The sequence below is a fragment of the Mesorhizobium sp. B2-2-3 genome, from assembly GCF_006442405.1.
In the GTDB taxonomy this organism is placed as follows: domain Bacteria; phylum Pseudomonadota; class Alphaproteobacteria; order Rhizobiales; family Rhizobiaceae; genus Mesorhizobium.
On the sequence record NZ_VFWC01000002.1, the window covers coordinates 168969 to 225917 of the forward strand.

Annotated in this window: 52 protein-coding genes and 1 tRNA gene (2 of these 53 running past the window's edge); 20 read left to right on the forward strand and 33 right to left on the reverse strand. The window is 63.7% G+C overall.

Annotated elements, in window-relative coordinates; all coding sequences use genetic code 11:
• Together FJ951_RS03935 and gltB are read right to left on the reverse strand one after the other, a co-directional pair.
• Positions 1 to 613 carry the 5' portion of a glutamate synthase subunit beta gene (locus FJ951_RS03935; RefSeq protein ID WP_140496285.1) on the reverse strand. The gene continues 842 nt to the left of window position 1, outside the view, so 613 of the gene's 1455 nt are visible here — the first part of the coding sequence; its start codon is at positions 611 to 613; the stop codon falls past the left edge of the window.
• Between the two features lie 142 nt (positions 614 to 755).
• Positions 756 to 5480, reverse strand: a complete 4725-nt coding sequence (gene gltB, locus FJ951_RS03940; protein ID WP_140513687.1) for a glutamate synthase large subunit — start codon at positions 5478 to 5480, stop codon at positions 756 to 758.
• A 473-nt stretch (positions 5481 to 5953) separates the two neighbouring features.
• Here gltB and FJ951_RS03945 point away from each other — a divergent pair, with 473 nt between their 5' ends.
• Positions 5954 to 7006 (forward strand): low specificity L-threonine aldolase, encoded by a 1053-nt coding sequence (locus FJ951_RS03945; protein ID WP_140513688.1) that lies wholly within the window; start codon positions 5954 to 5956, stop codon positions 7004 to 7006.
• Between the two features lie 73 nt (positions 7007 to 7079).
• On the opposite strand, the gene FJ951_RS03950 is transcribed toward FJ951_RS03945, so the two are convergent.
• Positions 7080 to 7547: an Hsp20 family protein gene (locus FJ951_RS03950; protein WP_140496288.1), complete on the reverse strand. Its 468-nt coding sequence runs from the start codon at positions 7545 to 7547 to the stop codon at positions 7080 to 7082.
• A 470-nt stretch (positions 7548 to 8017) separates the two neighbouring features.
• Here FJ951_RS03950 and FJ951_RS03955 point away from each other — a divergent pair, with 470 nt between their 5' ends.
• A complete protein-coding gene (locus FJ951_RS03955) occupies positions 8018 to 8998 on the forward strand; it encodes an alpha/beta hydrolase (protein WP_140513689.1) in 981 nt (326 codons plus the stop codon).
• 305 nt (positions 8999 to 9303) lie between these two features.
• Positions 9304 to 9747, forward strand: a complete 444-nt coding sequence (locus tag FJ951_RS03960) for a hypothetical protein (protein ID WP_140513690.1) — start codon at positions 9304 to 9306, stop codon at positions 9745 to 9747.
• Positions 9748 to 9771: 24 nt separating this feature from the next.
• On the opposite strand, the gene hisN is transcribed toward FJ951_RS03960, so the two are convergent.
• Together hisN and FJ951_RS03970 are read right to left on the reverse strand one after the other, a co-directional pair.
• Positions 9772 to 10545, reverse strand: a complete 774-nt coding sequence (hisN, locus tag FJ951_RS03965) for a histidinol-phosphatase (protein ID WP_140513691.1) — start codon at positions 10543 to 10545, stop codon at positions 9772 to 9774.
• Between the two features lie 383 nt (positions 10546 to 10928).
• Positions 10929 to 11870, reverse strand: a complete 942-nt coding sequence (locus FJ951_RS03970) for an N-formylglutamate amidohydrolase (RefSeq protein WP_140513692.1) — start codon at positions 11868 to 11870, stop codon at positions 10929 to 10931.
• Positions 11871 to 12034: 164 nt separating this feature from the next.
• Between FJ951_RS03970 and FJ951_RS03975 the strand changes: the two genes are divergently transcribed.
• Positions 12035 to 12397, forward strand: a complete 363-nt coding sequence (locus FJ951_RS03975; RefSeq protein WP_006199474.1) for a response regulator — start codon at positions 12035 to 12037, stop codon at positions 12395 to 12397.
• A gap of 116 nt (positions 12398 to 12513) precedes the next feature.
• Positions 12514 to 12588, forward strand: a tRNA-Val gene (locus tag FJ951_RS03980).
• Positions 12589 to 13278: 690 nt separating this feature from the next.
• Here FJ951_RS03980 and FJ951_RS03990 read toward each other — a convergent pair.
• Complete coding sequence (locus tag FJ951_RS03990) at positions 13279 to 13611, reverse strand: hypothetical protein (RefSeq protein WP_140496294.1); 333 nt, start codon at positions 13609 to 13611, stop codon at positions 13279 to 13281.
• A gap of 193 nt (positions 13612 to 13804) precedes the next feature.
• On the opposite strand from FJ951_RS03990, the gene FJ951_RS03995 reads away from it, so the two are divergent.
• Together FJ951_RS03995 and FJ951_RS04000 are read left to right on the forward strand one after the other, a co-directional pair.
• Positions 13805 to 14092 (forward strand): hypothetical protein, encoded by a 288-nt coding sequence (locus FJ951_RS03995; RefSeq protein ID WP_140513693.1) that lies wholly within the window; start codon positions 13805 to 13807, stop codon positions 14090 to 14092.
• A gap of 227 nt (positions 14093 to 14319) precedes the next feature.
• A complete protein-coding gene (locus FJ951_RS04000; protein WP_140513694.1) occupies positions 14320 to 15555 on the forward strand; it encodes an MFS transporter in 1236 nt (411 codons plus the stop codon).
• Here the strand turns inward: FJ951_RS04000 and FJ951_RS04005 are convergent.
• From FJ951_RS04005 to FJ951_RS04070, 14 genes are all read right to left on the reverse strand, one after another.
• Positions 15542 to 16387 (reverse strand): EamA family transporter, encoded by an 846-nt coding sequence (locus FJ951_RS04005; protein ID WP_140496297.1) that lies wholly within the window; start codon positions 16385 to 16387, stop codon positions 15542 to 15544. The two genes, FJ951_RS04000 and FJ951_RS04005, sit on opposite strands and share 14 nt — an antisense overlap.
• Positions 16388 to 16394: 7 nt before the next feature.
• A complete protein-coding gene (locus FJ951_RS04010) occupies positions 16395 to 17303 on the reverse strand; it encodes an endonuclease/exonuclease/phosphatase family protein (protein WP_140496298.1) in 909 nt (302 codons plus the stop codon).
• A 108-nt stretch (positions 17304 to 17411) separates the two neighbouring features.
• The gene (locus FJ951_RS04015; RefSeq protein ID WP_140513695.1) at positions 17412 to 18962 is read right to left on the reverse strand and encodes a sodium:proton antiporter; all 1551 of its coding nucleotides are present in this window, start codon (positions 18960 to 18962) and stop codon (positions 17412 to 17414) included.
• A 128-nt stretch (positions 18963 to 19090) separates the two neighbouring features.
• A complete protein-coding gene (locus tag FJ951_RS04020) occupies positions 19091 to 20155 on the reverse strand; it encodes an ABC transporter ATP-binding protein (RefSeq protein ID WP_140496300.1) in 1065 nt (354 codons plus the stop codon).
• Positions 20156 to 20171: 16 nt separating this feature from the next.
• Entirely contained in the window at positions 20172 to 20963 is a 792-nt protein-coding gene (locus FJ951_RS04025; protein WP_140513696.1) for an ABC transporter permease, read from the reverse strand.
• Positions 20960 to 21874 carry an ABC transporter permease subunit gene (locus tag FJ951_RS04030; RefSeq protein WP_140513697.1) on the reverse strand — a complete coding sequence of 305 codons (915 nt, stop codon included), beginning with the start codon at positions 21872 to 21874 and terminating at the stop codon, positions 20960 to 20962. The genes FJ951_RS04025 and FJ951_RS04030 overlap by 4 nt, the downstream gene beginning before the upstream one ends.
• A 63-nt stretch (positions 21875 to 21937) precedes the next feature.
• Complete coding sequence (locus FJ951_RS04035; RefSeq protein WP_140496303.1) at positions 21938 to 23044, reverse strand: ABC transporter substrate-binding protein; 1107 nt, start codon at positions 23042 to 23044, stop codon at positions 21938 to 21940.
• 241 nt (positions 23045 to 23285) lie between these two features.
• On the reverse strand, positions 23286 to 24458 hold the full coding sequence (locus tag FJ951_RS04040) for an iron-containing alcohol dehydrogenase (RefSeq protein ID WP_140513698.1): 1173 nt from the start codon (positions 24456 to 24458) through the stop codon (positions 23286 to 23288).
• A gap of 17 nt (positions 24459 to 24475) precedes the next feature.
• Entirely contained in the window at positions 24476 to 25861 is a 1386-nt protein-coding gene (locus tag FJ951_RS04045; RefSeq protein ID WP_140513699.1) for an aldehyde dehydrogenase family protein, read from the reverse strand.
• Positions 25862 to 25891: 30 nt separating this feature from the next.
• Positions 25892 to 26296 (reverse strand): type II toxin-antitoxin system VapC family toxin, encoded by a 405-nt coding sequence (locus FJ951_RS04050; RefSeq protein WP_224518925.1) that lies wholly within the window; start codon positions 26294 to 26296, stop codon positions 25892 to 25894.
• Between the two features lie 8 nt (positions 26297 to 26304).
• Positions 26305 to 26757 carry a hypothetical protein gene (locus tag FJ951_RS04055; RefSeq protein WP_140513701.1) on the reverse strand — a complete coding sequence of 151 codons (453 nt, stop codon included), beginning with the start codon at positions 26755 to 26757 and terminating at the stop codon, positions 26305 to 26307.
• 61 nt (positions 26758 to 26818) lie between these two features.
• The gene (locus FJ951_RS04060; protein WP_140496308.1) at positions 26819 to 28189 is read right to left on the reverse strand and encodes a glutamine synthetase family protein; all 1371 of its coding nucleotides are present in this window, start codon (positions 28187 to 28189) and stop codon (positions 26819 to 26821) included.
• A gap of 99 nt (positions 28190 to 28288) precedes the next feature.
• Positions 28289 to 29845: an amino acid permease gene (locus tag FJ951_RS04065; protein ID WP_140496309.1), complete on the reverse strand. Its 1557-nt coding sequence runs from the start codon at positions 29843 to 29845 to the stop codon at positions 28289 to 28291.
• 19 nt (positions 29846 to 29864) lie between these two features.
• Positions 29865 to 30683, reverse strand: a complete 819-nt coding sequence (locus FJ951_RS04070) for an N-formylglutamate amidohydrolase (protein WP_140513702.1) — start codon at positions 30681 to 30683, stop codon at positions 29865 to 29867.
• A 143-nt stretch (positions 30684 to 30826) separates the two neighbouring features.
• Between FJ951_RS04070 and FJ951_RS04075 the strand changes: the two genes are divergently transcribed.
• From FJ951_RS04075 to FJ951_RS04085, 3 genes are all read left to right on the forward strand, one after another.
• Positions 30827 to 31651 carry a MurR/RpiR family transcriptional regulator gene (locus tag FJ951_RS04075; protein WP_140496311.1) on the forward strand — a complete coding sequence of 275 codons (825 nt, stop codon included), beginning with the start codon at positions 30827 to 30829 and terminating at the stop codon, positions 31649 to 31651.
• Positions 31652 to 31930: 279 nt separating this feature from the next.
• The gene (locus FJ951_RS04080; protein ID WP_140496312.1) at positions 31931 to 33085 is read left to right on the forward strand and encodes an efflux RND transporter periplasmic adaptor subunit; all 1155 of its coding nucleotides are present in this window, start codon (positions 31931 to 31933) and stop codon (positions 33083 to 33085) included.
• Positions 33082 to 36213 (forward strand): efflux RND transporter permease subunit, encoded by a 3132-nt coding sequence (locus FJ951_RS04085; protein ID WP_140513703.1) that lies wholly within the window; start codon positions 33082 to 33084, stop codon positions 36211 to 36213. Before FJ951_RS04080 ends, FJ951_RS04085 begins: the two co-directional genes overlap by 4 nt.
• Positions 36214 to 36268: 55 nt before the next feature.
• On the opposite strand, the gene FJ951_RS04090 is transcribed toward FJ951_RS04085, so the two are convergent.
• The 6 genes from FJ951_RS04090 to FJ951_RS04115 form a co-directional block, all read right to left on the reverse strand.
• A complete protein-coding gene (locus tag FJ951_RS04090; protein WP_140513704.1) occupies positions 36269 to 36676 on the reverse strand; it encodes a GtrA family protein in 408 nt (135 codons plus the stop codon).
• Positions 36673 to 37494: a ChbG/HpnK family deacetylase gene (locus tag FJ951_RS04095; RefSeq protein WP_140513705.1), complete on the reverse strand. Its 822-nt coding sequence runs from the start codon at positions 37492 to 37494 to the stop codon at positions 36673 to 36675. The genes FJ951_RS04090 and FJ951_RS04095 overlap by 4 nt, the downstream gene beginning before the upstream one ends.
• A complete protein-coding gene (locus FJ951_RS04100) occupies positions 37491 to 38477 on the reverse strand; it encodes a glycosyltransferase family 2 protein (protein WP_140513706.1) in 987 nt (328 codons plus the stop codon). The genes FJ951_RS04095 and FJ951_RS04100 overlap by 4 nt, the downstream gene beginning before the upstream one ends.
• The gene (locus FJ951_RS04105; protein ID WP_140513707.1) at positions 38470 to 39636 is read right to left on the reverse strand and encodes a glycosyltransferase family 87 protein; all 1167 of its coding nucleotides are present in this window, start codon (positions 39634 to 39636) and stop codon (positions 38470 to 38472) included. The genes FJ951_RS04100 and FJ951_RS04105 overlap by 8 nt, the downstream gene beginning before the upstream one ends.
• Positions 39637 to 39863: 227 nt before the next feature.
• The gene (locus FJ951_RS04110; RefSeq protein WP_140513708.1) at positions 39864 to 40904 is read right to left on the reverse strand and encodes a zinc-binding dehydrogenase; all 1041 of its coding nucleotides are present in this window, start codon (positions 40902 to 40904) and stop codon (positions 39864 to 39866) included.
• Between the two features lie 30 nt (positions 40905 to 40934).
• Positions 40935 to 42173 (reverse strand): acyl-CoA dehydrogenase family protein, encoded by a 1239-nt coding sequence (locus tag FJ951_RS04115; protein ID WP_140513709.1) that lies wholly within the window; start codon positions 42171 to 42173, stop codon positions 40935 to 40937.
• Between the two features lie 120 nt (positions 42174 to 42293).
• Between FJ951_RS04115 and FJ951_RS04120 the strand changes: the two genes are divergently transcribed.
• The 6 genes from FJ951_RS04120 (at position 42294) to FJ951_RS04145 (ending at position 46648) form a co-directional block, all read left to right on the forward strand.
• Positions 42294 to 43109: an SDR family oxidoreductase gene (locus tag FJ951_RS04120; RefSeq protein ID WP_140513710.1), complete on the forward strand. Its 816-nt coding sequence runs from the start codon at positions 42294 to 42296 to the stop codon at positions 43107 to 43109.
• A 24-nt stretch (positions 43110 to 43133) separates the two neighbouring features.
• Positions 43134 to 43634, forward strand: coding sequence for a MaoC family dehydratase (locus tag FJ951_RS04125; protein ID WP_263483366.1), 501 nt, complete (start codon positions 43134 to 43136; stop codon positions 43632 to 43634).
• Positions 43631 to 44662 (forward strand): phosphotransferase family protein, encoded by a 1032-nt coding sequence (locus FJ951_RS04130; protein ID WP_140513711.1) that lies wholly within the window; start codon positions 43631 to 43633, stop codon positions 44660 to 44662. Before FJ951_RS04125 ends, FJ951_RS04130 begins: the two co-directional genes overlap by 4 nt.
• A gap of 17 nt (positions 44663 to 44679) precedes the next feature.
• Complete coding sequence (locus FJ951_RS04135; protein ID WP_140513712.1) at positions 44680 to 45456, forward strand: SDR family oxidoreductase; 777 nt, start codon at positions 44680 to 44682, stop codon at positions 45454 to 45456.
• Positions 45457 to 45560: 104 nt separating this feature from the next.
• Complete coding sequence (locus FJ951_RS04140; protein ID WP_140496323.1) at positions 45561 to 46205, forward strand: TetR/AcrR family transcriptional regulator; 645 nt, start codon at positions 45561 to 45563, stop codon at positions 46203 to 46205.
• A 194-nt stretch (positions 46206 to 46399) separates the two neighbouring features.
• Positions 46400 to 46648, forward strand: coding sequence for a DUF680 domain-containing protein (locus FJ951_RS04145; protein WP_140496324.1), 249 nt, complete (start codon positions 46400 to 46402; stop codon positions 46646 to 46648).
• 44 nt (positions 46649 to 46692) lie between these two features.
• On the opposite strand, the gene FJ951_RS04150 is transcribed toward FJ951_RS04145, so the two are convergent.
• The 7 genes from FJ951_RS04150 to FJ951_RS04180 form a co-directional block, all read right to left on the reverse strand.
• Positions 46693 to 47742: a Gfo/Idh/MocA family oxidoreductase gene (locus FJ951_RS04150; protein WP_140513713.1), complete on the reverse strand. Its 1050-nt coding sequence runs from the start codon at positions 47740 to 47742 to the stop codon at positions 46693 to 46695.
• Positions 47743 to 47755: 13 nt separating this feature from the next.
• The gene (locus tag FJ951_RS04155) at positions 47756 to 48541 is read right to left on the reverse strand and encodes a ThuA domain-containing protein (protein WP_140513714.1); all 786 of its coding nucleotides are present in this window, start codon (positions 48539 to 48541) and stop codon (positions 47756 to 47758) included.
• Between the two features lie 80 nt (positions 48542 to 48621).
• A complete protein-coding gene (locus FJ951_RS04160) occupies positions 48622 to 48843 on the reverse strand; it encodes a hypothetical protein (RefSeq protein ID WP_140496327.1) in 222 nt (73 codons plus the stop codon).
• A gap of 57 nt (positions 48844 to 48900) precedes the next feature.
• Complete coding sequence (locus FJ951_RS04165) at positions 48901 to 49485, reverse strand: sarcosine oxidase subunit gamma (RefSeq protein ID WP_140513715.1); 585 nt, start codon at positions 49483 to 49485, stop codon at positions 48901 to 48903.
• Positions 49478 to 52471, reverse strand: a complete 2994-nt coding sequence (locus tag FJ951_RS04170; RefSeq protein ID WP_140513716.1) for a sarcosine oxidase subunit alpha — start codon at positions 52469 to 52471, stop codon at positions 49478 to 49480. Before FJ951_RS04170 ends, FJ951_RS04165 begins: the two co-directional genes overlap by 8 nt.
• Positions 52468 to 52779 (reverse strand): sarcosine oxidase subunit delta, encoded by a 312-nt coding sequence (locus FJ951_RS04175; protein ID WP_140496330.1) that lies wholly within the window; start codon positions 52777 to 52779, stop codon positions 52468 to 52470. The genes FJ951_RS04170 and FJ951_RS04175 overlap by 4 nt, the downstream gene beginning before the upstream one ends.
• Before the next feature lie 27 nt (positions 52780 to 52806).
• Complete coding sequence (locus tag FJ951_RS04180) at positions 52807 to 54060, reverse strand: sarcosine oxidase subunit beta (RefSeq protein WP_140513717.1); 1254 nt, start codon at positions 54058 to 54060, stop codon at positions 52807 to 52809.
• A gap of 265 nt (positions 54061 to 54325) precedes the next feature.
• Between FJ951_RS04180 and FJ951_RS04185 the strand changes: the two genes are divergently transcribed.
• From FJ951_RS04185 to FJ951_RS04200, 4 genes are all read left to right on the forward strand, one after another.
• A complete protein-coding gene (locus FJ951_RS04185; protein WP_140513718.1) occupies positions 54326 to 55084 on the forward strand; it encodes an SDR family oxidoreductase in 759 nt (252 codons plus the stop codon).
• A 111-nt stretch (positions 55085 to 55195) separates the two neighbouring features.
• A complete protein-coding gene (locus FJ951_RS04190) occupies positions 55196 to 55582 on the forward strand; it encodes an SET domain-containing protein-lysine N-methyltransferase (RefSeq protein ID WP_140513719.1) in 387 nt (128 codons plus the stop codon).
• A gap of 179 nt (positions 55583 to 55761) precedes the next feature.
• Positions 55762 to 56028, forward strand: coding sequence for a 30S ribosomal protein S21 (gene rpsU / locus FJ951_RS04195; RefSeq protein ID WP_010911429.1), 267 nt, complete (start codon positions 55762 to 55764; stop codon positions 56026 to 56028).
• A gap of 141 nt (positions 56029 to 56169) precedes the next feature.
• A protein-coding gene (locus tag FJ951_RS04200) for a tetratricopeptide repeat protein (protein WP_140496334.1) crosses the window boundary here: on the forward strand, positions 56170 to 56949 show its 5' portion. 63 nt of this gene lie beyond the right edge of the window; the window shows 780 of its 843 coding nt (coding positions 1-780); its start codon is at positions 56170 to 56172; its stop codon lies off the right edge, out of view.

Here is a 56949-nt window from a genome sequence, read left to right on the forward strand (position 1 = left end):
TCTGCTCGATGCGACGATCGATATAGTGCTTCTCGATCTTGAAGTCCGGAATGCCGTAGCGCATCAGCCCGCCTGGCCGGCTTTCGCGCTCGTAGACATGGACATCATGGCCGGCGCGGCCGAGCTGCTGGGCGGCGGCCATGCCGGCCGGGCCGGAGCCGATGACGGCGACGCGCTTGCCCGTCTTCCTCTCCGGCGGATAGGGCCTGATATGGCCGGTCTCGTAGGCCTTGTCGGCGATCGCCTGCTCGACCGTCTTGATGGCCACCGGAATGTCCTCGAGGTTCAGCGTGCAGGCTTCCTCGCAAGGCGCGGGGCAGATGCGGCCGGTGAATTCGGGGAAATTGTTGGTCGAATGCAGGTTGCGGATCGCATTGTCCCAGTCCCTGTTATAGACGAGGTCGTTCCAGTCCGGGATCTGGTTGTGGATCGGGCAGCCGGTCGGCCCGTGACAGAACGGGATGCCGCAGTCCATGCAGCGCGCGGCCTGTTTCTCGACCTCCTTGTCCGACATCGGCAGCGTAAACTCGCGGAAATGCCGGATGCGGTCGGAGGCCGGCTGATACTTGTGCACCTGCCGGTCGATCTCGAGAAAGCCTGTTACCTTGCCCATAGTCCAGTTCCTGCTGTCCAGATGGTGCGGTTTTCGCCGCACCCGTTAACCTCTTCAGGCAGCCGTGGCAACCTTCCGCGAGAGGTCAAATTATCAGTGACATGGAGCCGGGAAGCCTGGGCTTCCCGGCCTTTGCGAAGATCTATTCGGCCGCCACGCTCATGCGCATGCGTTCCATCTCGATCAGCGCGCGGCGGTATTCGACCGGCATGATCTTGCGGAATTTCGGCCGGAACGCCGCCCAATTGTCGAGGATCTCGCGGCCGCGCACCGAACCCGTATAGTGCACGTGGTTCGAGATCAGCTGATAGAGCCGCTCCTCGTCATGGCTGGTCATGTCACCCGAGACGTCGACGCGGCCCTTGTGGTCGAGGTCGCCGCCATGATGCAGCAGCTTTTCCATCAGGTCGTCTTCTTCCGGCACCGGCTCCAGCTCGACCATGGCCATGTTGCAGCGCTCGGCGAAATCGCCCGCCTCGTCCAGCACATAGGCAACGCCGCCCGACATGCCGGCGGCGAAGTTGCGGCCGGTCTTGCCGATGACGACGACGATGCCGCCGGTCATGTATTCGCAGCCATGGTCGCCGACGCCCTCGACGACGGTGACGACGCCCGAGTTGCGCACCGCGAAGCGCTCGCCGGCGACACCGGCGAAATAGGCCTCGCCTTCGGTAGCGCCATAGAGCACCGTGTTGCCGACGATGATGGACTCGGCCGCGACGATCTTGGCTTCATCCGGCGGCCGGATGACGATGCGGCCGCCCGACAGGCCCTTGCCGACATAGTCGTTGCCGGCGCCGACCAGCTCGAAGGAGATGCCGCGCGCCAGGAAGGCGCCGAAGGACTGGCCGGCGGTGCCGGTCAGCTTCACCTGGATCGTATCCTCGCGCAGGCCCTTGTGCCTGAAGCGCTTGGCCACCTCGCCCGACAGCATGGCGCCCGCCGAACGATCGACATTGCGGATGTCGACCTCGATCTTGACCGGCTGCTTGGCCTCCAGTGCCGGCTTGGCCAGCTCGATCAGCTTGCGGTCGAGCACGTCGTCGATCGGGTGCTTCTGCCGCTCGGTCCAGTGCACCGCCTCATGTGGCGCATCGGGCTTGTAGAACATCCTCGAGAAGTCGAGCCCGCGCGCCTTCCAATGCTGGATCACGTCGCGCTTTTCCAGGAGATCGGCGTCGCCGATGATCTGGTCGATATGGGTGAAGCCCATTTCGGCAAGCAGTCCGCGCACCTCTTCAGCGACATAGAAGAAGAAGTTGATGACGTGCTCGGGCGTGCCCTTGAAGCGCTTGCGCAGCACCGGATCCTGCGTCGCCACGCCGACCGGGCAGGTGTTGAGATGGCATTTGCGCATCATGATGCAGCCGGCCGCGATCAGCGGCGCGGTCGAGAAGCCGAACTCGTCGGCGCCGAGCAGCGCGCCGATGATGACGTCGCGGCCTGTGCGCAATCCGCCATCGACCTGCAGCGCCACGCGCGACCTGAGACCGTTGAGCACCAGCGTCTGGTGCGTCTCGGCAAGGCCCATCTCCCACGGGCTGCCGGCATGCTTGAGCGATGTCAGCGGCGAGGCACCCGTGCCGCCATCGTAACCCGAGATGGTGATGTGGTCGGCGCGCGCCTTGGCGACGCCCGCCGCGACCGTGCCGACCCCGACCTCCGACACCAGCTTGACCGAAATGTCGGCCGCCGGGTTGACGTTCTTCAGATCGTAGATCAGCTGCGCCAGATCCTCGATCGAATAGATGTCGTGATGCGGCGGCGGCGAGATCAGGCCGACGCCGGGCGTCGAGTGCCGGACCTTGGCGATGGTGGCGTCGACCTTGTGGCCGGGCAACTGGCCGCCCTCGCCGGGCTTGGCGCCTTGCGCCACCTTGATCTGCATGACGTCGGAGTTGACGAGATATTCGGCCGTCACGCCGAACCGTCCGGAAGCGATCTGCTTGATCGCCGAACGTTCGGGGTTCTTGCCGCCGCCGGGCAGCGGCAGATAGCGGTCTGCCTCTTCGCCGCCCTCGCCAGTGTTCGACTTGCCGCCGATGGCGTTCATGGCGCGCGCCAGCGTCGTATGCGCTTCCCTGGAGATCGAGCCGAACGACATCGCGCCGGTCGAGAAACGCTTGACTATCTCGGCCGCCGGCATGACGTCGTCGAGACGGACCTTCTTGCGGCCGGTATCTTCCGCCAGCTTGATCTTGAACAGGCCACGAATGGTCTGCGCGCGCGCCGTCTCGCTGTCGATCTGCGCGGAATACTCCTTGAAGGTCTCCCAGGACCCCTGGCGCACGGCGTGCTGCAAGGTGGCGACCGCGTCGGGCGACCACATATGCGCCTCGCCACGCATGCGGAACAGGTATTCGCCGCCCACATCCAGGCTGTTGCGCAGCACCGGATCGTTGCCGAAACCATCCGTATGACGCCTGAACGTCTCCTCGGCGATCTCGTCCAGCCCGACGCCTTCGATCAGCGTGGCGGTGCCGGTGAAATACTTCTCCACGAAATCGGTCTTCAGCCCGATCGCGTCGAAGATCTGCGCGCCACAATAGGACTGGTAGGTCGAGATGCCCATCTTCGACATCACCTTGAGGATGCCCTTGCCGATCGACTTGATGTAGCGCGACACGACTTCGTAGGCGTCGACCTCTTCCGGCAATTCGCCGCGCTTGTGCATGTCGAGCAGCGTGTCGAAGGCGAGATAGGGATTGATCGCTTCGGCGCCGTAGCCGGCAAGACAGCAGAAATGATGCACTTCGCGCGGCTCGCCGGATTCCACGACGAGCCCGACCGAAGTACGCAGCCCCTTGCGGATCAGATGATGATGCACCGCGGCCGTGGCCAGAAGCGCGGGAATGGCGATGCGGTCCGGCCCGAGCTGGCGGTCGGACAGGATGATGATGTTGTAGCCGCCGGCGACCGCCGCTTCCGCCCGCTCGCACAGCCGATCGATGGCGCCCTGCATGCCGGCCGCGCCCTCGATCGAGGCATAGGTGATGTCGATCGTCTTGGTGTCGAACCGATCCTCGGTGTGGCCGATGGAGCGGATCTTTTCGAGATCGCCATTGGTCAGGATCGGCTGGCGCACTTCCAGCCGCTTGCGGCGCGAACTGCCGACCAGGTCGAAAATGTTGGGCCGCGGGCCGATGAAGGACACCAGGCTCATCACCAGTTCCTCGCGGATCGGATCGATCGGCGGATTGGTGACCTGGGCGAAGTTCTGCTTGAAATAGGTGTAGAGCAGCTTCGATCTGTCCGACATTGCCGAGATCGGCGTGTCGGTGCCCATCGAACCGACGGCTTCCTGGCCTGTGGTGGCCATCGGCGACATCAAGAGCTTGGTGTCTTCCTGGGTGTAGCCGAACGCCTGCTGGCGGTCGAGCAGGCTGACATCCTTGCGCAGCGCGCGCGGCTCGACCGGCTTCAGGTCCTCCAGGATGAGCTGCGTATTGGCGAGCCAGGTCTTGTAGGGATGCCTGGTGGCGATCTCCGACTTGATCTCCTCGTCGGAAACGATGCGGCCCTTGGCAAGATCGATCAAGAGCATGCGGCCGGGCTGCAGCCGCCACTTCTGGACGATCTTTTCCTCCGGCACAGGCAGCGCGCCGGCCTCCGACGCCATGATGACCCGGTCGTCGTCGGTGACGATGTAGCGCGCTGGCCGCAAGCCGTTGCGGTCGAGCGTGGCGCCGATCTGGCGCCCGTCGGTGAAGGCGACCGCGGCGGGCCCGTCCCACGGCTCCATCAGCGCCGCGTGGTATTCGTAGAAGGCCTTGCGGTCGGCGTCCATGAGCTTGTTGCCGGCCCAGGCTTCCGGGATCAGCATCATCATGGCGTGGCTGAGGCTGTATCCGCCCTGGAACAGGAACTCGAGCGCATTGTCGAAACATGCGGTGTCGGACTGGCCCTCATAGGAGATCGGCCAGAGCTTGGAGATGTTGTTGCCGAACAGCTCCGAATCCACCGACGCCTGGCGCGCCGCCATCCAGTTGTTGTTGCCGCGCACGGTGTTGATCTCGCCATTGTGCGCGACCATGCGATAGGGATGCGCCAGCTTCCACGAGGGGAAGGTGTTGGTGGAGAAGCGCTGGTGGACCAGGATCAGCGCCGTTTCGAAGCGCGGATCGGACAGGTCCTTGTAATAGGCTCCGACCTGATAGGCCAGGAACATGCCCTTGTAGACGATGGTGCGCGCCGACAGCGACACGCAGTAGGCGCCGATGTCCTTGTTGTCGTTCTCGGCGTAGATGCGGCCCGATATGACCTTGCGCAGCAGATAGAGCCTGGCCTCGTACTCCTCGTCGTCGGGAATGTCGGCCGTGCGGCCGATGAAGACCTGCCGGTGGAACGGCTCGGATGCCACGATATCCGGAGCCTTGGAAAGCGACGAATTGTCGACCGGCACGTCACGGAAGCCGAGCAGCGGCAGCCCCTCGGACTGCGCCGATTCGGCAATGATGTCCTCGACATGGGCGCGCAGCGCAGCATCCTGCGGCATGAACCAATGGCCGACGCCATACTGCCCCGCCGGCGGCAGCTCGACGCCCTGCGCGGCCATCTCCTCGCGGAAGAAGCCGTCGGGAATCTGCACCAGCACGCCCGCGCCGTCGCCCATCAGCGGATCGGCGCCGACGGCGCCGCGATGCGTCAGGTTTTCGAGCATGGAAAGCCCGTCCTCGACGATCGTGTGCGACTTCGCGCCCTTCATGTTGACGATGAAGCCGACACCGCAGGCATCGTGCTCGTTGCGCGGATCATAAAGGCCCTGGGCGGTCAAACCGGTGCGGCGGGTATTGGCCAGGGTTTTGACGGCTGCCGCTTTCGTCTGCGCGGCCTTGCCGTTCGTCGCAGCGTGCGTCAATTCCGTCATCGTCCTGTCCTCCATTCCGCGTCCTTGCGGGCGCTGGTTTGCCTCGGGAAGCGCATTGCTTCCCCTTCATCCTTACGGCACGTCTTGCGAAATCCTTGCCGAACCATGCGGCTCGCCGCGCGGTTCGCATCCGGTATCGTACAGGCCAGAGCACGGCCGTCCACCTGTCGCTCGCGGCAAAAGCCGGAGAGGCTTAGAATACGCCAATCCAGCCTGTTTTGCGCGACAAAATAAGACAGCACTACTGTCCTAAATTTTTATGGCAGAAAAGCCGGGCGCATACAAGACCGATTCACAAAAAACTTCGGCGTTCCGCGACACAAAGTTTCGTGAAATACCCGCTAAACGCAAGCTTCCGTCCCTGCCGGTTTTCGGCAGTTCGCTGGCTTTACCCGTTTTCTGGCGTCTGGCCCTTGCGAGCCAGCCATGAAACCGGTCAAGGTTGCAGCGATTTTCCCAGCACAGGCAGATGCATGTTCTTCGCTTCCGACAATTGGGCAGGCGCCCACCCCAACATCGCCTCCGGTCTCTCGGCCCACGCCGGCGGCTTTTCCACTGCCTATGGCGATGGCGCGCTCGACCAGGCCGTCTGCCAGCGCTTCAGCGAAATCTTCGAACGCGAGGTTGCGGTGTTCTTCGTGGCCACCGGCACCGCCGCCAATTCGCTGGCGCTGACCGCCTACAACAAGCCCGGCGGCATTTCCTTCGCTCATCGCGAATCGCATGTCATCGAAGATGAGTGCGGCGCACCGGAATATTTCTCTGGCGGCTCGCGGCTGCATGCCGTCGATGGCGCGCTGGGCCGGATCGATCCGCACAATCTGGAAACGGCGATCGGCCGTTTCGCCGGCGAGGTGGTCCATTGGGGCCGGCCGATGGCGGTCTCGATCACCCAGTCGACGGAGGTCGGCACGGTCTACGGCCTGCATGACATCGCCGCGATCTCGGCCATCGCGCGGCAACATTCCGTGCCATTGCATATGGACGGCGCCCGCTTTGCCAATGCACTGGTCGCGCTCGACACGACGCCCGCCGAAATGACCTGGAAAAGTGGCGTCGACATACTGTCTTTCGGCGGCACCAAGAACGGCTGCTGGTGCGCCGAGGCGATCGTGCTGTTCGATCTCGAGCGTGCCCGGGAATTGGCCTTCCTGCGCAAGCGCGCAGCCCAGCTGTTTTCCAAATCGCGCTTTATCGCGGCACAGTTCGAGGCTTATTTCCGCGACGGCCTGTGGCTCGACACCGCCAGGCACGCCAATGCCATGGCTGCCCGTCTTGCCGCGGCGATCGAGGATTCCCAGACGGCGAAACTGGCTTGGCTGCCGCAAGCGAACGAGGTTTTCGCGGTGATGAAAAAGGCTGAAGCCGACAGGCTGCAGGCGGCGGGTGCTGTTTTCTACGACTGGCACAAGCCGCATGGCTTCGAAGGCCATATCGGCGAGGACGAATTGCTCTATCGCTTCGTCACCAGTTTTGCGACGACGTCAGAGGAAGTCGACCGCTTTGGCCAGTTGATCGCAGGATAATTGCTGTTCTCGGCAAATAAAAAAGAAGCGGCGCCTTTCGGCGCCGCTTCCGTCTCGGGAGGAGACTTAGGGATTACGCAGCGGTCTTGGCCTCGATCTGCTTGGCCTTGGCCGGAGCCGAAGTGATCGCGATCTTGCGCGGCTTCAGTTCCTCGGGGATGTTGCGCTTCAGGTCGACGAAGAGCAGGCCGTTCTTCAGCGTGGCGCCCACGACCTCGACGTGGTCGGCAAGCTGGAAGCGGCGCTCGAAGGCCCTGGAGGCAATGCCGCGATAGAGCAGTTCGGAACCCTCGCCGGTGCCCTCATCCTTGCGCTCGCCTTTCACGGTCAGCACATTGCGGTGGGCCTCGATCGAGATCTCCTCGTCCGAGAAGCCGGCGACAGCCATCGAGATGCGGTAGGCATCCTCACCGGTGCGCTCGATATTGTAGGGCGGATAGGTCTGCGCGCCATCGGGCTGCGCAAGGGAATCAAGCATGGTGAAGAGACGGTCGAAGCCGACGGTCGAGCGATAGAGCGGGGAAAAATCAACGTGACGCATGGTGTGTTCTCCTGTTGAGCAACAAGGTTTGCGTTTGGCCGGTGCGAAACCCGTGAGCGGCGTTCCGGTTTGACCAGCGGCCCCGACATTGGCGGCCGCAATCCACATTTGGGGAGCGGGCAAAGCCATTTCAAGATTTTGCCTCCCGGCAAAAATCGAGGATGAACGGCAGATGAACCGGCGCTTTTGCGCGCGTTCAGACAGCCGCCGCTAGACTGCTCTCGACATCAAGGACAAGCGGCGCCGGATTTGCATGGACCGGGCGCCGCGACGAGGCCGAACCGGGTGCAACGTCCCTTCCTCCCGGATCGACAGGGGCCGGAAGCGCGCTCATAGCGGCTTCCGGCCTTCCCTGTTGCCGATCCGACGCCTCCCGGAATTCCTTTGCTTTTGGCCCATGGACGGCTATCAACCTTGGCGAGGCCGGCCACGACAGGCAGGCATGCGAGACGCCGAGCACGAAGCGCCGAATGACGGATCTCCCTTTTCACGAAACTCCCCTTTTTCATGAAACTGAGGGCAACCCGCGACCGGAAAACGCCACCGGCGGCTTTTTTACGGCACGCGACGGCAAGAAGATACGCTATGGCCTGTTCGCCGCGGTCGCCCGCCCGATGAAGGGCACCGTGGTGCTGCTGTCCGGCCGCAACGAGTGCATCGAGAAATATTTCGAAACCATCCGCGACCTTGCGGCGCGCGGTTTTGGCGTCGCCACGCTGGACTGGCGCGGCCAAGGCGGCTCCGACCGGCTGATCCGTGATCGCCAGCGCGGCTATATCAGGTCCTTCCGCGACCACACGGCCGACCTTGAACAGTTCTTCGAGGAGATCGTGCTGCCGGACTGCCGCGGGCCGTACTACATCCTTGCCCATTCGGCCGGCGCCGTGATCACGCTGCTTGCTTCGCCCTCCATGGTCAACCGCGTGCGGCGCATGGTGCTGATCGCGCCGTTCTTCACCTTGCCCGACCTGCCCGTCTCGATCCGGACGGTCCGCCGCGTCTGTTCGCTGTTTTGTGCCCTGGGCCTTGGCCGGCTTTACGCCGCCTGGGGGCCGCGGCCGAAGGTTACCGCTCCCTTCGACACCAACAAGGTAACGACGGATCCGGAACGCTACCGCCGCAACACCAAGATCTACGAGGATCACCCGCAACTGGCGCTTGGCGGCCCGACGATCCGCTGGCTGAGAGCGGCTGCCGAAGCCGCGGAAGCGGTAAGCGATCCCGAATTCATGGCCCGCATCCGGGTCCCCCTGCTGGTCATCGCCGCCGGTGCCGATCAGGTCGTCTCGACCAAGGCCGTGGAAGCCTATGCCAGGCGTCTGCGCCTCGGCTCGCTGCTCATGATCGACGGCGCGCGTCACGAGATCCTGCAGGAGGCCGACATCTACCGCGAGCAATTCCTCGCCGCCTTCGACGCTTTCATTCCCGGCAGCGACGACCCGACGGCCTGATGGCGCGTATTGCCGAGACCGGAGCCGGTCCGGCGCCGGCTCATGCCTGGTTGGCGAAATTCCATAATCCGGTTGGCCCCCCAGGTCGCCCCGCTATCCGCCGACAACGCCCGTTCCCAGCACGCCGTCTTGCACGGATCAATGTCGGACGATGATCGCGCCGACGCCTCGGCAGGTTTAACGGCTATGCATGCTTCTCAATTCGGCCGTTCGGCCGGAGACAGCTCGACGCCTGGTTCCCGTTCCGGCGCCGGGCGCTAGTTACCGTCCGCAGAGGTCAGTCGACGGGATCGGGAGGAGCGGTCATGAACGCATCGGGCACGCTGCCACGCCAGGGCCATCGCCTGCTGCAGCTCGGCATCGCCCTCCTGCTGTTTTCGTCATTCGAAGGGTTCGCCATCCCATACCTCGCCGCACCGCGGCTCGGATTGTCGGTTCACACGCTCAGCGCCTTGCAGGGCGTCCTGCTGCTGGTTTTGGGTCTCGTCTGGTCCAGGCTCAATCTTGGCGTCGCGATGTCGCGGATTGCGTTCTGGTTCCTGATCTATTCAGCCTTGGCCATCCTGGCAGCCTATGTGATGGCCAGCCTCTGGGGAGCCGGCAACGAGACGATGCCGCTGGCGGCCGGAGCCGCGCATGGAAGCGCCTTTCAGGAATACGCGATCAAAGGCATCGCCTATTCGTCCGCGCCGACCGGCCTCATCGCTTTCGCGCTCATTCTATGGGGCCTGCGTCTCTCAGACGCCTAAAGCGCATCGCGGCGAAACGGATGCTCAGCCGCGCAGGGCCGCCATCGCCGCTGCATGGAGCTCGGGCGTCGCCGCCGCCAATATATCGCCGCCATTCTCGGCCGGCCCGCCGTCGAAGGTGGTGACCACGCCGCCCGCCTTCTCGATGATGGGGATCAGCGCCACGATGTCATAGGGCTTCAGTCCGGGATCGGCGACGATGTCGACGCTTCCCGCGGCGACCATGGCGAAGGCGTAGCAGTCGGTGCCATAGCGAGCGAGTTGCACCTGCCTCTCGAACTGGTCGTAGCGCAGGCGCGCCTCGCCCTTGAACAGCGCCGGCGTCGTGGTGAACAGCGTTGCTTCAGCAAGGCTCGTCGTCTTGCGCGTGACCAGTTTTCGCGGCCCGCCCGGCCCCTCATAATGAGAACCGGAAGCGTTAGCGTAGAAGAGCTCGCCGGTGAAGGGCTGCGACATCAATCCGGCAACGGCATCGCCCTCCACCGTCAATCCGACCAGCGTCCCCCACACCGGCAGGCCGGAGATGAAGGCGCGCGTGCCGTCGATCGGATCGATCACCCAGACATGCCTGCTGGAAATATTCTCGCTTCCGTGTTCCTCGCCGAGAATGCCATGGTCCGGATATTGCGCCGATATCAGCGCCCGGATGGCACGCTCGGCTTCGCGATCGGCTTCGGTGACCGGATCGAAGCTGCCCTTTTCCTTGTTGGCGACCGCGCCCTGGCTGCGGAAGCGCGGCAAGGTTTCCGCTGCCGCCGCCTGCGCGATGCGGCGCATGAAATCGATGCTGATGTCCAACTGATTCTCCCGCATTGCAGCATGGCCGAGCCCACGTGTGCCGCCAGTTCCGCGCCAAGACAAGGGTGTTCCAGGATTTTTCGCCGCGCCGACTGTTGCCAGAATAACACGCCGGCGCCACCGAAGCGCAATTTCCACATCACTCTGAATTAAAAAAGCCGGTAGGTCGCTTGACATTTGTGCAGCGCACCATACCCTTGATCTCGGACAGGGTTTCCTGTCCATGCCCTCCTTGGGCGTTTCCTCCCTAGACTTCGACCGTATCGTGCGAACGATGCGGTCTTTTTTTCGCCGCCAGTTCCAATCCCCGCCAATCCCGATCCATGTCGCCCAGAACTATGCGGCGGTTGTGGATGGCGCCATCTAATGAAACCGGGCTCTGTTCACTCCGCGGCCAGCGGCAGATCCATGAAATGGTGGTCGGGCATGGCCATCAGGTCGGCCGAAAATCGCGCCAGGTCGTCGGCCAGCGCATCGAAGCCCGCCGCTTTCTCGAATGTCCGCTCATTCATATAGAGCCCGCGATTGACCTCGATCTGCAGCGCATGGAGATGGCGCGCCGGGCGGCCGTAGTGTTCGGTGATGAAGCCGCCGGCATAGGGCTTGTTGTGGGCGACGGTATAGCCCATGGTGTTGAGCAGGCCGATTGCGGTCTCGGTCAATGCTGCGGTGGCCGAGATGCCGAAGCGGTCACCAATGATGAAATCGGGCCGCAGGCCGTTGTCGCCGACGCGGATGCTCGCCGGCATCGAGTGACAGTCGATCAGCACGGCAAAGCCGAAACGCGCGTGGGTTCGCGTCAACAGCCGTTTCAGCGTCTCATGATAGGGTTTGTAGACCGCCTCGATGCGGGCAACCGCTTCGGCCAGCGGCAGGCGGCCGGAATAGATGTCGAGGCCTTCACCGACAAGCTTCGGAACGGTGCCAAGCCCGCCGGCCACGCGTGCGGAACGGATGTTGCAGAAGGATGGCACCGGCTCGGCGAACATGCGCGGATCGAGTTCCCACGGCTCGCGGTTGACGTCGAGATAGGCACGCGGGAAATTAGCCGCGAGCATCGGCGCGCCAAGCGCCACCGCGCCGCCGAACAGCTCGTCGACATAGCAGTCCTCGGACCGGCGAATGGCGTTGCGGTCCAGCCTTGCCATGGCGAGGAAGCGCTCCGGATAATGGCGCCCGCTGTGGGGTGAGTTGAAGAGGAAGGGGACGCGCTGCTCGGCGCCCGACCGGATTTCGAAGGGGGGAACGACCGAAAAATCCTCGGCTGCCGTCTTCAATTTGAACGAACCCGAAAACACCAATGCATCATGGGATGAAAGTGCCACCTTGACGGCCGCATGTCCAGCATTTCGGCGCCGGCACCGCCTTTGCGAATGCGGATTATGCCGCGCCTCGTTCACTTGATGTTTACCCTCGCCTCCTCATATACAGGATGGTTAACGGCCCTGCCTTTCGGCAGAGTCCGGGCGGGTGATTCGGACGGGATATCATGGCACGCATTCTTCTGGCGGAAGACGACGACGATATGCGTCGCTTCCTCGTCAAGGCGCTGGAGCGCGCCGGTTACCAGGTCAGCGACTTCGACAACGGCGCCAGTGCCTATGAGCGGCTGCGCGAGGAACCGTTCTCTCTGCTTTTGACCGATATCGTCATGCCGGAGATGGACGGCATCGAGCTGGCCCGCCGCGCCACCGAGATCGATCCCGACCTCAAGGTCATGTTCATCACCGGTTTCGCCGCCGTTGCGCTGAACCCGGATTCCAAGGCGCCGAAAGACGCCAAGGTGCTGTCGAAGCCGTTCCATCTGCGCGACCTCGTCAACGAGGTCGAGAAGATGCTGCAGGCGGCCTGAGCCGTTTTTGCCCAAGGCATCGGCGACTATCGGCCGGTGCGGCAAAACGGAGCCTTCTTTCCCTTTTCCTGCTATTGACGCGCCGGATCAAAAATGGTGTATGCGCGGCTTCGGATGGGCGTGTAGCTCAGCGGGAGAGCACTGCATTGACATTGCAGGGGTCACAGGTTCAATCCCTGTCACGCCCACCATCCTTTCAAAGACTTAGCTTCTTGGGCCGATTGGCACAGAAACGGCACAAAACGCCCACTGAGCTCCTGAATGGTGCCCTTGAGTATTCCGATGCGGCCGATCCGTGACAGCTTGTGTGTTGCGCCCGATATCGCGCGGATCAAGAAAAAGCCGAACGGAACAACCAGCGCCGTGAGAGATTAGGCGGCACGCTTCCCTCCGCCCTCCGTCGGCTCAATAGCCCCGTCTGCGCTCGCGGGGCGGGGTTTCTGCGGTTTGGGCATCTACCTCCAATTGCCGACCGAATCGCTCTTTCGGGTGACTTTCTTAAAGGAGTGAACTGTTCAAATCTGGAGTCTCTCTAAGCGGGAGGAACGGATGGGCAGCGATTTCGAGGCCGCACGACGACACCTGAAGCGCGCGCGTCAGTGCCTTCATGGCGATGATCACGTGAGCAGAGAAACGGTTGAGAGAATCGATGAAATGATCATAGCCCTGGCCGCGGAGGAGTGCTCTTCGTTTGGCTCCCTCTTCCCCTTCGGCCATCGAACGACGCGGAACTCTGAGGCCGCCTCGTCCAAGGCATAGCTCTACCTGCTGAAGGCAAACACTCGCGGTCCGTCGAGGCCCCGCTGGCTCCGTCCGGCCGGCTCTTCTGTAGACTTGATGAAAAGGCCGGAGCCAACAACCGCTCCGGCCCTGTTCCGTCGTCAGTCATTGCAGCTGTCGTCGGCCTTTGCCGCCGCGGTCTTGCCGCCATGCTGCTGCGCCTCGATATCCTGCTGCGATGTTGCGAGATTCTTGTCACCGCCGCCTTCCGCCCCCGCCAACGGCATTGTGCTGCCATCCTTGGCGGCCGGTTTGCCGGCACTATCCTTGGCCTTCGGAGTTTCCAAGGGCGCGTGGGTACCATCTTTCGAAATACCGGCAGTCTGTTGGGTGTCGGCGCCCGTGTTGGCAGCCGACTTGTCCGGACATGCCGCGATTGCAGAGCCCGCAGAAAACGACACCGCAAGCGCGATTACCAAAGCCATTTTCATCATGCTCGTCCTTCTGTTTGAGTGCCCTGCGGGTGAAACTAACGGCGCTTTTCTTTGTTCCGGGCCGGGCCGTATGTCGTCATCGACGCACCACAACCGGCACGTTGATGCCACGGCGACGGCGCCAGATACTCCACGGAAGCGTTCGCCGACTCCCTTGTTATGCGGCCGAAGGGATACTCACCAGGAGTGAATGATGAAACGACTTCTTCTCGCTTCCGTCGTAATGATTCTTTCCGGCGGCCTTGCCCTGGCGCAATCGACCAATACGACGTCGAGCGGCTCCTCCTCCACGACGACAACGATGCCGACGGATCAGAACACGGACTCGACCACGACCAAGTCGACCAACTCCAACTCCGCCAAGGATTGCGCACCGGGCCAACAGACAGGCAGCGCCAAGGAGTCAGCTCCCGGTCAGCAGGAAACCAGCGCCAAGTCCGCGGCCCCTGGCCAGATGGAAACGACGACGGAAGGTTGCTGACCGCATTGCCGCTGATGTCTCGACTCGCAACCTTGGCCTCCAGGTGCCTCGCGTCAGTTGGAACCACCTGCTGGGCTGATAGCCCGTCGGCTTCGGCCGGCGGGTGTCCAATGAATGCGGCTGTGGACTCGGTGGCCCCCTACGCAAACGTGACCAAGTTCTCTGAAAAGTGACTGACGATTGTCCGCCTCGACGCGATAACGTTCCTCGACATCAGGAGGAACGCCTTGAAGCTCAATTCGCAGCAGAAGAAAACCGTCCTTGCCTCATTCCTGGGCTGGACGCTCGACGCTTTCGATTTCTTCCTTCTGACATTCCTGCTCACCGACATTGCGTCTGAATTCCAGACCGACGTCCCGGCGGTGTCAAAGGCGCTTTTCCTGACCCTTGCGACGCGCTTCATTGGCGCGTTCTTCTTCGGCACGTTGGCAGACAAATTCGGGCGCAAGCCCATCCTGATGCTCAACATCGTCAGTTATTCCGTGATCGGCGCTTTGGCCGCCTTCTCGCCCAATCTCGGCATATTCCTGGCGCTGCGCGCACTGTTCGGCATCGCCATGGGCGGCGAATGGGGACTTGGCTCCTCGCTTGCCATGGAATCCATCCCGCCCAGCGCCCGCGGCATGGTCTCGGGCATCCTGCAATGCGGCTATCCGGCCGGCTACCTCCTAGCGGCGGTCGTCTATGGCCTGCTCTATCACCAGACGATCGGCGGCTACACGATCGGCTGGCGCGCCATGTTCCTGCTCAGTTTCATCCCGGCCCTGATCGTCCTTTTCATCCGCTCACATGTTCCGGAATCGCCGGCCTTCGTCGAGGCGCGGAAGACCGCAAGGCCCGGCATGCTGGAGACACTGCAAAAGCACTGGGGCGTCGCCCTCTATGCGGTCGTGCTGATGATGTTCTTCAACTTCTTCAGCCACGGCACGCAGGATCTCTACCCGACATTCCTGAAGAAGCAGCATGGTTTCGACCCGCACACGGTGAGCTGGATCACCATCGTCGCCAACATTGGCGCCATCGTCGGCGGTCTGGCGTTCGGCGCGCTGTCCGAGAAGATCGGCCGCGTCAATGCGATCACGCTCGCCTGCCTGATTGCCTTGCCGTCCATCCCGCTATGGGCCTACAGCTCGACGCCCTTCATGCTGGCCATCGGCGCCTTCGTCATGCAGGTCGCGGTCCAGGGCGCCTGGGGCGTCATTCCGGTGCACCTCAACGAGCTCTCGCCCGGCGCGGTGCGCGCGACCCTGCCCGGCTTCATCTACCAGGCCGGCAATCTCGCAGCCTCCTATGGCGGTCCCTATCAGGCGGGCATAGCCGAGGCTCCCGGAGGCAGCTATGGCTACGCGTTGGCGCTATTCGCCGGCGTGGTCGCCGTCTGCATCATCATCGTCATCCGCTTCAGTCCGGAACGGCGCGGCCAGGTGATGACCGTGCTGGACCACGACGTCAGCCGAGTCTGAGCGCCACGACGCCGGCGACGATGCTGAGCGCGGCGGCGCCGCGCCAGCCTGTCATCTTCTCGCCGAGCGCGAACACCGAGATCACCATGGCGAACAGGATGGAGGTCTCGCGCAGCGATGCCACCGAGGCGATCGGCGCCTTGGTCATCGCCCACATGACGATCCAGTAGGCAGCGCCGCTCAGCACGCCGGTGAACAGCCCCGCTTTCCAGTCCCGCGCCAGCACCGGCAAGGCCCGCGGTCCACGGAAGATCAGGCACAGCACCAGCGCTCCAAGCGCATCGCACACGAACAGCCAGGCGGCATAGCTCTGCGCCGTGGCCGCCAGCCGCGCCCCGCTGCCGTCGGACAGTGTGTAGCTGGCGATGAAGATCGAGGTCCCCAGCGCAAAGCCCACCGCGCGCAGGTTCAATCGTTCCAGATGCGCGCCGCCGCGAAACGACATCACCAGCGTGCCGGCCGACAGCAAAAGAATACCCAGAATGGCGAGCGGCGCCGGCACTTCGGCGACCACGAACATACCGCCAAGCGCCGCCAGCAAGGGCGCGGTGCCGCGCGCCAGAGGATAGGTCTGGGCGAAGTCGCCGGCCTGGTAAGCGCCGATCAGGAAGGTCCGGTAGCCCATGTGGAAGACGACGGAGGCAATGATATAGAGCCAGACTTCCGCCCTCGGCACCTCGACGAAGGGAAGTGCGAAAAGCGCGGCAAATCCCATGCCAAGCGTCATCAGGGTGATCGACAGGAAGCGGTCGAGATGGACCTTGACCAGCGCATTCCAGATCGCGTGCATGGCGGCCGCCGCAAGCACCGCGAAGAAGACGAAAAGCGTCATTTGGGCCTCATCCGCCTCCGGGGCCGGCGGGCGTTTCGAGATCGATGTCGATCCTGACCGGAAAATGATCGGAAGCCACTTCGCCAATGTCCGAGCTGACCGAGCGCACACGACCGGCAAACAGGCCGCCGACGAAGCAATGATCGAGCCGGCGCTTTGCCAGCCTGCCGTCGATGATCTTCTCATGCGTGTGGAAGTCATCCGCCGGTTCAATCGCCACGGCAGCGGCATCGACGAACCCATCCAGATAGGCGGCACCGCGATGATAGGGCGTGCCGCCGACGATGCGGCGGTATTCGGCGCTGCCCGGCTCCATGTTGAAATCGCCCATCCAGATCGCCGCCAGCGGGTTCTCCGGCTCTGGCTCGCCATTGCTCCAATTGCGCGCCGGCTCGTCGTCGGCGCCGCTCCACGGCCCCCCATCGGAGGGCGCCCGGCGATGCTCGGCAAGCAGATAGTCGATCTGCTCGAGCCGTTCTTCAGCCGCGACATGGGCGAGATGCAATGAAAGCACCCGCACCGGACCCGCCGGCGTGCGGATCATGCATTCGAGCGCCGCGTTGCGGGTGTTGAGCGGCCGCAGTGTGCGGCGCATCGGCAGCGCATGCAGCCGCGACCAGACGATCGGCAGCTTCGACAGCACCATGGTGCCGAACTGCCGGCGCCGGTTGACGATGCGGCCGTCGCGCTGTTCGCTGGCGTCCATGTCGAAGGCCGGGCCGTAGACCCAGTGATAGTCCGGCAGCAGCCGCGAAAGCAGCTCTGGCTGGTCGTCGAAATTGCTGCGCTGCCAGTGCCGCTCGACCTCCTGCAAGGCGATGACATCGGCGCCGGCAACAATGCGCGCGGCGCGCGCCGGATCGTAGAGGCCGTCGCTGCCGAACCCGTATTGGATATTGTAGCTGACCAGCTTCATTGCTCATCCGGCTCAGTTTGGTGACGGCAGTACCGTTTCGACGGCGACCTTGCAATGGACCGCCGCGGCGGCCCGGCTGGGCCACGACGCAAAAGCCCCTCGCCTCGCCTAGGTCGTCAGCGGCTGGAATCGTCCCGCCGGGGAAGCCGCCAGCTCCGACCAGTCGATTTCTTCCTCCAGCCGGTGATAGGCCTCGTCACCGATCGTCCCGTTGCGGCGAAGTTCTTCCAGCGCGTCGCGCTGGCGCTTGATGGCATAGAGCCGCAGCCGGTCGTACTCGGTTGCTGCCTGGGCGTCGTCGGGGTTCTTGGCGACCTTGCGCTGTGCGGCATACTGCTCGCGCACCGCCGCCGCCGCGGTCGAGGTCTTGCCGCTCAATATGTCGAGGGCCGCCTGCATGATGGCGACACGGGCCTGCGCGACCTCGCGGTCTATGGTCTCGTCCGGTTCGAGACGAAGCAGGCGCAGCAACGGCTTCAGGCTCATGCCTTGCAGGACAAGCGTGCCCAGCACCACGCAAAAGGCGGTGAGCACGATCGGATCGCGGCCGGGGAAGTCCGCCGGCAATGCGAAGGCAGCCGCCAGCGTCACCAGGCCGCGCATGCCGCACCAGCCGATCAGCACCCCGCCGCGAAACGACGGCACCTCTTGCCGCTGCTCCGCATTGCCGAAGCGGGCAAGCCATCGGATCACGGCGCCGCAGCCCAGCACCCAGGCAAGGCGGGAAACGATGACGACCGCCAGGATCGTCCCTGCAAACAGGAACGCCTCGGACTGTCCCTGCTCGGCCAGGCGACCGACGATCAGCCGCGCCTGCAGGCCCATCAGCACGAAAGCCAGCACGTTAAGCACGAACACCGCCGTCTCCCAGACGGAATAGGAGCTGACGCGCTTTCTGGCCGACATGCGCCGCGGTGCGGTGCGCGCGATGGTCATGGCATAGACGACGATGGTGATGATGGCCGAGAGCCCCAGCCTGTCAGCCAGGATCCAGACGCCGAACGTCCCGGCGAACTGCACGACGGTGCCGCTCGCCGCATCTTCGATACGTCCAAGCATCGCCTGGGACAGGCGGCCGAGAAGATAGCCCGCGGCCAGGCTGCCGATGGTCGACAGCAGGACCATCGGAACGGCACTGCCCAAAAGAACGGGACCGGCGGCGGCGGTGATCGCGATGCGATAGATCAAAAGCGCGGTGGCGTCATTGAGCAGGCTTTCGCCCTGAAGGATGGCCGTGATGCGGTGCGGCACCTTGAACTGCCCGAGCACGGCGCTCGCGGCAACCGCGTCCGGCGGCGCCACGATGGCGCCAAGGGCTATGGCGGCGGCGATCGGCAGGCCGGCCATTTTCCAGCCGACCAGTGCCACGACGGCGGTCGTGAAAACGACCGCGCCAAGCGCCAGCAGCACAAGCGGCAGCCTGTAGCGGTTAAGATCGCGCAGCGATGTGTCGTAGGCCGCGTCGAGCAGCACCGGCGCAATGAACAGCGCAAGCGCCAGTTCCGGATCGATCTCGATCGTCGGCGCGCCGGGCAGGAAGCCAAGGCCGGCGCCCGCCAGCGCCAGCAAGGCGGGGTAAGGAACCTGCAGGCGCCGCGACAGCGCCGTCAGCGCAACGGCGATCAGCAGGAGGACAAGGGTGAGCTCAAATAGCGCCATGGCTCATCGTAGCGGCGAAGCGGAGCTCTTGGCAGTGGCAAAGCCGCAGGATGCTGTTGATTGTCCAAGAGGAGTGCATCGTCCGGCAACTGGACCGGTGACCGGATCGACAGGGCGCTTCGGCCGCGTCAGTGCAGCACCAGCAGGTCGCCCGACGAGAAGGAAATCTCCGCCTTCTCGCCAACGGCCGGCGGTGGCGTCGTCGAACTGTTGAACGTGTCGAGCGAAACGGTGTTGCCGCCGATGCCGACCCGGACCCGGATCACCGAGCCGAGAAAGTGCACTTCGGAGATCTCGCCGGACAGGCTTGAATCGCGGCCGGGCTGGCGGCCGAGCGAAATGGCTTCCGGCCGCAACGCCAATGACAGCGTATCGCCGGACTTCGAGCCGTTGAGCCTGCCCTTGAGCGAGACTTCCTCGGTGTTGACACGAACCTTGCCCGACGCCGCGTCGGTGACGGTGCCTTCCAGCACGTTCAGCGTGCCGACGAAATTGGCGACGAACTTGGTTGCCGGCCGGTTGTAGATCTCGAACGGCGTGCCGACCTGCTCGGCCTTGCCGCCATACATCACCGCGATGCGGTCGGAGATCGACAGCGCCTCTTCCTGGTCATGGGTGACGAAGATGGTGGTGATGCCGAGCTTCTTCTGGATCGAGCGGATTTCCTCGCGCAGCGAGACGCGCACCTTGGCATCAAGCGCCGACAGCGGCTCGTCGAGCAGCAAGAGCTTCGGCTTCGGTGCGATGGCGCGGGCCAGCGCGATACGCTGCTGCTGGCCGCCCGAGAGCTGATAAGGATAGCGGTCGGCCATCTGCGGCAGCTTGATGATGCCGAGCATTTCGGCGACACGGGCATCGATATCCGCCCTGGACATGCCGGCGACTTTCAGTCCGAAGCCGATGTTCTGCGCCACGGTCAGGTTCGGGAACAGGGCATAGGCCTGGAACACCATGCCGACATTGCGCTGGTTCGGCTTCAGCCTGGTGATGTCCTTGCTGCCGACGACGATCTTGCCGGCCGACGGCTCCTCGAAGCCGGCGACCATGCGCAGCACCGTCGTCTTGCCGCAGCCTGACGGGCCGAGGAATGAGACGAACTCGCCCGGTTCGACGTCGAGATTGAAATCCTCGACAACAGTGGTGGCGCCGAAGGATTTTCGCACATGCTGGATGGAGAGGAATGGCTCGGCCATGGCTTTTTCTTTCGGGTCAGTTCGGACGATTAGCCGATTTCGGCGCGAAGCGCGACAGGATCTGGATCAGCGACATGCAGCCCCAGGTGATGACGAAGGCGATGATGGCAAGCGCCGCCGGCTCATAGGCGCGGTTGGCCCCGACATTCTGCAGGTACGGGCCGAAAGCCGGCCGGTTCAGCAAGCTCGCCATCGTAAACTCGCCGATGACGATGGCGAATGTCAGGAAGGCGCCGGACAACACCGCGATCAGCACATTGGGAAGGATGACGCGGGTGATGATCGTGCCCCAGCCGGCCCCGAGGATCTGGGCCGCTTCCGTCAACGTCCGCACGTCGATGGTTCTGAGCCCCGTATCGACGGCACGATACATATAGGGCAGCGCCAAGGTCGCATAGCCGATGACCAGCAAGGCATTGGTTCCCATATCGGACCCGAGGAACGGCAAGGGTGAATTCGAGCCGTACATCCTGATATAGCCGAAGACGATGACGATGGCCGGAATGACCAACGGCAAAAGCGTGATGAACTCGACGATCGGCCTGAGCTGCGGCAGCCGCAATCGGATCCAGTAGGCTGCCGGCACCACGATCAGCACACCCAGAATGATGGTGAAGATGGCGGCGACCACCGAATACAGGAAGGTCGCCTGGAAACGCGCGTCGCCGAGCACGATCCGGTAGGCGTCGAAGGAATAGGCGCCGCGCCGCATGCGCATGGAAAATTCCACCGTCGCGATCAACGGGATGAAGAAATAGGCCGCGCCGAGGATGAAGACCACCCAGGCCCAGAATCTGCCCGACTTCATTTCAGCCACCTCTCGGAACGGGTCCGGAACCAGATGTAGAAGACATTGGCCAGGCCGGTGATGACGATCATGCCGAAGGCGATCGCGTAGCCGAGATGGGCATTGTGCAGCACGTCGCCGCGGATTTGCGCGTAGAGCAGGATCGGCACGATGTTGAGCGACGAGCCGGTCAGCGCATAGGCGGTGGCGATCGCCCCGAAGGCGTTGGCGAAAAGCAGGATCACGGTGCCGAGAAAACTCGGCCAGATCACAGGGATGACCACGATGCGCCAATATTGCGCGGTGGTCGCGCCAAGCGTGGCGGCAGCTTCACCCCATTCCTTCTTCAAGCCATCGATTGCCGGCGTGATGATGACCACCATCAGCGGTATCTGGAAATAGACATAGGTCAGCGTCAGGCCCCAGAAGGACAGGATGTTGAAGCCGTGGGCATAGATGTTGAGGCCGAACACGGTGTTCAGGATCACCGTGGCAAGACCGAGCCGGCCGAGCGTGGCGAGGAAGGCGAAGGCCAGCGGCACGCCGGCGAAATTGGAGGCGACGCCGGAAAAAGTCAGGGTGGCCGAGCGTATCCAGTCCGGCAGCCCGCCGCGCACGATGGCGATGGCGATGGCCAGGCCCGCGAAAGCGCCGATCAGCGCCGAGGCCAGGCTTACCTTGATCGATATCCAGTAAGCGGCAACGATCGACGGCTGCGCCAGAGCGACAATGTTCTCGAGCGTGAACTCGCCGGCATCATTCTGGAATGCGCCCAGCATCAGATAAAGCGTGGGCAAAATCAGGAACATGATGGCGAAGATGAAGAACGGAGCGACGCCTAGCCATTGCGTCGGCAATCGCAACGCGCGTGCCTCCGCGGGCGGCGCGGTCTTGCCTGCGGTATCGTGACTGGAAAGCGAGAGATCGGTCATGCGCCGGCTACCGTCTTCGAGGGGGAACCGGGCGGCCGCGAAGCCGCCCGGTGGATTCAACTGTTACTTGACGTTGGCACCGACAACGGAGTCCCAGTTCTTGGTGACGGCTTCCTTGGCCTTGCCCTGCTCGTCCAGCGTCGGGAACACCGCCGAAGCATAGGCTTCCGCCGGCGGCAGCTTGGCCAGGACGTCCGCCGGGATCTTGCCGTTCTTGGCGAGATCGTTGAAGCGGATCGGGTGGCAATAGCCCTTGAGCCAGCCGATCTGGCCTTCGTCTGAATAGAGGTATTCCATCCAGAGCTTGGCTGCGTTCGGATGCGGCGCATAGGCGCTGATCGCCTGCACGTAGACGCCGGCGACGACGCCGGTCTTCGGCACGACGACGTCGACCGGCGGGTTGCCCTTCAGCGTGTCACGGCCGGCGAGCGCGTTGTAGTCCCAGTTGATCAGAATCGGGGTCTGACCCTGGGCGAGTGTCGCCGGCTTGCCGATGACCGGTACGAAGTTGCCGGCGGCATTGAGCTTCTTGAAGAAGTCGAGGCCGGCGGTGCCCGCGGCTTCGCCAGCCGCGGCTCCACTCGAAAGACCAGCGGCATAGACCGCCTGGATGGCCTGGTTCGAAGCGCGCGGATCGCCGGCGAGAGCCACTGAATTGGCGAATTCCGGCTTCAGCAGATCGGCCCAGTCAACAGGCGATTCCTTGACCAGATCCTTGTTCACCATCATCGCCAGAACGCCGTAGTAATCACCGTACCAGGCGCCGTCGGCATCCTTGGCGCTGTCGGGGATCGAGTCCCAGGTCGACACCTTGTAGGGCATCAGCAGGCCGTCGGCCTTGGCAGTCGGGCCGAAGGACAGGCCGACGTCGATGACGTCGGGCGCCTGCGGACCCTTATTGTCCTTGTTGGCCTTGATCGCCTCGACCTCGTCGCCCGAGCCGGCGTCGGGGTTGAGCTCGTTGATGGTGATTTCCGGATATTTCGCCTTGAACCCCGCGATAACGTCGCCGTAACCGCACCAGTCATGCGGCAAAGCGATGGTGGTGAGCTGGCCTTCCGCCTTCGCGGCCTTGACGAGATCGTCCAGCGGAGCCGCGGACGAAATCACCGTCGACGCAAACAGCGCCGCGGCCGAAAGGGAAAGCACTTTCCCCGTGAATTTGAACATGTGTTCTCTCCGTTGAACTGACGCCGTTGGACGCCTGCGATGCGGTATCGTTTTCGTGTGACAGCCAGATGAAAGCTTTATGAAACCCCACCGCTGGCAGCACGAAAGTTAACTCCTTTTAATCGACTGTAGCAATTAGCCCCCACTTAATTTTCCGGCTAATTACTTTTTGCCTTGCACTTCACCCCTTTCCCCTTGGTTGCCCCTGATTTTCCAGATCAACTTTACCCTTAAAGCGGTATCACACCGTCCCGGCGATTGCATTTTCGAGCAGCGTCAGCGCTGCCTTCTTGGTCAGCTTGACCGGGTTGCCGCCGGCTGTCGGATCGACCACCGCCATATCGGCGATCAAGGCCCTGCGCTTCTTGTCCATGTCGAGCCCCTTGATCAGGCCAGGCAGCGCATGCGGCACCTTCAATTCCTTGCGAAGCTTGATGACAGCCTTGGCGAAGCCGTCGAAGCCGCCCCTTATGCCGCAATAGGCGGCGAGCCGCGCGATGCGGTCCTCGATCGCCTCGCGGTTGAAGGCGAGCACATAGGGCATGAACACCGCATTGGTCATGCCGTGATGGGTGTCGTAGAGCGCCCCGATGGGATGCGACAGCGAATGGATCGCCCCCAGCCCCTTCTGGAAGGCTGCCGCGCCCATCGCCGCGGCGCTCATCATGTTGGCGCGGGCGACCAGATCCCTGCCGTTGGCATAGGCCTTTGGCAGGTTCTCGAAGACAAGTCTGATGCCTTCCACGGCGATGCCGTCGGCCATCGGATGATAGCCCGGCGCGCAATAAGCCTCGAGGCAATGGGCCAGCGCGTCCATGCCGGTGCCGGCGGTGATGAAGCCCGGCATGCCGACCGACAGCTCCGGATCGGCAATGACGATCGCCGGCAGCAGCTTCGGATGGAAGATGACCTTTTTGGTGTGGGTCGCCTCATTGGTGATGACGCCGGCGCGGCCGACTTCGGACCCGGTGCCGGCCGTGGTCGGCACCGCTATGATCGGCGCGATCGCGTCCGAGTTGGCGCGTGTCCACCAGTCGCCGATGTCCTCGAAATCCCAGACCGGGCGCGTCTGTCCCGCCTGGAAGGCGATCAGCTTGCCAAGGTCGAGCGCCGAGCCGCCGCCGAAGGCAATGACGCCGTCATGCTTGCCCTTCTTGAACACCGCGATGCCGGCGGTGAGATTGGAATCGACCGGATTCGGCTTCACTTCGGAGAAAACGCCGTAGGGCACTTTTGCGTCATCGAGGATTTTCAGCGTCGAAGCGACGACCGGCAGTTTCGCCAGCCCCGGATCGGTGACGAAGAGCGGCCGCTTGATGCCGGTGGCGGCGAGCACCTCGGGCAATTCCTTGATGCGCCCGGCGCCGAAGCGGACGGTGGTGGGGTAGTTCCATTTGGAGATCAGCTTGGACATGTTTGTCTTTCAAAAAATCAGATGGCTTCGCGCAGGTGGAAGGATTTCGGCCGGGTCAGGTTGTCGTAGCCGATGGCGGACAAGCCGGCCCCCTTGCCGGTGTCCTTGACGCCGGTCCAGACCAGCGCCGGGTCGAGGTAGTCGCTGCGGTTCATGAACACCGTGCCGGTCTCGACGCGGTCGCCGATCGCCACCGCATGCTCGGTGTCGCGCGTCCAGATCGAGGCGGTCAGGCCGTAGGGGCTGTCGTTCATCAGCGCGATCGCCTCCTCGTCGTTGCGCACCTTCATGATGCCGACGATCGGGCCGAAACTTTCCTCGCGCATGACGCTCATCTGATGGTCGACGCCGGTCAGCACCTCCGGCGCCAGATAGGGCGAGCCGGCCTTGTCCTGAGCCACCTTCATGTTGATATGCGCCTTGGCGCCCTTGCGCAGCGCCTCGGCCTTCTGCTCACGGATCAGGTCGGCGAAACGCGCCTGCGCCATCGGCCCCATCGTCGTCGCCTGTTCGAGCGGGTTGCCGACGACATAGTTCTTCGTCTCGGCGATGAAGGCTTCGACGAACTCGTCATAGACCCTTTCATGCACATAGACGCGTTCGATGCCGCAGCAGCACTGGCCGGAATTGTAGAAGGCGCCATCGACCAGATTGGCGACCGCATGGTCCATCTTGGCGTCGGGCAAGACATAGGCCGGATCCTTGCCGCCAAGCTCCAATCCGAGCGTCATGAAGGTGCCCGCCGCTGCCTTTTCGATGGCGCGGCCGCCGGCGACCGAGCCGGTGAAATTGACGTGGTCGATCTTGCCCGAGCCAAGCAATCTTTCTGTCTGGACATGGTTCAGCACGATGTTCTGGAACACGCCCTTGGGCAGGCCTGCTCTGTCGAAAGCCTGCTGGAAACGCTCGCCGACCAGCAGCGTCTGCGCGGCATGTTTGAGGATGACGGTGTTGCCGGCCATCAGCGCCGGCACGATCGTGTTGACCGCGGTGAGGTAAGGATAGTTCCACGGCGCGATCACCATGACCACGCCGAGCGGATCCTTCTTCACATAGCGGCGGAACCCGTCCTTCGGATTGGAGGCCGGCACGGATTTCAGCGCCGCCTCGGCGATTTCGACCATATGGCTGGTGCGTTCCTTGACGCCGCCGAACTCGCCGCCATAGCGCACCGGACGCCCCATCTGCCAGGCGATCTCCGGCACGATCTCGTCGGTCATGGCAACCAACGCCTCGAGCATCGCCAGCATGTACTTGCCGCGCTCGGCGATCGGAGTCTGCGCCCACTTCTCCTGCGCTGCCTTGGCGCGCTCGACAGCGGCATTGACCGCCTGGTCGGTGGCGATCGGACGCTCGGCATAGACCGAACCATCGATAGGGGATTTGAGTTTCACGATTTCCAAGAAGATGTCTCCATATCGAAAGGCAAAGCGTCAGCAGGCAAGGGCGCGAACATGCCCCGCTCTCGCATAATCCAGTATCGACTGATCGCGCGTCACGAGCGTCAGATCGAACGCCCGTGCCGTCGCGATCAATATTCTATCTGCCGGATCGCCGTGAAGCGATCCGGGCAAGAAGGACGATTCAATCAACAAGCCCGGCGAAAGAGCCTCCACCTTGATGCCTGGCGTGGCGATCACTTCCCCAAAAATGCTTGTTGGCGACTTTGCTGCCGCCAACCGGCCCTTGGCGCTCAGCAGGCCCAATTCCCAGGCCGAAATGGGGGAAACCCGGATCTTCTCGTCAACAGCCGCGGCGGTATTGATCGCAGTCTTGGCTTCCGGCCTGATCGGCTCGTTCAGCGCTATCCATATGATCGCGCACGTGTCGAGCAGCAACCTATGCGTCACGGCTGCACATCAGGCTCAAAAGCCGGCCTAGTGTAATCATGCCCTGGGCAAAGCGTAACCTTGCCTGTCCATATGCCGAAAAGCGGATGGTCGATATTTTCCCGTGGAAGTTCGTAGCTAGCCTGCGCTGGCTCCGCCATTCCCGGAGGAGTCTTGTCCATGGTAGCCATGTTCGGCTTTCGATAGCCCTCGGGCCATCCCTCCAGTTTAAAATCCACGCGTTCGTTCGCAAGGTCGACATGGGACGCCCGATAGTTTGCGCGCAACCAGGCGCGTGCCTGGCTGTGCCCGTTCGGGCTGTTCGCCCACCATTCCTCCCGCTGTCGCGCCGACGGCGGCAAGCGGCCGCCTATTACTTGCTCAATCTCCGCGAAGCTCATGGACATATGGCCTTGGCCCGAGAACAGAAGATGCTCGAAAAGCGGATGGTATTTGGTTCCTTCGGTCATCACATAAATCTAGTTCAATCCGCGTTTTCGATCAAGGTAAGGGTAGTAACTTACTATCTTTCTAGTATCGCTCGAACCCCCTGTGCAGTTCCCAATCCGTAATGCGGCGGTCGTATTCGAACTGCTCCCATTTGGCGGTGTGGACGTAGTGTTCGAGCACGTCCTCGCCGAGCGCCTGTTTCAGCATCTTGGACTTGGCCAGCGTGTCGGTGGCGTCGCGCAGCGTCTTCGGGATCTCCGGCAGGCGCGAGGCCTGATAGGCGTCGCCGACGAAGGGCTTTTGCAGCTCCAGCTTCTCGTCGATGCCGGCAAGGCCGGCGGCGATCAACGCCGCGAAGGCGAGATAGGGGTTCAAGTCGGCGCCGCCGATGCGGCATTCCATCCGGATGCCCTTGGTGCCTTCGCCGCACAGGCGGAAGCCGGCGGTGCGATTGTCTTCGCTCCACATGATCTTGGTCGGCGCGAACGTTCCGGCCTGGAAGCGCTTATAGGAATTGATGTAGGGCGCCAGGAACCAGGTGAACTCCTTGGCGTATTTAAGTTGGCCCGCCGCCCATTGCTGGCCGAGGCTCGACAGCGTCCAGTCGGCTTGTCTGTCGAAGAAAAGCGGCGTCTTGCCGTCGGCGCTCCAGAGCGAATTGTGGATGTGGCTGGAATTGCCGGCGAGCCCGTAATTGTACTTGGCCATGAAGGAAATCGCCTTGCCTTCGGATTCGGCGATCTCCTTAGCGCCGTTCTTCAGGATGACGTGGCGATCGGCCATGTCGAGGGCCTCGGCATAGCGCACATTGATCTCTTCCTGACCCGGCCCCCACTCGCCCTTCGAGTTCTCGATCGGGATGCCTGCCGCTTCCATCTCGTTGCGAAGCCGTCGCATGACGCCTTCTTCCTTGGTGGTGATGCCGATCTGATAGTCGCCGATATAGGGCGAGGCGGTGTCGAGGCCCTGCCAGTGCTTCTTGCGGGCGGAATCGTAGGTCTCGCTGAAGAGGTAGAATTCGAGCTCGGAGGCGAAATAGCCGATATAACCGCGCTCCGTCAGCCGCTTGACCTGCTTCTTCAGGATGGCGCGCGGGGAATGCGGCAGGTCGTCATGGGTGTGGTGATCGAGCACGTCGCAGATCACGAGCGCTGTCTTTTCCAGCCACGGAATGCGCCGCAGCGTCGCGAGGTCGGGCTTCATGACGAAATCGCCATAGCCCTTCGACCAGCTTGCCGCCTTATAGCCGGGCACCGGCTCCATATCGATGTCGGCGGCCAGGAGATAGTTGCAGCCATGCGTCTCGTCATGCGCGGAATCGACGAAGTACTGGGCCAGGAACCGTTTTCCCGCCAGCCGTCCCTGCATATCGACGATGCAGGCCAGCACCGTGTCGATCTCCCCGCCGGAAACCGCTTTCTTCAACTGATCGAACGAGAAATTTCCGGCCATTCCTTTGGCGCTCCAGTGCTTGTCATTTTGGGCTTGTCGATTTCGAAGGGTCGAAGCCATGGCCGGCGATGCGCGGGCCATGGCTGTGAGATGCTGGCCTCAGTGGCCGGTTTCGCCGACGGCCTGCTCAGCCGCCTTGATCGCCGCTTGGCGCGCCGCGATGATGTCGCCGAGCGGCGGACCCTGGAAGCGGTTGCGCTCGAAGGCAAACCAGACGATCGCGGTCAGGATGAAGAAGCCGACGGTGATGTAGAGCGCCCAGTCGTTCGGCGGCTGGATGCCAATGACGAAGATCAGGATCATCGACACGATCGACAGGACCGCAAACAGCATGAACACGCCGCGCCCCATGTTCCACGGTCCCATCTTGTCCCACTTGGGCGTGCCCCAGGCCAGCATGCCGAGCACGATCGGCACGGTGAAGGACAGGAACAGGAAGATGACGGTGCAGGAGACCACGATGGTGTAGGCCGAGGTGCCGGCGACCGAAACCAGCGTCGACCCCCAGACGAACAGCACCGACAGGATCGATGCCGTCCAGATCGCCGCCACCGGCGTGCGGTAGGTCGGACTGACCTTGGCCAGTGCCGACGAACCCGGCAGGCCGCCGTCACGCGAGAAGGCGAAGATCATGCGCGAGGCTGAGGTGACGGTGGCGAGGCCGCACAGCAGCTGAGCGATGAACACGACGAGATAGACGAACTCCTTGAGGCCAGGGCTGACGCGCTGGTCGAAGGCCCAGAAGAACACGTTCCAGCCTTGCTTGGCGGCATCGTCCATGTTCGGGATCATCAGCACGAACGCGGCCAGGAACAGATAGCCGAACACGGCCGACCAGATCACCGACATGACCATGGCGCGCGGCACCGAGCTGGCCGCCTTGATGGTCTCCTCGGACGTATGCGCCGAGGCGTCGTAACCGGTGATGGTGTAGATCGGCAGCAGGAGGCCGAGCGCGAACACCCAGGCATTCGAAACCGACGGCCAGACGCCGCCTCCGGCATCGCCGGAGTAGTTATGGAAGGTAAACAGCCGGCTGAAATCCCAGGTTTCGGCGGAGAGCAGGCAGACCACCGCGATCAGGATCGAGCCGAAGAAGATGAGATAGCCCGAGAAGTCGGTGAGCTTGGCCGTCAGCTTGATGCCGAGATGGTTGATCAGCGCCTGGGCGCCGGTGATGATGACCAGAAAGATCATCTGGTTGGTCAGCGTGCCTTCGATGCCGAGCGCCGGTCCGAAGGCGCCGATGAAGAACGTCCAGGTGCCGACATTGATGGCGCCGAGCACGGTGATCAGGCCGAGCAGGTTGAGCCAGGCCGTGACCCAGCCGGTGCCGCGGTTGCCCAGGATCGAGCCCCAATGATAGAGCCCGCCGGCCGTCGGATAGGCCGAGCTGATCTGCGACATGGCGACGGCGAACGTCAACGAGACGAAGCAGCCGACCAGCCAGCCGATGCCGATGCCGATGCCGCCGGCGCCCGACGTTGCCTGCGCCAGCGAATTGATGCCGCCCGACAGGATGCAGATGATGGAGAAGGAAACGGCGAAATTCGAAAAGCGGCTGAGGCGCCGCTCCAGTTCCTGGGCGTAGCCCATGCTGTGGAGGACCTTGACGTCCTCCGCCTTGTCAACTTCGGTATATCCAGGTGCTGCCATTTTTAGTCCCCTTGCGTTCTCAGCTAGCCGATTGAACTGACTTTCCCACTGCGTGTTCCCTGGCGCCCCTGGTCTCCTCGGGCTCTAGATCCGAAAAGATGCCTGTGAGCAAATCCGCCCATTTCCGCTGCCCGGTCTCGCCGGAGATTTCATCGTTGCGGATTTCGATCATCGCGCAGGGCAGCCCGCGCGGGCGCGCATGGCGTTCCAGCGTGAAATAGACGCGGTCGGCCGGCGAATAGGGTTCGTTGACGCCGACGGTAATGCCGGCAAGGTGCCGCAGCGCCGATATCAGCGGCGCCGCCAGCCGGCGGTCGTCATCGTGGATGATGCCGATATGCCAGGGCCGGTCTCGGCCTTTGTAGACCGGCGTGAAGGAATGCACCGATACCAGCCGCGTCTCCTGGCCGCGCGCCAGCCTGTCTTCGACAATATGCTCGATGGCGCTATGGAACGGCTGCCAGGACAGGGCGACCCGCGCCGCGCGCTGCTTTTCCGACAGGCCGGTGTTGCCCGGTATGGCTGTGGTTTCGCTGACCGGCGGCACCAGGTCCGGCGCGTCAAGCGGCCGGTTGCAGTCGATGACGAGACGCGAAATGCAGGTTTCGACCAGCGTCGCATCGAGCGCCTGCGCCATGCGCAGCGCAACCGGCAGCGCGCCCGGGTCCCAGGCGATGTGACGCGACAGGTCCTCGGCGGTGAGGCCGAGCGTGCCGAATTCGGCGGGCAGGAAATTGGAGGCGTGGTCGCAGGTGAGCACGAAGGGACTCGATCCGCCCGGGTTGGTCACCCTTACGGCATCAGGCGATGCAAGGCTGGCGGGCCGTGCTTTCTCCATAGTCTGCGGTCCCCGGGGAGCGCTGTATCGTATGTTACGTATTTTGCCTCATTGCGTCCCTATGGATGATTTCATACAGTTTGCCCGGCTTTGTCAAATGCGATTTGGGGAAAACACCGTCGGCCGGGCCATGGATGGGAAAGATGATTTCCAGTATTGCCGAATTGATCGCCGACCGCATCGGCACAATGCCGGCCGGCGAGCGGCGCGCGGCCCAGACGCTGATAGCGAGCTATCCGATGATCGGTCTGAAGACTGTCGCCGAATTCTCGTCCGCGGCCGGCGTGTCCTCGCCGACGATCCTGCGTTTCGTCGCCAGGCTCGGCTTCCAGAACTATCCGGAGTTCCAGTCGAGCCTGCAGGACGAACTGGCGGCGCAATTGCAGTCCCCTGCGACCCGCACGCTCAATCCGCCCTTGCCCGGCGGCACGGCGTCGCCGATGCTGGAGGCAACGCTCGACAATATGCGCGAGACGTTCCGGCACCTGTCCGACAAGCAGCTTGCCGACATCGCGTCCCGCCTCGCCGAGCGTCGCGGCAAGACATTCCTGATCGGCGGCCGCTTCACCGATCCGCTGGCGCGCTACATGGCCGCCCACCTCGCCATCATCCAGCCTGACGTCATTCACCTCGCCGGCCAGGAAAGCATGTGGCGCGACAGGCTGATCGACATGGGCAAGCGCGACGTGCTGGTCATTTTCGACATCAGGCGCTACCAGGACAGCCTCATCCGCTTCGCCGAGAAGGCGCATCAGCGTGGCGTGCAGATCGTGTTGTTCACCGACCAGTGGCTGTCGCCGATCGCCCGCTTCGCCCGTCACGTCATCGCCGGGCGAACCGCCGTGCCTTCGGCGTGGGACTCCTCGGCGGCGCTCTTCGTCGTCGCCGAAACGCTGATCGGCGCCGTCACAAGGCAACTCGAGGCCGACGGCGCCCGGCGCATCCGCGAGATGGAAGGCCTGCGTTGATGCAGCCCGGGATACGTCTGGAACGATTTCGGTCCGAAACTGGCGTCGGGGCGGCATAGCCAGCGTTGTAATCTCGAAAGCCCGGCTCGAAGTGAACTAAAAAATCAAAACGGCACGAACACCGGCAACGTTACGCATATTTAATGTGCGCGGACACTGAAGAATTGTCATAAAGGCACGATATCGGGGGCTTGCTTCTTGCCTTAGAATAGCCCCGCTGCGTCTGCTTATTTCGGGAAACCGGTGGACGGAAGGATTGTTTTGCCAACCGGAGTGCCGATGGCCGCCTGGAAACAGATACTTTTCGCCCTTGTGGTGCTGGTGGTGGCGGTTGCCGCCTGGCTGCGCTTTTTCCCGGGCGCGCCGGACGTGCTGGCGCGCTGGGGAATAGACTGGGCCTACGCGGCAACGCCTCCGGCTGAAACCGGCGCCGGCACGAAATCCGCTGGCGGCGAGCGAGCCCGTCAGGTCAACGTCGTCGTCGTGCCCGCTATTTCCGCGACCATAAACGATCGGCTCCAGGCCATCGGCACCGGCCGCGCCAATGCGTCGGTGACGGTCAACCCCTACTCCTCCGGCCGTCTCGCCGAATTGCTGGTTTCGTCCGGCACCCATGTCGACAAGGGACAGGTCATCGCGACCCTTGATTCCGAAACCGAAGTGATCGCCCAGGACCGTGCCCGGCTCGCGCTTCAGGACGCACAGGCCAAGCTCGACCGGGTCAGGTCGCTGCGCGCCTCCAATGCGGCGACACCGGTCGCCGTCGCCGATGCCGAAGTGGTGCTGGCCGGTGCCAAGCTGGCGCTACAGGATGCGGAACTCGCCCTGCACCGCCGGTCTGTTCTCGCCCCGATCTCCGGCACGGTCGGGATCCTGCCGATCTCCGCCGGTAATTATGTGACCAACCAGTCGGCGATCGCGACGCTCGACGACCGTTCCTCGATCCTTGTCGATTTCCTGGTGCCGGAACGCTTCGCGGCCGCCGTCAAGATCGGCGCGCAATTGTCGGCGACGCCGATCGCCAATCCCGGCAACAGCTATACCGGCACGGTTTCGGCCATCGACAACCACATCGACGAGAACAGCCGTACGCTTCTGGTCAAGGCGACGATCGCCAACCCGGCCGATTCGCTGCGCGCCGGCATGTCGTTCGCCATCACCATGAAATTCCCCGGCGAGACCTATCCCGCCGTCAGCCCGCTGGCGATCCTGTGGGGCTCGGAGGGCGCTTACGTCTGGGCGGTCGAGAACGGCAAGGCCAAGCGGGTGCCGGTGCGCATCATCCAGCGCAACACCGAAACCGTGTTGATCGACGCGGAGCTGGACAGTGGCGACATGGTGGTGACCGAAGGCACCCAGAGCGTCAGCGAGGGAGGCGAAGTCCGCATCGCCCGCGGAGAGCAGCGCGCCGCGAACGCGGCCGAAGGCTCATGACCGGAGCCGTCAACGCCGCCAGCGAGACTGGCTTTACCGCCCTGTTCATCCGCAGGCCGGTCATGGCCTTGGTGCTGAATGTCCTCATCGCGGTCGCCGGCCTCGCCGCCTTCTATGGCGTCGAGATCCGCGAGCTGCCTGATGTCGACCGCGCCGTCGTCACCGTTTCCACGACTTTCGAAGGCGCGGCGGCCGAAACGGTCGATCGCGAACTGACCGACACGATCGAGGGAGCTGTTGCCCGCGTTTCCGGCGTCAAGTCGATCTCCTCGACCTCCTCCTTCGGCTCGAGCCGCGTCACCATCGAATTCAACGACGGCGTCGATCTCAATGTCGGGGCCTCGGATGTGCGGGATGCCGTCGGCCGCGTCGCCAACCAGATGCCGGAAACGGCCGATCCGCCGCGCATCGTCAAGGCCGACGCCAACTCCGACCCCGTGATGCGCCTGGCCGTCACCTCCGACACCATGTCGGTTCAGGACATGACCGTCCTGGTCCAGGACCAGATCGAGGACGAACTGGCTGCCGTTCCAGGCGTCGCGGACGTCCAGGTCTATGGCGACCGCGACAAGATCTTCCGCATCGACGTCGATCAGAACAAGCTCGCCAGCCTGGGCTTCACCGTCGCCGACCTCAGGACCGCCCTTGCCTCGGTCGCCTTCGATTCACCCGCCGGCTCGATCACCACCAGCAATCAGGACCTGATCGTTCGCACCACCGCCGATGTGACGACGCCGGAAGAATTTGAGAACATCATCATTGGCGGAACGACGCGCATCCGCGATGTCGCCACCGTCACGCTCGGCCCCGACATCGGCCAGACCACGTTGCGTTCGGACGGCAAGACCGGCATCGGCATCGGCATCATCCGCCAGGCGGAATCGAACACGCTGGACATCTCCACCGGCGTCAAGGCCGCGGTCGAGAAGTTGCAGGCAAACCTGCCGCGAGGCATGTCGATCAAGGTCACAAGCGACGACGCGGTGTTCGTCAACGGCGCCGTGCACGAGGTGGAGATCGCGCTCGCGCTTTCCGTCTCCATCGTTCTGGTCGTCATCTATGCCTTTCTTCTCGACTGGCGCGCCACGCTCATTCCGGGCCTGTCGATGCCCGTCGCCATGATCGGCACCATTGCGGCGATCTACCTCGCTGGTTTCTCGATCAACATCCTGACGCTGCTGGCCCTGGTGCTGGCGACGGGGCTTGTCGTCGATGACGCGATCGTCGTTTTGGAAAACATCGTGCGGCGGCGCAATCAAGGCATGGGGCCGCGTGCCGCCGCAGTGCTCGGCGCACAGGAAGTGTTCTTCGCCGTCATCGCCACCACGCTGACTCTGGTTGCCGTCTTCGTGCCGATCTCCTTCCTGCCGGGCCAGACCGGCGGCCTGTTCCGCGAATTCGGCTTCGTGCTCGCCATGTCGGTGCTGTTGTCCTGCGTGGTCGCGCTGACGCTTTGTCCCATGCTTGCCTCGCGCATGCTGTCCGGTGCCGCCCTCCACCGCGAGGGCAGCAACGGCGTCGGCGCGCGCATCGGCGGCGCGCTGAACGCGGCCTACCGGCGCAGCCTGCATGTCTGCCTCGACGCGCCGTGGATCGTGGTGCTGGTGGCGTTGCTGTTTGCCGGCACCGCATTCGCGCTGTTCGGCACCATCCGCCAGGAATTGACGCCGACCGAGGATCGCGCGGTCGTGCTGCTTCGCATCAGCGCCCCGCAAGGCGTCAGCCTCGACTACACGACGCAGCAGATGCAGAAGATCGAAAAGCTGATCCAGCCGCTGCGTGATTCCGGCGAAATCGTCAGCACTTTCGAGAGCGCCGGCCAGAACGGCGCCTATAATTCAGGCTTCATGGTGATGACGCTGGCGCCCTGGGACGAGCGCAGCCGCAGCCAGCAGGAGATCATGGCCGAGATCAGCCAGCTCACCCGCCAGGTGCCCAGCGTGCGCATCTTCCCGGTGCAGCCCAACAGCCTCGGCATCCGTGGCGCCGGCAACGGCCTGCAGTTCGCGCTGGTCGGCAACGACCGCAAGGCGCTCGGCGACTCGGCCGTCAAGATCATCGCCGAGATGCAGAAGGATCCGCGTTTCCAGACGCCACGCCTTTCCATCGACCCGACGCAACCGCAGCTTTCCGTTGCCGTCGACCGCGAGCGCGCCTCCGATCTCGGCATCGACATCACCGGGCTGGCCAATACCATGCAGGCCATGCTCGACGGCAACGACGTCGTCGATGTCTACATCGCCGACCGCAGCTACGGGGTGAAGCTGGTTTCGACCACCAACCCGATCAACGATCCGACCGACCTGGAGAACGTCTTCCTAAAGACGGCTGACGGCCGTTTCGTGCCGATGTCGACCATAGCCACGCTGACCGAGCGTGCCGTGCCGCCCTCGCTGTCGCGCGAGCAGCAGCAGCCGTCGGTGGCGATCACGTCCAACCTCGGCGGCGATTTCGCCCTCGGCTCGGCCCTTACGCGCGCCGAGGAGATCGCAACGCCGCTTCTGCCGCCGGGCAGCCGCATCGTGCCATTGGCCGAGGCGGCGACACTGGGTGAGACAAACAGCGCCATGGTCACCATCTTCGGTTTTGCCCTGGTCATCATCCTGCTGGTGCTTGCCGCGCAATTCGAGAGCTTCGTCAGCGCCATCATCATCATGGCGACAGTGCCGCTCGGCCTCGCCTGCGCCATCTTCGCGCTTCTGCTCTCGGGCACCAGCCTCAACGCCTACAGCCAGATAGGTCTGGTGCTGCTGGTCGGCGTCATGGCCAAGAACGGCATCCTGATCGTCGAATTCGCAAACCAGCTGCGCGATCGCGGACTGGGCGTGCGCGAGGCGATCGAACAGGCCTCGACCATTCGCTTGCGCCCGGTGATGATGACCATGATCTGCACCGTGCTCGGCGGCGTGCCGCTGGTGCTGGCGGCGGGCGCCGGCGCCGAGGCCCGTATCGCGCTCGGCTGGGTGATCGTCGGCGGACTGGGGCTGGCCACCGTCTCGACGCTGTTCCTGACCCCCGTCGCCTATCTCTTGCTCGGCCGCTTCGTCACGCCGAAGACCCACGAGGAGGCGCGGCTGAAGCGCGAACTCGAGGAAGCCGCCTACACCGATGTGGAGCCGGCTGAATAGGGAAATTCCAGGAGACCGTGTAGCGGGTCCGGAATTTTCGTGGGGAAACAGCCTGCTATTTCAAGAGACGGCCCTCGATCGACCAGCGCGCGGCGAGGAAATTCAGCACCGCCGCCACAACCACCCCGCCGATCTTTGCCGGCCAGACGCCGACGACGCCGGCGAACAGCGCGATCGCAAGGCTGGAGACACCAAGCGAAATCAGCGCGCCGAGCGAAGCGAAGCGAAGAAAGGCATGATGCAGCCGGATGGCCGGATCGCGCTCGAACGACCAGAAGCCGTTGGCCGCGAAGGAGAAGGTGACGGCAATGAACCAGGACGCAACGTTGGCGGGCAGCGGCGGCACGTGCAGCTTGAGCAGCAGAAAGAAACCGGCAAGGTCGATGGCCGTGTTCACCAGGCCGACAATGGCGAAGCGGATGATCTTGTTGCAGGTCGAACGCCGGGACTGATCGGCACTCATGCTGTGCCGTCCATGATGCCGACACGCGCGCGAGCCAGGTTTGCGCCGAAACGATCGGAGGCGAGAACCGCGAATTCGACTTCGCGCACCTCTTGCATCGGGTCGCGTGCACGCAACGTCTCGTCGACATGTCCGGGATGGCACATGAAAAGTCCCTCTTCCGGCAGGCTTTCAACGGCGGTTTGCAGGGCGGGCGCGAACTTTTCCGGCTGCCGCCAGTCATAGATGCCGGCGAGCGGCGCCCTAACGGTGAAGCCGGCGCGCCGCATGGATCGGTTGAAACCAGTTGCCAGGGCGGCGATCGCCGCGATTTTCGATGCCGCCGCGCCGCTGCCGGCCAGCGCCGGCGCGCCGCGCAGCCACGGTCTGCCGGCATCTCCGGCGAAACGCCCCCGCAGCCATTTGCGCACGACGGGCAGGAAATGCACATGCTGGTGGCCGTCGATGAAATCGGGCTGGCGCCCGAGCGCCTCGACGAAGCGGCCAAATTGGGCGTCGAGCTCGGCATGGACGTCGCAGGTCTCGATGCCGCCGCGCAGGATCGGCAATGCCAGCGAGCGGAGCGGCGGCAGCCGGCCTTCCGGCGCCAGGCTCGACGGGCCGGTCACGGCCGGCTGGTCCGTCAAGGTCAGATGCAGGCCGACGGCGACCCGGCCGCACAGCGGCTTGATGCGTTCCGCCTCCCCCGGCCATTCCGCGAAACCGGTCATGCAACCGGTGCCCGTTAGCCGCCCGCGATCGAGCAGGTCGAGGATCGCCGCCGAGACGCCGGGCGCCAGGCCATAATCGTCGGCGATCAGGCGGATGCCGCGCATCATGCCCCGGAAACGCCCGGCGCCGACTTGGCGGGAACATCGCTGCGCACGATATCGCGCACGATGTAGACCGGGCGATCCTTGCTTTCGCTGAGCGTGACCCAGACATATTCACCGATCAGCCCGAGAAGTGTCAGGTTGAGGCCGCCGAGCAACACTACGGCGACCAGCAGGCTCGGATAGCCTGGAACGGCAATGCCGTAGAACAGCACCTCGAAGAGCACTTTCGCGCCGTAGACCGCGCCGGCAAACGCCGCAAGCAGTCCGCTGAGGCTGATCAGGCGCAGCGGAATCACCGAAAAGGACGTAAACCCCTCTAACGAAAAGGCGATCAGGTTGAGCCGGCTCCATTTCGACTTGCCGCTGGCGCGGTTTTCCGGCGAATAGGATATGGCCTTCTGGCGGAAGCCGGCCCAGGCGAACAGGCCCTTGTTGAAGCGCCTTTTGTCGCGCAGGCTGGTCAATGCGCGCGCCACGGTGCCGCGCATGACACGAAAATCGCCTGCATTCTCGGGTATATCGAACCGCTGGCTGCTGTTGATCAGACTGTAGAACAGTTTCGCCAACTGGCTGCGCCGCCAGCTTGCCCCGCGCCGGTCGTTCTGCGCGTAGACGACGTCGACGTCCGGATTCTCAGCCAGCTCGACGATCATCTTCAGGCTGGTCTCCAGGGAGTGCTGCAGATCCGCGTCCATGACAAGCACCATGTCGCCCCGCGAGTGGTCGAGGCCGGCGAGCACGGCGACCTCCTTGCCGAAATTGCGGCTGAGGCGCACGATTTCCCAGGATCCCGAAAGTGCCTGCGAAAACTGCCCGGCGCTATCGTCCCGGCTGCCGTCGTCGACCAGGATCTTGTGGACTTGCATGCCGAAGCGGCTCGACACCGCCGCCTCGAGCGCGTCGAGCAATGCCGCGAAAGCCGTCGCCGATTGCGCCTCGTTGAAGAACGGCGCCACGATATCGAGTGTCGGGCGCATCTCAGCCATGGGCGACAGGCTCCGCATTCACCAATTTTTGCCGCGCCTTGGCCCAGAACCACCATATCAGGAAGCAGGCGATGAAAGTGACCGTGATCGGCCGAAACCAGGGATAGAGAAAGTCATGCATGTGGCGCTCGACACCGGTCAAACCTGTCAGGAATAAAGTCATGGACAGCACGCAGGCCAGGACGCCACCTTTTTCTTCGCGCCACAACAGGGCAATGGCAAGGCCGGCGGGAACCGCGATCATCGCATAGGTGTTGGGCTCGACGCGCGGGTTGAAGACGCACATGTAGAAGGCGGCCGCCAGGAAGATCGCGAGTCCGGCCGCTCCTTGTTCGAGCTTGCGGTCGAACCAGAGCACGATCGAGAGCGTCAGCAGGCCGATCACGACGCGCACCGCCGTGGCAGCCGAGTCCGGAACGGGCAGCCCCATCTCGATAAAGGGCGCGGTGAAATCGGTAGGAACAAAATGGCTGGTCTTGTCGACGGCCATCGACGTCAGCATGCGGGCAAAATCGCCATACTGCTCGTTCAGGTAGCCGGCGGAAGCGAAAGCGTAGGGTATGGCGAGCACGAACAGCACCGCGAGCACCAGCACCGGTATCAGCCGCGGGCGCAACGCCCCCACCAACAGCAGCATGATGATCGCGGTCGGCTTGGCCGTGATGGCAAGCGAGGCCCAAAAAAAGGTCTCCGCACGCCTTCCTTCCAGTGCCGACAGGGTCAAGAGCCAGCAGGCGCCGGTCAGCAGGATTGTCGCCTGGCCGTTGCGGATGGCGCCCAGTGTCATCGGCAAAGCGAGGAAGAGGCCGAAGGAAAGCAGCCAGGTCTGCTCCTGTCCGCCCAGCTTGTGCACCTGCCGCGCCGCGGCAAGGGTGAGAACGGCGAAACCGAGGGCATGCCAGACCAGCCCGCCAAGATGCGGTCCCAGATTCAAGAATGGAATATAGAGCGCGGCGAAGGCGGGCGTGTAAAGGTATCCCATCTCGGACTCAAGGTCGTAGAGCGGCCGGCCGGCGAGAAACTCCACACTGCCATATCTGTAGGCGTGCAATACGGTGCGCGCATCGGGCGACCACAGGACCAGGCCAAGCACGACCGCGAATGCCCCGATCCACAGGCTAAGCCCCAGGCGGTCGAAAACCGGCTTGGAAATCCTCATCAAGCACCCCACACCAATCCGGAACAGGCCCGGTCCGGCACTGTTCCAGCGTTCATTGGCGGCGGCATATCACGGACAAAGCGGGGTGGCATAGGGGGATCGAACGGCGTGGCCGCCGATGACATTGAACGATCGCAGCCAAAAAACCACCGTCTTTCCGGCCCTCGAAAGTGATCGCAACTGTGCTCTGGATGGACCGGAATGCAGTTCAACCGCACACCCCTGCCTTACGGCCGAATGAACACCTTGCCATTGGGCCTGGCCAGTTCCGCCGGCACGCGCGCCATCGCCTCGGCCAGCGGCACCACAGCCGTCACGTCGGTCGTCCAGCGCCCGTCGGAAAAGCGCTTCTGCGCCTCGAGGATCGCAGGACCGCGGCGATCCTTATGCTGCCGCATCCATTCGCTCAGCCAGAAGCCCTCTATGTGCTTGTGCTGGAAAATCAGCTGGCCGGGTTCGCGGATGATCGTGGCCTCGGGATCGAGGCGTCCATAGATAATCCAGCGCGAGCGCTTCGGCATGGCGTTGAAGATGGCCGAGGCCAGTGGCCCGGTCACCGCGTCGAGGAAGATGCGCGGCTGTTCGGCCTTTATAACCTCGCGCAGCGAGGCTTCGAAATCGGGCGACTTCTCGTTGAGCACATGGGCGGCGCCGATTTCCTTCAGCAGCGCGATCTGCTCGTCGCGGCGCACGGTGACGATAGGCCGGAATCCTTCCTCACTGGCCAGCCCGATGATCAGCTTGCAGAGCTGGCTGGCGCCGGCGGTCATGATGAAGGCCCTTTCGCCTTCTCGGCTGACGATGTCGAACATGGCGAGCGCGGTAAGCGGATTGACGATCATGGCAGCCCCATCCTCGTCGCGCACGGTGTCGAGGAGCGGAATGCAGGCGGCGGCTTCGGCAACGGCATAGTCGGCCCATGAGCCCCAATTGGAGAGCCCGGTGGCGAAGGCAACGCGCTTGCCGACGAGGCTCTTGGGATAGGGCTCGTCGTCGCCGCCGGCAACGACCACGCCGACGCCCTCGAAGCCGGCCGGCCGGCCCTTGACCCGCGGCTGGCCGTATTGGCCCTTGATGAAGGCGACATCGGACGGATTGATCGACGCAAGGCTGACCTTGATCAGCACTTGCGTCGGTCCAGGCGCCGGCACTGCGATACTGCCTGGCTCAAGATAGGGCTCCATCGCCTCCAGCGCGCTGCCGCTCGGCGTCCTGGTGTAGCCGTCGCCGACCAGGAGCAGCGCCTTCATTTCGGACGGGATGCTCATCGGCTGTCTCCCCGCTCGGACCGGGCCATCTCAGACCTTCTCTTGCGTGTATTTCTTCAGCTCCGCCCGCGCCACCTGGCGGCGATGCACGGCATCCGGCCCATCGGCGAGTCGCAGCGTTCTGAGATGCGTCCACGAGCGCGCCAGCGGCGTGTCCTGGCTGATGCCTTGCGCGCCGAACATCTGCACCGCCTCGTCGGTGACCTTCAGAGCCATGCGTGGCGCGACCACCTTGATCTGGCTGATCCAGGGCGCGGCGGCGCGCGCGTCGCCCTGGTCGATCATCCACGCCGCCTTGAGGCAGAGCAGGCGGGCCATCTCGATCTCCATGCGGCATTCGGCGATGATGTCGAAATTGGCGCCGAGTTTCGCCAATGGCTGGCCGAACGCTTCCCGGCGGACCGAACGCTGGCACAGCAGCTCCAGCGCCATCTCGGCCTGGCCGATGGCCCGCATGCAGTGATGGATGCGGCCGGGGCCGAGGCGGCCTTGCGCGATCTCGAAACCCCTGCCCTCGCCGAGGATCAGGTTCGACGCCGGCACCAGCACATTGTCGAAGCGAAGATGCATGTGGCCGTGCGGCGCGTCGTCGTCGCCATAGACCTGCATCGGGCGCAGCTTGTTGACACCCTTGGTGTCCGCCGGCACGAGGATCATCGAATGCCGCCTGTGCTTCGGCTCTCCATCGGAGGTCTTCACCATGACGATATAGATGGCGCAGCGGGGATCGCCGGCACCAGAGGCCCACCATTTCTCGCCGTTCAGCACATAGCCGTCGCCGCGCCGTTCGCAGCGCATCGAAATGTTGGTGGCATCCGACGAGGCTACGTCCGGCTCGGTCATCAGATAGGCCGAGCGGATCTTTCCGTCGAGAAGCGGCTCCAGCCAAGCCTTCTTGTGCTCCGCCGAGCCGTAGCGCTCCAGCACCTCCATGTTGCCGGTGTCGGGCGCCGAGCAGTTGAAGGTCTCGGCACCGAGATGCGCCTTGCCCATCTCCTCGGCCAGATAGGCGTATTCGACGGTGGAAAGACCGTAGCCGCGTTCCGAGCCGGTCAGCCAGAAATTCCAAAGGCCGCGCTCTCTTGCGGTCGTCTTCAGCCCTTCGAGGATCTCGGTCTGGCGCCGCGTGTATGTCCAGCGGTCGCCCGCCTTGCCGACTTCACCGAGGAATTCCTTGTCGAGCGGCATGATCTCGTCGCGCACCATGGCCGCGACGCGCGCGTGGATCGGCCTCAGCCGCTCCGTCATGCCGAGATTCATCTCCGTCATCGGTCGCTAACCCTTCATTCAGGCCGGGCATTTTGTCAGTGGCAAGGATGACCGTACTTCGGATAGCCTTGTCAACGCGAACGCTTTCCCCGATCCGCCGATGAAAGGCGCAGGAGTTCGATGAGCTATCTCGACGATCTTTTTTCGGTGGCCGGCAAGACCGCGCTGGTCACGGGCGCGGCGACCGGCATCGGCCGCATGGCGGCGACGGGCCTCGTCAAGGCCGGCGCAACGGTGATGATCGCCTCGCGCAAGGGCGAGGACTGCATCAAGGTCGCCGAGGAATTGAACGGGTTTGGCGCGCCGGGCCGGGCGGAAGGCTTTGCCGGAGACGTTTCCAGCGAGGCCGGCATTGCCGCCTTGGTCGGCGAGGTCAAGACGCGGGCCGAACGGCTGCATATCCTGGTCAACAATGCCGGCGTGTCCTGGGGAGCGCCGCTGGAGAGCTTCCCCTATCATGCCTGGGCCAAGGTGTTCGGCGTCAACGTCACCGCCGTCTTCCACCTGACCCGCGAACTGCTGCCGCTGCTCGAAGCCGCCGCCAGCGACGAGGATCCGGCCCGGGTGATCAATCTGGGCTCCGTGATGGGCACGCAGCCGCTGGCCGACGACGCCTACTCCTACACCGCCTCCAAAGCGGCCGTTCATCACCTGACGCGCACCCTGGCGCTGGAATTCGCCGGCCGCCGCATCACCGTCAACGCCTTTGCCCCTGGGCCCTTCCAGAGCCGGATGACGGCGTTTGCCACCGCCACTGAGGAACAGGCCAGGCATGTCGGCAGCCACGTTCCGATCGGCCGTATCGGCGCCCCGGATGACATTGCCGGCGCAACGCTCTATTTGTGCAGCCGTGCAGGCAGCTATGTCACCGGCGCCATCCTGCCGATTGACGGTGGACAGTCGGTGCAGCATGGGCTGACCCTGTTCAAGGAATGACATGTCCGGCCGGGGAAGCCGGGGATGAAACTGGAGGACATCCGCGTGGAACCGATCAGTCTCGATGTGCTTTTGGCCAGCGTCGGCAAGGAGGTGGGCGTCTCGCCATGGCGGGTGGTCACGCAGCGCATGATCGACCAGTTCGCAGACGCCACCGACGACCACCAGTTCATTCATTGCGATCCGGAGCGGGCCAAGCGCGAGACGCCATTCGGCGGCACCATCGCGCATGGCTTCCTGTCGCTGTCGCTGTTGTCGGCAATGACGTTCGAGACCATGCCGCCGCTGGAAAACGGCAAGATGGGCGTCAACCACGGCTTCGATTCGCTGCGCTTCCTGGCGCCGGTGAAGACCGGCGCGCGCATCCGCACCCGTTTCGTGCTGGCTGACGTCAAGGTCAGGCCCTCGGGTTGGGTGCAGACGGCCCATGACGTGACGATCGAGATCGAGGGCTCGAAGAAACCGGCGCTCACCGCCCGCTGGCTGACGCTGACCCTGATCGAACGCCAGCCAGAGACCGCATGAGCGACCCGAACGCGCTCGACCAGGCAGCGCTTTCGCCCTATCTCGAGGCGCGGATCCCCGGTTTTGCCGGACTTTCCTCCGTCGAAAAATTCAAATCCGGCCAATCCAACCCGACCTATCTGCTGACGGCGGCCAGCGGCCGCTACGTGCTGCGCGCCAAGCCGCCGGGGCAGTTGCTGAAATCGGCACACCAGGTCGACCGTGAATTCAGGGTGATGAGCGCCCTTTCGGGCACCGCCGTGCCGGTGCCGCGGATGCTGCATCTCTCGGCCGAGAACTCGCCGATCGGCCGCATGTTCTACATCATGGATTTCATCGACGGCCGCATCTTCTGGAATCCGGCACTGCCGGAAGCGCGCGACAATGGCGAGCGCGCCGCCATCTACGATGCCATGAACGCCACGCTCGCCGCCCTGCACGGCGTCGATATCGAGGCCGTGGGTCTCGGCGATTTCGGCCGGCCGGGCAACTATTTCGAGCGCCAACTGGCGCGTTGGACCAGTCAGTACCGCGCCTCGGAGACCGGTGCCATTGCCGACATGGACCGGCTGATCGACTGGCTGGAGACGCACAGGCCCGCCGACGACGGCCGTGTCTCGCTGGTGCATGGTGACTATCGGCTGGACAATCTGATATTCGCGCCGGACCGGCCGAAGGTGATGGCGGTGCTCGACTGGGAACTGTCCACATCAGGCCATCCATTTGCCGATATCGCCTACCAGTGCATGCAATGGCGCCTGCCGCATAGCTCGGGCTTTCGCGGCCTGGGCGGTATCGACCGCGCCGCGCTCGGACTGCCTTCGGAAGAGGACTATGTCGCCACCTATTGCCGGCGGCGCGGGCTCACCGGCATCGGCGACTGGACGTTCTTCCTCGCCTTCTCCTTCTTCCGGCTGGCCGCGATCTGCCAGGGCGTCTACAAGCGCGCGCTGGACGGCAATGCCTCGAACCCGGAAAAGGCCAGGACCTATGGCGAGGCGGTGAAACTGCTTTCGCACCTCGCCGCGAAACTGATCGACCGAAACTGATCGACGAGAAATAATCGATGGGCCGCTTCGACGGAAAAACGGTGTTGATCACGGGTGCCGCGGGCGGGCTTGGCCGCGGCGCCGCCAAAGCTTTTGCCGCCGAGAGCGCGCGGCTGGTCCTCTCCGACCTCGATGAACCAACCTTGAGGAGCTTTGCCGAAACGCTCGATGCCGAGACGGCGGTCCTGGCCGGAAACATCGCCGACGAGGCGCTGTCGCAGGCGCTGGTGGCTCTGGCGGTCGAAAGATTCGGCCGGCTGGATGTCGCGGTCAACAATGCCGGCATCGTCCAGAGTTTCGTGCGTTTGCCGCAGGTCGCCTCGGAGGAGGCGCGCCGCGTGATCGAAATCGATCTGCTCGGCGTCTTCTATGCCATGAAACACCAGATCCAGCAGATGGAGCGGCAGTTCAAGGCTGACGGCAAGGGCGGCGCCATCGTCAACATCGCCTCCGCCGCAGGACTGGGTGGCGCGCCGAAGCTCTCGATCTATGCCGCCGCCAAGCACGGCGTGGTTGGGCTGACCCGGTCGGCGGCAATTGAATACGCCAGCAAGGGCCTGCGCATCAACGCTGTTTGTCCGGCGCACACGAGAACGGCGATGGTGGACGGTTTCGTGCGCGTCTCCGGCGCTCCGGAAGCTGACGCCTTGGCCGAACTGACGCGCGGCGTGCCGATGAGGAGGGTGGCCGAAGTGGATGAGATCACCACGGTGATCCTGTTCGCCGCCGACCCCGCCAACTCCTTCATGACCGGCCACACATTGGCCGTCGACGGCGGCGTCGGCGCCATCTGACGCCTGCCGCCTGGGAACCTGCGACGGGAACCAGCGAGGCCCTTGTCCGTTTCCGTACAGCGTATATAATTCAGTTGGCCCCCAACCAGCAGAGGCAGGCGATATTGCCGGTGAGCGCCCAGACACGCCGCGAGAAACAAAAGGCCGAACAGCGTTCCGAACTTGTGGAGGCCGCGCACAAGCTCGTGCAGGAGGAAGGCTATGAGGGCCTGACCATCCGCAAGCTGGCCAAGCGCGTCGGCTACGCGCCGATGTCGGTCTATTCCTATTTCGCCGACAAGCAGGACATATTGTTCGCGCTGGCCGAAGATGCGTTCGAGACGCTCGCCCGGCGCATCGAGGAGCATCCTTCCGACGATCCGATCGAGGCGCTGCAAGCAGTGATGACGGAATACGCCGCGTTCGGACTTGGCAATCCCAATGAATACCGCACCGTCTTCATGACCGAAAAGACCAAGCTGCCGGCAGGCCGGAGCTACGAGGACATGGAAGAAAGCAACCCGGCGATGAAGGTGCTGATCAGCAGGGTCGAGGCCTGCGTCGCCGCGGGGAAGTTGCAGGGTGATCCGCGCGCCATCGCCACCATGCTGTGGGCGGTCGGCCACGGCACCATCTCGCTGCTGATCACCTTCCCCTTCTACCCTTTCGGTGATCCGCAGGCTTTCGTGAAACGGATGTGCGATTTCACCCTTGCCACCCTCAGCACGCAGAACGTGCCCCCGCTGACCGAGACACCGGTCAACTGCTGAACGATATCTCCTTGCGTTTCCACGCTTCATCGCCGCTCCGCGTTTTACGTGCCAAGCGGGATGGATTTTCTTGGTTAACAAAAATTTCCGTACGCGTACGATTCTGGCTTGAACTCCGCGATCAGTGGGCGTATTTGTACGGAATACCGTACATGTACGAGAACAAATTCACCCATCGAACCCGGAGACGGACAATGAAAAAGACCCTCCTCACCCTCGCCGCCGTGCTGGCACTTTCGGGCTCGGCCCTTGCCGCCAACACGACCCACCCGGTCAAGCACGTGCCCGCCGCGACCTGCGTCGACACCAAGGCCAATGTGAAGCTCGATTGCGCATCGACCGGCTCGCTCGAGAAAAAGGGCGTCACGGAAACCACCGCTGAAGGCAAGGGCCCGCGCCTCGGCATCAGCATCAATCCCTGGATCGTGCCGAGCGCGTTCTGATAGCGGCAACACACGCCTGGCTGGTGCAGCCGGCCAGATGTGATTCAGGCGATCGTGACCGGCAGTCTGGACGACGAACTCTCGAAGGCCGCGTCGATCAGCCTCTGCATGTCGGCGGCGCGACGGAAGGATGGATCGCCGTTCCTTCCCCTATCGAGCGCTTCGGCGAAACGCAGCGCGTTGCGCTTCACATCCGGCAGCGCCAGTGTCCGCCAACGTTGCTGGTCGATGTCCTCGCCCAGGCAGGCCGACAGGCGCGAAACCTTGCCGTCTGTTTTGACCTTGATGGCGCCCTTGGTGCCATGCATGGCCAGCGACAGGTCGTTGGCGTGGCCGGTCATGTAGCGGCTGGCGACGATCGTCGCGAGCGCCCCGCATTTGAACCGCGCCGTCATTGCGACACTGTCGTTGGCATCAAGCACATAATCGCCGATCCGATCGCCTTCGGCCTTGGGAAACGTCACCAGGTCGGCGTGCAGGGTGGCGATGTCCTGGTCGGCGCCATAGCTTGCGAAATCCAGAATGTGGATACCGACATCGCCGAGCACGCCCGTCGAGCCGTGCCGGTTGGACAGGCGCCACAGCCATTTGTCCTCGATGCGCCAGTCGCCCCATGACTTGCTGACCAGCCAGCTCTGTTTGTAGCTCGCCTCGACATGGCGCAATGCGCCGATCTCGCCGGCCTGCACCATGCGTCGAGCTTCCTCGATCGCCGCCGAGTTGCGGTAGGTCAGGTTGACCATGTTGACGACCCCGGCCGCCTCGGCCGCTTCCGTCATTGCAAGCGCGTCGGCATGGTTCGGCGCCAGCGGCTTTTCGCAAAAGACGTGTTTCCCCTGGGCAAGCAGCGCCAGCGTCGTGGCCTTGTGCACGCCATCCGGCGTCGCATTGATGGCCGCATCGAACGCACCCCAGCCGATCGCCGCTTCCAGGCTCTCGAAAGACTGGCTGATCTTGTTGGCGGCGGCGAACATCGCACCGCGGCCCGGCACCTGGTCGACGCAGGCGACGATTGTGCATCCTGGAATCCTGGCGAACTCCTCGACGTGATGTCCGGCAATGCCACCGGTGCCGAGCAGAAGGAGGCGGTGCATCTTCAACTCACGCCTAACTCAGGCCCTTGTCGCCGTCGGCATGCAGGCGCAGGCCCTTCTGGACGATCTTCTCCTTGGCCTGGTCTGTCGGCACGTTCGGCGCATTGATGATGCCGGACCATGCGGGTGCGGGATTGTGCGCCCAATGCACGGCGTTGCGCAGCACCTGCTGCACGCCTTCATTGTGGTAGATCGGGTAGGTCTCGTGGCCGGGCGAGAAATAGAAGATCCGTCCGGCGCCGCGCTGATAGGTCAGCCCCGACCGGAAGACTTCGCCGCCTTCGTACCAGGAGACGAACACCGTCTCCAGCGGCTCCGGCACCGCGAAGGGCTCGCCATACATCTCCGTCTCGCCGATCTCCAGGCACTCGCCGATGCCTTGCGCGATCGGATGGCTGCGGTTGATGGCCCAGACGCGCTCGCGCTCGCCCGCTTCGCGCCATTTCAGCGAACAAGGCGTGCCCATCAGCCGCTTGAAGATCTTCGAATAGTGTCCGGAATGGAGCACGATCAGACCCATGCCTTCCCAGACCCGTTTCTGCACGCGCTCGACGATCTCGTCCTTGACCTCGCCATGGGCGGCATGGCCCCACCAGAGCAGGACATCGGTGGCAGCCAGCCGGCTTTCGCTCAAGCCGTGCTCCGGCTCCTGCAAGGTGGCGGTGGTCGCCTCGATGCCCTTATCCTGGTTGAGCGCGGCTGCGATGGTCCCATGCATGCCCAATGGATAAAGGCCGCGCACGGCGGCATTGGTCTGCTCATGGACATTCTCGCCCCAGACGACGGCTTTTACCGGCATTTTACGATCTCCCAAAGCGCTTTGAATATCCCACTTGGCGCCGTCTTGGAAAGATGGCTCCTCAACCGAAGCTGGGGAAATCAGCGCGGTTTGCGTCCGGGAACGGTCTTGGCTTTGCCCGGCCTTGCGGGGGCGCCGGGGATAGCCGTCCCCGTGATCGACACAGGATCGCTGGCCGGGAACGTATCCTCGAGGCCTTCCTCGAGTTCCTCTTCGGCGTCGGCGCCGTGATGCCGCTCATGCTCCAGGGAGCGCACGGCCGAGCTTTTCCCGGGCGACTTCGGCGTGGACTTCGATGGCATCGGCATTCTCCCTCGACCTGTTGCCGCAAATGGGCGCGGGCGGCAAACGTTCCGGGATCAGGCCGCCGCGTCGCGTGCTCCCTCGGAGAGGAAAGTAAAGACATAATCCGAGAAGGAACGCCAGCACTCGACCCGGAAAGCGTCTTGCGCCGTGCGCAGCAGAACGATCTCGGCCTTGCCGAGAATGGTACGCGAGGCGGCACCCACCGGGAAGGCTTCGAGCGACAGATCCTGCGGGCAGCCCGAATTGATTGCCGCGGCCGCGGCCGGACCGGCGACCGATATCGCAACGTTGCGATGCGAGATGCCGACAGCGGAATGCAAGGCGGAAATCTTTGCACAATCGGCGAGCGGGTCTTTGCCGGCCTCGTCGATGATCATCCATTCATCCGGCCCAAGCCACAGCGCGGTGCGCCCGCCTTTCGACACGGACGTCTTCGGCTTTTTCGGCATGGTCACGCCGAGCGCCTTCGACAAGGCGGCAAGCGACGCCTCCGGAGCGCGCAGCGAGATCCGTTCGGCCGGCGGCAGCACCTCTACCTTGACGCCGGCGGCGGAGATAGCACGCCCAGCAAGCGCCGGACGGCGCTCGGCCGCCGGCGATGCGGCCGGAGCGGCTTTCTTTGCGGCAGTCTTAGCCATTGAGGCGGCCTCCCGTTTCGTCGAAGAACACCACGCCGGAAACCTCCACTTCGATCGTCCCGCCAGGCATCGGCACGTAGAGCGTGTCGCCCGTGCGTGCGCGACCGCCGGCGACCAGCGCCAGAGCGATCGAGCGGCCGCAATTCTGCGACCAATAGCTCGACGTGACATGGCCGATCATCTTCATCGGGATCGCCTGCCTGGGATCCTCCACGATCTGCGCGCCTTCCTCCAGCACCACCTTGGGATCCTTGGTCTTGAGGCCGACCAGTTGCTTGCGGCCCTTGGCGACCAGGTCCCGCCGCGTCAGGCCGCGAATGCCGACGAAATCGGCCTTCTTCTTGCCGACGGCCCAGTCGAGGCCGGCATCATTGGGCGTCACCGTGCCGTCGGTGTCCTGGCCGACGATGATGTAGCCCTTCTCGGCGCGCAGCACGTGCATCGCCTCGGTGCCGTAGGCGGTGGCGCCATGCTTCTGGCCCTCGGCCCACAGCGCTTCCCAGACGGCCTGGCCGTAATCGCCCGGCACATTGACCTCGAAGCCGCGCTCGCCGGTGAACGACATGCGGAACAGCCTTGTCGGCACGCCGCAGATCTTGCCCTCGCGTACCGACATGTGCGGCAGCGCCTCGTCCGACATGTCGATGCCTTCGACCAGCGGCGCGATGATGTCGCGAGACTTCGGCCCCTGCACGGCGATGACGGCCCACTGCTCGGTGATCGAGGTCAGCCAGACATTGAGATGCGGGAACTCGGTCTGGAGATAATCCTCCATATGGTTCATGACGCGCGGCGCGCCGCCCGTCGTCGTCGTCACATGGAAACGGTCGGGCGCCAGCCTGCCGACGACGCCGTCATCATAGATGAAGCCATCCTCGCGCAGCATGATGCCGTAGCGGCAGCGGCCGGGCTCCAGCTTTTCCCACGGATTGGTGTAGAGCAGTTCCATGAACTTGGCCGCATCGGGACCGACCACCTCGATCTTGCCGAGCGTCGAGGCGTCGAACAGGCCAGCCGTGTTTCGAACCGCGACGCACTCGCGGTCGACCGCCGCATGCATGTCCTCGCCACCCCTGGGGAAATACCAGGCGCGCTTCCACTGCCCGACATCCTCGAACACGGCGCCTTGGGCTTCAGCCCAGGGATGGATCGCCGTCTTGCGCGTCGGATCGAACAGCGGACCGCGCGCATGGCTGACGATGGCGCCGAAGGTCACCGGCGTATAAGGGGCGCGGAACGTAGTGAGGCCCACCTCGGGGATTGGCTTGCCAAGCGTCTCGGCGGCAATCGCCAGGCCGTGCATGTTCGAGGTCTTGCCCTGGTCGGTCGCCATGCCGTTGGTGGTGAAGCGCTTGACGTGCTCGATCGAGCGCATGCCCTCATGCACCGCCTGGCGGATGTCCTTGGCGGTGACGTCGTTCTGGAAATCGACGAAGGCCTTCACCGTCGTATCCGGACCGGCGCCGGGGGCGGCGCCCAGCATGCCACGCGACCAGCTTTCCGAGGCGTCGACTTTTGGCTTTGTACCCTTGGCAGTCTTTGCGCCGGCGTCCTTTGCCGCCTTGGCCCCTGCCGCATAGGCCTCGTCGAGGGTCGCCGACAGGCCGTCCGTGCCGTTGCAGGCGCCGACAGAGACGCAGTCCTGCGCATAGGTGCCGGGCACGAAGCGCTTGGTTTCGTCGTTGAAGGCGACCTTGCCGCGCGACTGCGAGAACAGGTGCACCGACGGCGTCCAGCCGGCCGACATCAGGATCGCATCGACCGCAATGGTGCGCTCGCCGCCACCATTCTTCGGCTGCACCGTCATCGACGAGACGCGCAGCTTGCCGCCGGCGCGGATCACCGCGCGACCGAAATTGATCTCGATGCCGAGCGTCCTTGCTTCATCGATCACCGGCCCGGTCGGATTGTCGCGCAGATCGACGATAGCCGCGATGTTGACGCCGGCCTTCTTCAGGTCGATCGCCGCCGCGTAAGCGGAATCATTGGCGGTGTAGACGCCGACGTTTTTTCCGACCGCGACGCCATGGTGATTGAGATAGGTGCGCGCGGCCGAGGCCAGCATGATGCCCGGCCGGTCGTTGTTGGCGAACACCATGTGGCGCTCGATGGCCCCGGACGCCAGCACCACGCGCCTGGCGCGCACCTGCCACAGCCGCTCGCGCGGCAGGTCGTGGCCGGGATTTTGCAAATGATCGCTGACCCGCTCGACCAGGCCGACGAAGTTCTGTGCGTAGTAGCCGAAGGCAGTCGTGCGCGACAGCACGCGGACATTGTCCATGCCTTTCAGCCTGGCGATCGCCGCCTGCGCCCAGGCAAAGCCGCCCTGGCCGTCGATTTTCGCGCCGCTCTCGAAGCGCAGGCTGCCGCCGAATTCGGCCTGCTCATCGGCCAGAATGACCCGCACGCCGGTTTCAGCCGCTGCCAATGCAGCCGCGATGCCGGCCGCACCGCCGCCCAGCACCAGCACGTCGCAATGAGCGTAACGCGACGAATAATGGTCGGGGTCCGGCCTGTCGGGGGACACGCCAAGCCCGGCGGCTTCCCGGATCTTGGGTTCGTAGAGGCTCTTCCAGGCCGCCTTCGGCCACATGAAGGTCTTGTAGTAAAAGCCGGCCGAAAACAGCGGCGACGCCAGATCGTTGACCGCGCTGACGTCGAAGGACAGCGACGGCCAGCGGTTCTGCGAGTTGGCGGCGAGTCCGTCATAGAGTTCCTGCACGGTCGCGCGAACATTCGGCGTTTTGCGCGCGTCGTCGCGCACGATCTGCACCAGCGCGTTGGGCTCCTCCGCGCCGGCCGACAGCACGCCCCGCGGCCGGTGATATTTGAACGAGCGGCCGACCAGGTGCACGCCGTTGGCCAGCAGCGCCGAAGCCAGCGTATCGCCTTCGATGCCGATGAAGGACTGACCGTCGAAGCTGAAGCGGGCGGTCTTGGCCTGGCTCAGGCGGCCGGCGCTCGGTATGCGGAACGCGCCGCTCATTTGGCAACCACTTCGCTGGAGTTCTTGGGCAGCTTGGAAGGCTTCGGCTCGCCGGCCTTGTAGGTCATGACGAACTTGTCGGTGACGGTGTCGCGCACGGCGTTGAAGAAGCGCGCACAGCCATGCATGTGTCGCCAGCGCTCATAGATGATGCCTTTGGGATTCGAGCGGATGAAGAAGAATTTTTCGAAATCCTCGTCGCTCTCGCCTGACATGTTGGCCGAGCGCGCGATATGCGCCTCGCCGGCGTTGCGGAACTCAAGTTCCGGACGCTCTTCCTCGCAATAGGGGCAGCGGATGAGAAGCATGTTTTCGTTCCTACAGCTCAGTCATCGTCAATGCGCCACCGCCGCCGCCGCCGCCTCGTCGATCAACCGGCCGGTGCGGAACCGCTCGATGGTGAAGGGCGCGTTGATCGGATGCGGATCGTCCCTGGCGATGGTGTGGGCAAAGACATGGCCGGAGCCGGGTGTCGCCTTGAAGCCGCCCGTGCCCCAGCCGCAATTGACGTAGAGGCCGGGCACCGGCGTCTTGGCCAGGATCGGCGAGCGGTCGGGCGTGACGTCGACGATGCCGCCCCAGGAGCGCAGCATCTTCATGCGCGTGAAGATCGGGAACATCTCGCAGATTGCGTCCAGCGTATGCTGTAATATGTGCAGGCCGCCGGTCTGCGAGTAGGAGACGTACTGGTCGGTGCCGGCGCCGATCACCAGTTCGCCCTTGTCGGACTGCGAGATATAGGCATGCACCGTGTTCGACATCACCACGCAGGGAACGACAGGCTTGACCGGCTCCGACACCAGCGCCTGCAGCGGATAGCTTTCCAGCGGCATTCGCACGCCGGCCATGTTCATAATGACCGAGGAATGGCCGGCCGCGACCACGCCGACCTTCTTGGCGCCGATGAAGCCGCGCGTCGTCTCGACACCGGTGACCGCGCCATTGGCCGCCCGCTTGACGCCGGTGACCTCGCAATTCTGGATGATGTGCACGCCCCGCGCCGAGGCGCCGCGCGCATACCCCCAGGCGACCGCGTCATGGCGCGCCGTGCCGCCGCGCCGCTGCAAGGCGGCACCGACGACCGGGTAGCGCGCATCCCTGGAAATATTGAGCGGCGGGCAGAATTCCTTCGCCTGCTCGGGTGTGAGCCATTCATTGTCGATGCCGTTCAGCCGGTTGGCGTGGATATGGCGCTTCAGCACCTGGATGTCGTGCACATTGTGCGCCAGCATCATGACGCCGCGCGCCGAATACATGACGTTGTAATTGAGCTCCTGGCTGAGCCCGTCCCACAATTTCAGCGCATGGTCGTAGATGCCGGCGCTCTCGTCATAGAGGTAGTTGGAGCGGATGATGGTGGTGTTGCGGCCGGTATTGCCGCCACCGAGCCAGCCCTTCTCCAGCACCGCGACATTGGTGATGCCGTGCACGGTGGCGAGATAATAGGCGGTAGCCAGGCCATGGCCGCCGGCGCCCACGATGACGACGTCGTATTCCTTCCTCGGCTCCGGCGAGGACCATTGCTCCTCCCAGCCCTTGTGGCCGCGCATGGCCTCACGCGCGATGGCGAATACAGAGTATTTCTTCACGTTCCAGCCTCGCGCCAAAGTCTCGCGGATTTGCGGCCGGGCTAGCAATTTCCCCCGGCGCGCGAGGTGTATCACTAGCGAAACAGCGCTGCCACCCTTGCGCTGTTTGCGACGGCTCTTGCCGTTTTGCGCCGCAACCGGCCGCGGCGTGCGAGGCCAGGGAAAATCGGCGGGTTCGCAGCTTTCGGGTGGCTGCGGCCATGCTCATTTGCGACGACGCATCCGACCGCCGGCAAGGCCGGCTTAGCGGAAGGATGACAGAAACATGCTCGCACTCGCCAACAAGATCGCCATCGTCACTGGCGCCAGTTCCGGCATCGGCCGCGCCACTGCAAAGCTCTTTGCCGAGGAAGGAGCCAAAGTCGTCGCCGCCGCGCGCCGTCAGGCCGAGCTCGATAGGCTTGTCGAGGAGATCGTGGAAACCGGCGGCACTGCGCTCGCTCTTGCCGGCGACGTCAGGGACGAAGCCTATGCGAAGGCGGTGGTCGATCTTGCCACCGGCAGCTTCGGTGGTCTCGACATTGCATTCAACAATGCCGGCGCTGTCGGCATGATGGCGCCGCTGCCGGACCTGCCGCCGGCGTCGTGGCACGACACGATGGATACCAATCTGACCAGCGCCTATCTGGCCGCCAGGCATCAGATACCGGCGATGCTGGAGCGTGGCGGCGGATCGCTGGTCTTCACCTCCAGCTTCGTCGGCTATACCGCCGGCATGCCAGGCATGGCGGCCTACGCCGCGGCCAAGGCCGGCCTGATCGGCCTGACGCAAGTGCTGGCCGCCGAGTACGGGCCGAAGGGGTTGCGCGTCAACGCACTGCTGCCAGGCGGCACAGACACGCCCGGCGCGACCACAACCACGCCCGAGGCCCGCACGTTCGTCGAAGGCATCCATGCCTTGAAGCGGATGGCCCGGCCGGAAGAGATCGCCCGCTCGGCGCTTTATCTTGCCTCCGAGGCGTCGAGCTTCACCACCGGAACCGCACTGTTCGCCGACGGCGGCGTGTCGATCAACCGGACGTGAGCGGTTTCGGCGCCGGCATGCGGATCAACGCGGGCCGCGATGTCGCAATCCGGGCTTGCATTTGGGCTCGAATTGACGATTCCGTTCTCTCCTTGGAAACGGGCCGGAACCATGCTGCTGATCAAAACCTATGTCGCCCAAAGCGCAATCGAGGGCGTCGGCGTGTTCGCCGCCGAGCCGATCAGGAAAGGCGCCTCGATCTGGCGGCTCGACCCGGATTTCGACCGGCTGATCCCGCTGGAAAAATACCAGGCGGCACCCTCGCATCTCAGGGAACTGCTCGACCGCTACGCCTATCCCAGCCCCGACCGGCCCGGCTTCATGGTCTATGAGGTCGACAATGGCCGCTTCATGAACCATTCGGCGACGCCGAACACGGACTTTTCGCAATATGGCGGGGCAACCGCGACCCGCGACATAGCGGCCGGCGAAGAGATAACCTGCGACTATGGCGAATTCTTCGAGGATTTTGAGCGGTTGCATCTGGCCACCGCGTAGTTGGCTGCCTATCTTGCGAGCGCCCGCTGGGCGAATTGGCCGCCTCCGTTCATTTCGGCTGTGGACAGCGCGGCGTGATTCTGCTATCAGCCGCCACAATTCGTGGTGTAAATCGCCGCGGAGGCTAGTGGCTATGGCCGCTTGCCTGTTGATATCAAACCCGAAAGACAGGATTGCCCGTGCAGGTACTCGTCCGCGACAACAATGTTGATCAGGCGCTTCGCGCTCTCAAGAAGAAGATGCAGCGCGAAGGCATCTTCCGCGAAATGAAGATGCGCGGTCACTACGAGAAGCCTTCCGAGAAGCGCGCCCGTGAAAAGGCCGAAGCCGTTCGCCGCGCCCGCAAGTTGGCCCGCAAGCGCGCACAGCGCGAAGGCCTGCTGCCGATGACGCCGCGTCCGGTGGCTGCCGGCGGTGCCGCCGGTGCAGCGCGTCCGCCGCGCTGATTAACGCCTATATTTCGTCCTTTTCGAAGGATACCAGGGGTGGCGCGATGCGGAATCGCCGCCACCTTTTTATTTTGATGTGACCCGGCCCGGAGGGGGGATCCGGACCTGAATGACGCGGCAAGTGAGGACAGGGCAGACATGAACGCAATCAGCGTGGAGAGCAAAACCACATTTCGTGGCTTTGCCCTGGCGACAGCCCTGCTTTCCGGATTGATGCTTGCCGGCTGCCAGACCTCGGGCCCGACCGGCGAGTTCAACAACATCGACAAGGCGCAAGGGTCGAGCGAGAACATCTCATCGCTGTCGGCGGTGATTCAGCGCAATCCGCAGGATCCTGAAGGCTACAATGTGCGCGGCTCGGCCTATGGCCGGGGCGGCCAGTACCAGGCGGCGCTCAAGGATTTCAACCAGGCCATCCAGCTTAACCCGAATTTCTACCAGGCCTATTCGAACCGTGCGCTCATCCAGCGCTTCCTCGGCAATCAGGAAGCAGCGCTGGCGGACTACAACCGCTCGATCCAGATCAACGGCAACTACGATGCCGCCTATATCGGCCGCGGCAATCTCTACCGGAAGGCCGGCCGCACCCAGGAAGCCTTCAACGATTTCCAGAAGGCGATCCAGCTCGACACGACCGATGCCCGCGCCTATCACAATCGGGGCCTGATCTATCAGAGCCAGGGCCAGCACAAATTCGCTATCGAGGATTTCTCGACCGCCATCTCGCTGGCCCCGGACGCCGCCGAGCCGTATAATGGCCGCGGCCTTTCCTACCTCGCCACCAATGACGAGGACAATGCCTTCTCCGATTTCAACATGGCCATCAAGCTCGACGGCAAGAACGCCGAGGCCTGGTCCAACCAGGCGCTGATCTACGAGCGGCGCGGCGACAAGGCCAAGGCGGCCAAGTCCTACCGC

What these genes read in the sequence shown, in the direction of transcription:
- gltB (WP_140513687.1), bottom strand. Translation starts at nt 5,480, where the DNA reads ATGACGGAATTGACGCACGCTGCGACGAACGGCAAGGCCGCGCAGACG.
- FJ951_RS03945 (WP_140513688.1), top strand. Translation starts at nt 5,954, where the DNA reads ATGTTCTTCGCTTCCGACAATTGGGCAGGCGCCCACCCCAACATCGCC.
- FJ951_RS03950 (WP_140496288.1), bottom strand. Translation starts at nt 7,547, where the DNA reads ATGCGTCACGTTGATTTTTCCCCGCTCTATCGCTCGACCGTCGGCTTC.
- FJ951_RS03955 (WP_140513689.1), top strand. Translation starts at nt 8,018, where the DNA reads ATGACGGATCTCCCTTTTCACGAAACTCCCCTTTTTCATGAAACTGAG.
- FJ951_RS03960 (WP_140513690.1), top strand. Translation starts at nt 9,304, where the DNA reads ATGAACGCATCGGGCACGCTGCCACGCCAGGGCCATCGCCTGCTGCAG.
- FJ951_RS03975 (WP_006199474.1), top strand. Translation starts at nt 12,035, where the DNA reads ATGGCACGCATTCTTCTGGCGGAAGACGACGACGATATGCGTCGCTTC.
- FJ951_RS03990 (WP_140496294.1), bottom strand. Translation starts at nt 13,611, where the DNA reads ATGATGAAAATGGCTTTGGTAATCGCGCTTGCGGTGTCGTTTTCTGCG.
- FJ951_RS03995 (WP_140513693.1), top strand. Translation starts at nt 13,805, where the DNA reads ATGAAACGACTTCTTCTCGCTTCCGTCGTAATGATTCTTTCCGGCGGC.
- FJ951_RS04005 (WP_140496297.1), bottom strand. Translation starts at nt 16,387, where the DNA reads ATGACGCTTTTCGTCTTCTTCGCGGTGCTTGCGGCGGCCGCCATGCAC.
- FJ951_RS04010 (WP_140496298.1), bottom strand. Translation starts at nt 17,303, where the DNA reads ATGAAGCTGGTCAGCTACAATATCCAATACGGGTTCGGCAGCGACGGC.
- FJ951_RS04015 (WP_140513695.1), bottom strand. Translation starts at nt 18,962, where the DNA reads ATGGCGCTATTTGAGCTCACCCTTGTCCTCCTGCTGATCGCCGTTGCG.
- FJ951_RS04020 (WP_140496300.1), bottom strand. Translation starts at nt 20,155, where the DNA reads ATGGCCGAGCCATTCCTCTCCATCCAGCATGTGCGAAAATCCTTCGGC.
- FJ951_RS04025 (WP_140513696.1), bottom strand. Translation starts at nt 20,963, where the DNA reads ATGAAGTCGGGCAGATTCTGGGCCTGGGTGGTCTTCATCCTCGGCGCG.
- FJ951_RS04030 (WP_140513697.1), bottom strand. Translation starts at nt 21,874, where the DNA reads ATGACCGATCTCTCGCTTTCCAGTCACGATACCGCAGGCAAGACCGCG.
- FJ951_RS04035 (WP_140496303.1), bottom strand. Translation starts at nt 23,044, where the DNA reads ATGTTCAAATTCACGGGGAAAGTGCTTTCCCTTTCGGCCGCGGCGCTG.
- FJ951_RS04040 (WP_140513698.1), bottom strand. Translation starts at nt 24,458, where the DNA reads ATGTCCAAGCTGATCTCCAAATGGAACTACCCCACCACCGTCCGCTTC.
- FJ951_RS04055 (WP_140513701.1), bottom strand. Translation starts at nt 26,757, where the DNA reads ATGACCGAAGGAACCAAATACCATCCGCTTTTCGAGCATCTTCTGTTC.
- FJ951_RS04060 (WP_140496308.1), bottom strand. Translation starts at nt 28,189, where the DNA reads ATGGCCGGAAATTTCTCGTTCGATCAGTTGAAGAAAGCGGTTTCCGGC.
- FJ951_RS04065 (WP_140496309.1), bottom strand. Translation starts at nt 29,845, where the DNA reads ATGGCAGCACCTGGATATACCGAAGTTGACAAGGCGGAGGACGTCAAG.
- FJ951_RS04070 (WP_140513702.1), bottom strand. Translation starts at nt 30,683, where the DNA reads ATGGAGAAAGCACGGCCCGCCAGCCTTGCATCGCCTGATGCCGTAAGG.
- FJ951_RS04075 (WP_140496311.1), top strand. Translation starts at nt 30,827, where the DNA reads ATGATTTCCAGTATTGCCGAATTGATCGCCGACCGCATCGGCACAATG.
- FJ951_RS04080 (WP_140496312.1), top strand. Translation starts at nt 31,931, where the DNA reads ATGGCCGCCTGGAAACAGATACTTTTCGCCCTTGTGGTGCTGGTGGTG.
- FJ951_RS04085 (WP_140513703.1), top strand. Translation starts at nt 33,082, where the DNA reads ATGACCGGAGCCGTCAACGCCGCCAGCGAGACTGGCTTTACCGCCCTG.
- FJ951_RS04090 (WP_140513704.1), bottom strand. Translation starts at nt 36,676, where the DNA reads ATGAGTGCCGATCAGTCCCGGCGTTCGACCTGCAACAAGATCATCCGC.
- FJ951_RS04095 (WP_140513705.1), bottom strand. Translation starts at nt 37,494, where the DNA reads ATGATGCGCGGCATCCGCCTGATCGCCGACGATTATGGCCTGGCGCCC.
- FJ951_RS04100 (WP_140513706.1), bottom strand. Translation starts at nt 38,477, where the DNA reads ATGGCTGAGATGCGCCCGACACTCGATATCGTGGCGCCGTTCTTCAAC.
- FJ951_RS04105 (WP_140513707.1), bottom strand. Translation starts at nt 39,636, where the DNA reads ATGAGGATTTCCAAGCCGGTTTTCGACCGCCTGGGGCTTAGCCTGTGG.
- FJ951_RS04110 (WP_140513708.1), bottom strand. Translation starts at nt 40,904, where the DNA reads ATGAGCATCCCGTCCGAAATGAAGGCGCTGCTCCTGGTCGGCGACGGC.
- FJ951_RS04115 (WP_140513709.1), bottom strand. Translation starts at nt 42,173, where the DNA reads ATGACGGAGATGAATCTCGGCATGACGGAGCGGCTGAGGCCGATCCAC.
- FJ951_RS04120 (WP_140513710.1), top strand. Translation starts at nt 42,294, where the DNA reads ATGAGCTATCTCGACGATCTTTTTTCGGTGGCCGGCAAGACCGCGCTG.
- FJ951_RS04125 (WP_263483366.1), top strand. Translation starts at nt 43,134, where the DNA reads ATGAAACTGGAGGACATCCGCGTGGAACCGATCAGTCTCGATGTGCTT.
- FJ951_RS04130 (WP_140513711.1), top strand. Translation starts at nt 43,631, where the DNA reads ATGAGCGACCCGAACGCGCTCGACCAGGCAGCGCTTTCGCCCTATCTC.
- FJ951_RS04135 (WP_140513712.1), top strand. Translation starts at nt 44,680, where the DNA reads ATGGGCCGCTTCGACGGAAAAACGGTGTTGATCACGGGTGCCGCGGGC.
- FJ951_RS04145 (WP_140496324.1), top strand. Translation starts at nt 46,400, where the DNA reads ATGAAAAAGACCCTCCTCACCCTCGCCGCCGTGCTGGCACTTTCGGGC.
- FJ951_RS04150 (WP_140513713.1), bottom strand. Translation starts at nt 47,742, where the DNA reads ATGCACCGCCTCCTTCTGCTCGGCACCGGTGGCATTGCCGGACATCAC.
- FJ951_RS04155 (WP_140513714.1), bottom strand. Translation starts at nt 48,541, where the DNA reads ATGCCGGTAAAAGCCGTCGTCTGGGGCGAGAATGTCCATGAGCAGACC.
- FJ951_RS04160 (WP_140496327.1), bottom strand. Translation starts at nt 48,843, where the DNA reads ATGCCATCGAAGTCCACGCCGAAGTCGCCCGGGAAAAGCTCGGCCGTG.
- FJ951_RS04165 (WP_140513715.1), bottom strand. Translation starts at nt 49,485, where the DNA reads ATGGCTAAGACTGCCGCAAAGAAAGCCGCTCCGGCCGCATCGCCGGCG.
- FJ951_RS04170 (WP_140513716.1), bottom strand. Translation starts at nt 52,471, where the DNA reads ATGAGCGGCGCGTTCCGCATACCGAGCGCCGGCCGCCTGAGCCAGGCC.
- FJ951_RS04175 (WP_140496330.1), bottom strand. Translation starts at nt 52,779, where the DNA reads ATGCTTCTCATCCGCTGCCCCTATTGCGAGGAAGAGCGTCCGGAACTT.
- FJ951_RS04185 (WP_140513718.1), top strand. Translation starts at nt 54,326, where the DNA reads ATGCTCGCACTCGCCAACAAGATCGCCATCGTCACTGGCGCCAGTTCC.
- FJ951_RS04190 (WP_140513719.1), top strand. Translation starts at nt 55,196, where the DNA reads ATGCTGCTGATCAAAACCTATGTCGCCCAAAGCGCAATCGAGGGCGTC.